This is a genomic window from Streptomyces sp. NPDC030799, from assembly GCF_055572255.1.
In genome coordinates, this window is record NZ_JBVIDS010000018.1 from 1 (window position 1) to 55,153 (window position 55,153).

Annotated in this window: 54 protein-coding genes, 4 pseudogenes and 2 riboswitches (1 of these 60 cut by a window edge); of the genes and pseudogenes, 15 read left to right on the forward strand and 43 right to left on the reverse strand. The window is 71.4% G+C overall.

Going from position 1 to position 55,153, the window contains the following annotated elements:
• Positions 1-308: 308 nt before the first annotated feature.
• A complete protein-coding gene (locus ACZ41I_RS36095) occupies positions 309-797 on the reverse strand; it encodes a GNAT family N-acetyltransferase (RefSeq protein ID WP_363218566.1) in 489 nt (162 codons plus the stop codon).
• Here ACZ41I_RS36095 and ACZ41I_RS36100 point away from each other — a divergent pair.
• Positions 784-1,293 (forward strand): SpoIIE family protein phosphatase, encoded by a 510-nt coding sequence (locus ACZ41I_RS36100; RefSeq protein WP_468516116.1) that lies wholly within the window; start codon positions 784-786, stop codon positions 1,291-1,293. The two genes, ACZ41I_RS36095 and ACZ41I_RS36100, sit on opposite strands and share 14 nt — an antisense overlap.
• A gap of 32 nt (positions 1,294-1,325) precedes the next feature.
• Here the strand turns inward: ACZ41I_RS36100 and ACZ41I_RS36105 are convergent, their stop codons facing one another.
• On the reverse strand, positions 1,326-2,006 hold the full coding sequence (locus tag ACZ41I_RS36105) for a hypothetical protein (RefSeq protein WP_468516117.1): 681 nt from the start codon (positions 2,004-2,006) through the stop codon (positions 1,326-1,328).
• 339 nt (positions 2,007-2,345) lie between these two features.
• Between ACZ41I_RS36105 and ACZ41I_RS36110 the strand changes: the two are divergent.
• The 7 genes and pseudogenes from ACZ41I_RS36110 to ACZ41I_RS36140 form a co-directional block, all read left to right on the forward strand.
• Positions 2,346-2,564, forward strand: a pseudogene (locus ACZ41I_RS36110) (hypothetical protein); the annotation flags it as partial.
• 102 nt (positions 2,565-2,666) lie between these two features.
• Entirely contained in the window at positions 2,667-3,023 is a 357-nt protein-coding gene (locus ACZ41I_RS36115) for a hypothetical protein (protein WP_468516229.1), read from the forward strand.
• Between the two features lie 104 nt (positions 3,024-3,127).
• Positions 3,128-3,289, forward strand: coding sequence for a hypothetical protein (locus tag ACZ41I_RS36120; RefSeq protein WP_399765197.1), 162 nt, complete (start codon positions 3,128-3,130; stop codon positions 3,287-3,289).
• 54 nt (positions 3,290-3,343) lie between these two features.
• A pseudogene (locus ACZ41I_RS36125) lies at positions 3,344-3,664 on the forward strand (STAS domain-containing protein); the annotation flags it as partial.
• A gap of 54 nt (positions 3,665-3,718) precedes the next feature.
• Positions 3,719-3,862 (forward strand): annotated as a pseudogene (locus ACZ41I_RS36130) (MerR family transcriptional regulator); the annotation flags it as partial.
• Between the two features lie 252 nt (positions 3,863-4,114).
• The gene (locus ACZ41I_RS36135) at positions 4,115-4,321 is read left to right on the forward strand and encodes a cold-shock protein (protein WP_067116135.1); all 207 of its coding nucleotides are present in this window, start codon (positions 4,115-4,117) and stop codon (positions 4,319-4,321) included.
• A 183-nt stretch (positions 4,322-4,504) separates the two neighbouring features.
• A pseudogene (locus tag ACZ41I_RS36140) lies at positions 4,505-4,774 on the forward strand (DEAD/DEAH box helicase); the annotation flags it as partial.
• Positions 4,775-4,843: 69 nt separating this feature from the next.
• Here ACZ41I_RS36140 and ACZ41I_RS36145 read toward each other — a convergent pair.
• From ACZ41I_RS36145 to ACZ41I_RS36155, 3 genes are read right to left on the reverse strand one after another with little or no spacing between them, the layout of a single operon-like run.
• Positions 4,844-6,007 carry an oxygenase MpaB family protein gene (locus ACZ41I_RS36145; protein ID WP_399765204.1) on the reverse strand — a complete coding sequence of 388 codons (1,164 nt, stop codon included), beginning with the start codon at positions 6,005-6,007 and terminating at the stop codon, positions 4,844-4,846.
• 60 nt (positions 6,008-6,067) lie between these two features.
• Complete coding sequence (locus ACZ41I_RS36150) at positions 6,068-7,120, reverse strand: polyprenyl synthetase family protein (protein WP_468516118.1); 1,053 nt, start codon at positions 7,118-7,120, stop codon at positions 6,068-6,070.
• On the reverse strand, positions 7,113-7,397 hold the full coding sequence (locus ACZ41I_RS36155) for a polyprenyl synthetase (protein ID WP_468516119.1): 285 nt from the start codon (positions 7,395-7,397) through the stop codon (positions 7,113-7,115). Before ACZ41I_RS36155 ends, ACZ41I_RS36150 begins: the two co-directional genes overlap by 8 nt.
• A gap of 288 nt (positions 7,398-7,685) precedes the next feature.
• Here ACZ41I_RS36155 and ACZ41I_RS36160 point away from each other — a divergent pair, with 288 nt between their 5' ends.
• Complete coding sequence (locus tag ACZ41I_RS36160) at positions 7,686-8,273, forward strand: class I SAM-dependent methyltransferase (RefSeq protein ID WP_468516120.1); 588 nt, start codon at positions 7,686-7,688, stop codon at positions 8,271-8,273.
• Positions 8,274-8,291: 18 nt separating this feature from the next.
• On the opposite strand, the gene ACZ41I_RS36165 is transcribed toward ACZ41I_RS36160, so the two are convergent.
• From ACZ41I_RS36165 to ACZ41I_RS36300, 28 genes are all read right to left on the reverse strand, one after another.
• A complete protein-coding gene (locus ACZ41I_RS36165; protein WP_468516121.1) occupies positions 8,292-9,197 on the reverse strand; it encodes a DUF6454 family protein in 906 nt (301 codons plus the stop codon).
• Between the two features lie 356 nt (positions 9,198-9,553).
• A complete protein-coding gene (locus ACZ41I_RS36170) occupies positions 9,554-9,997 on the reverse strand; it encodes a nuclear transport factor 2 family protein (RefSeq protein ID WP_468516122.1) in 444 nt (147 codons plus the stop codon).
• A gap of 107 nt (positions 9,998-10,104) precedes the next feature.
• Positions 10,105-10,941 carry a GNAT family N-acetyltransferase gene (locus ACZ41I_RS36175; RefSeq protein WP_399765222.1) on the reverse strand — a complete coding sequence of 279 codons (837 nt, stop codon included), beginning with the start codon at positions 10,939-10,941 and terminating at the stop codon, positions 10,105-10,107.
• 62 nt (positions 10,942-11,003) lie between these two features.
• Positions 11,004-12,203 carry a bifunctional class I SAM-dependent methyltransferase/NUDIX hydrolase gene (locus tag ACZ41I_RS36180; protein ID WP_468516123.1) on the reverse strand — a complete coding sequence of 400 codons (1,200 nt, stop codon included), beginning with the start codon at positions 12,201-12,203 and terminating at the stop codon, positions 11,004-11,006.
• A 7-nt stretch (positions 12,204-12,210) separates the two neighbouring features.
• Entirely contained in the window at positions 12,211-12,783 is a 573-nt protein-coding gene (locus ACZ41I_RS36185; protein WP_468516124.1) for a class I SAM-dependent methyltransferase, read from the reverse strand.
• A 69-nt stretch (positions 12,784-12,852) separates the two neighbouring features.
• A complete protein-coding gene (locus ACZ41I_RS36190) occupies positions 12,853-14,841 on the reverse strand; it encodes an ABC transporter ATP-binding protein (RefSeq protein ID WP_399765231.1) in 1,989 nt (662 codons plus the stop codon).
• 530 nt (positions 14,842-15,371) lie between these two features.
• Positions 15,372-16,019, reverse strand: coding sequence for a superoxide dismutase (locus ACZ41I_RS36195; protein ID WP_361985656.1), 648 nt, complete (start codon positions 16,017-16,019; stop codon positions 15,372-15,374).
• A 71-nt stretch (positions 16,020-16,090) separates the two neighbouring features.
• Positions 16,091-16,933 carry an ABC transporter ATP-binding protein gene (locus ACZ41I_RS36200; RefSeq protein ID WP_468516125.1) on the reverse strand — a complete coding sequence of 281 codons (843 nt, stop codon included), beginning with the start codon at positions 16,931-16,933 and terminating at the stop codon, positions 16,091-16,093.
• Between the two features lie 3 nt (positions 16,934-16,936).
• Positions 16,937-17,899 (reverse strand): FecCD family ABC transporter permease, encoded by a 963-nt coding sequence (locus ACZ41I_RS36205; RefSeq protein WP_468516225.1) that lies wholly within the window; start codon positions 17,897-17,899, stop codon positions 16,937-16,939.
• Between the two features lie 65 nt (positions 17,900-17,964).
• A complete protein-coding gene (locus ACZ41I_RS36210; RefSeq protein WP_468516126.1) occupies positions 17,965-19,005 on the reverse strand; it encodes an ABC transporter substrate-binding protein in 1,041 nt (346 codons plus the stop codon).
• An 83-nt stretch (positions 19,006-19,088) separates the two neighbouring features.
• Positions 19,089-23,339 (reverse strand): amino acid adenylation domain-containing protein, encoded by a 4,251-nt coding sequence (locus ACZ41I_RS36215; RefSeq protein ID WP_468516127.1) that lies wholly within the window; start codon positions 23,337-23,339, stop codon positions 19,089-19,091.
• Positions 23,326-23,583, reverse strand: coding sequence for a phosphopantetheine-binding protein (locus ACZ41I_RS36220; protein ID WP_399765245.1), 258 nt, complete (start codon positions 23,581-23,583; stop codon positions 23,326-23,328). Before ACZ41I_RS36220 ends, ACZ41I_RS36215 begins: the two co-directional genes overlap by 14 nt.
• Positions 23,584-23,658: 75 nt before the next feature.
• A complete protein-coding gene (locus ACZ41I_RS36225; protein WP_468516128.1) occupies positions 23,659-25,191 on the reverse strand; it encodes a fatty acid--CoA ligase in 1,533 nt (510 codons plus the stop codon).
• 19 nt (positions 25,192-25,210) lie between these two features.
• Positions 25,211-25,735: a (2E)-enoyl-ACP glycyltransferase gene (scoD, locus tag ACZ41I_RS36230; protein WP_399765251.1), complete on the reverse strand. Its 525-nt coding sequence runs from the start codon at positions 25,733-25,735 to the stop codon at positions 25,211-25,213.
• Positions 25,732-26,622: a (3R)-3-[(carboxymethyl)amino]fatty acid oxygenase/decarboxylase gene (gene scoE / locus ACZ41I_RS36235; protein WP_468516129.1), complete on the reverse strand. Its 891-nt coding sequence runs from the start codon at positions 26,620-26,622 to the stop codon at positions 25,732-25,734. Before scoE ends, scoD begins: the two co-directional genes overlap by 4 nt.
• A 23-nt stretch (positions 26,623-26,645) precedes the next feature.
• The gene (locus ACZ41I_RS36240; RefSeq protein ID WP_363218686.1) at positions 26,646-26,882 is read right to left on the reverse strand and encodes an acyl carrier protein; all 237 of its coding nucleotides are present in this window, start codon (positions 26,880-26,882) and stop codon (positions 26,646-26,648) included.
• Positions 26,879-27,934, reverse strand: coding sequence for a beta-ketoacyl-ACP synthase III (locus ACZ41I_RS36245; protein WP_468516130.1), 1,056 nt, complete (start codon positions 27,932-27,934; stop codon positions 26,879-26,881). Before ACZ41I_RS36245 ends, ACZ41I_RS36240 begins: the two co-directional genes overlap by 4 nt.
• A gap of 121 nt (positions 27,935-28,055) precedes the next feature.
• Positions 28,056-29,426 carry an MFS transporter gene (locus tag ACZ41I_RS36250; RefSeq protein ID WP_399765260.1) on the reverse strand — a complete coding sequence of 457 codons (1,371 nt, stop codon included), beginning with the start codon at positions 29,424-29,426 and terminating at the stop codon, positions 28,056-28,058.
• Between the two features lie 203 nt (positions 29,427-29,629).
• Entirely contained in the window at positions 29,630-30,385 is a 756-nt protein-coding gene (locus tag ACZ41I_RS36255; protein ID WP_468516131.1) for an aspartyl/asparaginyl beta-hydroxylase domain-containing protein, read from the reverse strand.
• Positions 30,386-30,434: 49 nt separating this feature from the next.
• Positions 30,435-31,076 carry a sigma-70 family RNA polymerase sigma factor gene (locus ACZ41I_RS36260; RefSeq protein ID WP_363218690.1) on the reverse strand — a complete coding sequence of 214 codons (642 nt, stop codon included), beginning with the start codon at positions 31,074-31,076 and terminating at the stop codon, positions 30,435-30,437.
• A gap of 244 nt (positions 31,077-31,320) precedes the next feature.
• Positions 31,321-32,004, reverse strand: a complete 684-nt coding sequence (locus ACZ41I_RS36265) for a hypothetical protein (protein ID WP_468516132.1) — start codon at positions 32,002-32,004, stop codon at positions 31,321-31,323.
• A 277-nt stretch (positions 32,005-32,281) separates the two neighbouring features.
• Complete coding sequence (locus tag ACZ41I_RS36270) at positions 32,282-34,582, reverse strand: heavy metal translocating P-type ATPase (protein WP_468516133.1); 2,301 nt, start codon at positions 34,580-34,582, stop codon at positions 32,282-32,284.
• Complete coding sequence (locus tag ACZ41I_RS36275; RefSeq protein ID WP_468516134.1) at positions 34,582-34,824, reverse strand: hypothetical protein; 243 nt, start codon at positions 34,822-34,824, stop codon at positions 34,582-34,584. The genes ACZ41I_RS36270 and ACZ41I_RS36275 overlap by 1 nt, the downstream gene beginning before the upstream one ends.
• Before the next feature lie 167 nt (positions 34,825-34,991).
• Complete coding sequence (locus ACZ41I_RS36280; protein WP_468516135.1) at positions 34,992-36,320, reverse strand: LLM class flavin-dependent oxidoreductase; 1,329 nt, start codon at positions 36,318-36,320, stop codon at positions 34,992-34,994.
• Between the two features lie 38 nt (positions 36,321-36,358).
• Positions 36,359-37,408 (reverse strand): aliphatic sulfonate ABC transporter substrate-binding protein, encoded by a 1,050-nt coding sequence (locus tag ACZ41I_RS36285; protein ID WP_468516136.1) that lies wholly within the window; start codon positions 37,406-37,408, stop codon positions 36,359-36,361.
• A 35-nt stretch (positions 37,409-37,443) separates the two neighbouring features.
• A complete protein-coding gene (locus tag ACZ41I_RS36290; RefSeq protein WP_363218696.1) occupies positions 37,444-38,175 on the reverse strand; it encodes an ABC transporter ATP-binding protein in 732 nt (243 codons plus the stop codon).
• Complete coding sequence (locus ACZ41I_RS36295) at positions 38,172-39,065, reverse strand: ABC transporter permease (RefSeq protein ID WP_468516137.1); 894 nt, start codon at positions 39,063-39,065, stop codon at positions 38,172-38,174. The genes ACZ41I_RS36290 and ACZ41I_RS36295 overlap by 4 nt, the downstream gene beginning before the upstream one ends.
• Positions 39,062-39,958, reverse strand: coding sequence for a TauD/TfdA dioxygenase family protein (locus ACZ41I_RS36300; RefSeq protein WP_468516138.1), 897 nt, complete (start codon positions 39,956-39,958; stop codon positions 39,062-39,064). Before ACZ41I_RS36300 ends, ACZ41I_RS36295 begins: the two co-directional genes overlap by 4 nt.
• A 464-nt stretch (positions 39,959-40,422) precedes the next feature.
• Here ACZ41I_RS36300 and ACZ41I_RS36305 point away from each other — a divergent pair, with 464 nt between their 5' ends.
• Together ACZ41I_RS36305 and ACZ41I_RS36310 are read left to right on the forward strand one after the other, a co-directional pair.
• On the forward strand, positions 40,423-41,154 hold the full coding sequence (locus tag ACZ41I_RS36305; RefSeq protein WP_468516139.1) for a class I SAM-dependent methyltransferase: 732 nt from the start codon (positions 40,423-40,425) through the stop codon (positions 41,152-41,154).
• Between the two features lie 232 nt (positions 41,155-41,386).
• Entirely contained in the window at positions 41,387-41,968 is a 582-nt protein-coding gene (locus tag ACZ41I_RS36310) for a histidine phosphatase family protein (protein ID WP_468516140.1), read from the forward strand.
• An 18-nt stretch (positions 41,969-41,986) separates the two neighbouring features.
• On the opposite strand, the gene ACZ41I_RS36315 is transcribed toward ACZ41I_RS36310, so the two are convergent.
• The 5 genes from ACZ41I_RS36315 to ACZ41I_RS36335 all read right to left on the reverse strand — a co-directional run bounded on the left by ACZ41I_RS36315 (position 41,987) and on the right by ACZ41I_RS36335 (position 45,219).
• Complete coding sequence (locus ACZ41I_RS36315; RefSeq protein ID WP_363218701.1) at positions 41,987-42,325, reverse strand: hypothetical protein; 339 nt, start codon at positions 42,323-42,325, stop codon at positions 41,987-41,989.
• A gap of 146 nt (positions 42,326-42,471) precedes the next feature.
• The gene (locus ACZ41I_RS36320) at positions 42,472-43,224 is read right to left on the reverse strand and encodes a CbtA family protein (protein ID WP_468516141.1); all 753 of its coding nucleotides are present in this window, start codon (positions 43,222-43,224) and stop codon (positions 42,472-42,474) included.
• 22 nt (positions 43,225-43,246) lie between these two features.
• A complete protein-coding gene (locus ACZ41I_RS36325) occupies positions 43,247-43,468 on the reverse strand; it encodes a CbtB domain-containing protein (RefSeq protein WP_363218703.1) in 222 nt (73 codons plus the stop codon).
• A 36-nt stretch (positions 43,469-43,504) separates the two neighbouring features.
• A riboswitch (cobalamin riboswitch) is annotated at positions 43,505-43,646 on the reverse strand.
• A gap of 194 nt (positions 43,647-43,840) precedes the next feature.
• Entirely contained in the window at positions 43,841-44,242 is a 402-nt protein-coding gene (locus ACZ41I_RS36330; RefSeq protein WP_399765296.1) for a hypothetical protein, read from the reverse strand.
• A gap of 62 nt (positions 44,243-44,304) precedes the next feature.
• A riboswitch (cobalamin riboswitch) is annotated at positions 44,305-44,424 on the reverse strand.
• 30 nt (positions 44,425-44,454) lie between these two features.
• Entirely contained in the window at positions 44,455-45,219 is a 765-nt protein-coding gene (locus ACZ41I_RS36335) for a methyltransferase family protein (protein ID WP_468516142.1), read from the reverse strand.
• Positions 45,220-45,437: 218 nt separating this feature from the next.
• On the opposite strand from ACZ41I_RS36335, the gene ACZ41I_RS36340 reads away from it, so the two are divergent.
• The 4 genes from ACZ41I_RS36340 (at position 45,438) to ACZ41I_RS36355 (ending at position 48,994) form a co-directional block, all read left to right on the forward strand.
• Positions 45,438-46,298: a hypothetical protein gene (locus tag ACZ41I_RS36340; protein WP_399765302.1), complete on the forward strand. Its 861-nt coding sequence runs from the start codon at positions 45,438-45,440 to the stop codon at positions 46,296-46,298.
• Positions 46,299-46,438: 140 nt separating this feature from the next.
• A complete protein-coding gene (locus tag ACZ41I_RS36345; RefSeq protein WP_468516143.1) occupies positions 46,439-47,614 on the forward strand; it encodes a hypothetical protein in 1,176 nt (391 codons plus the stop codon).
• Between the two features lie 152 nt (positions 47,615-47,766).
• Positions 47,767-48,780 (forward strand): radical SAM protein, encoded by a 1,014-nt coding sequence (locus ACZ41I_RS36350; protein ID WP_468516144.1) that lies wholly within the window; start codon positions 47,767-47,769, stop codon positions 48,778-48,780.
• 4 nt (positions 48,781-48,784) lie between these two features.
• Complete coding sequence (locus ACZ41I_RS36355) at positions 48,785-48,994, forward strand: radical SAM-modified peptide, FtsH ternary system-associated (RefSeq protein WP_351240601.1); 210 nt, start codon at positions 48,785-48,787, stop codon at positions 48,992-48,994.
• A gap of 33 nt (positions 48,995-49,027) precedes the next feature.
• Here the strand turns inward: ACZ41I_RS36355 and ACZ41I_RS36360 are convergent, their stop codons facing one another.
• The 5 genes in view from ACZ41I_RS36360 to ACZ41I_RS36380 are tightly spaced (at most 35 nt apart) and all read right to left on the reverse strand, a layout consistent with a single transcriptional unit that may run on beyond the window.
• A complete protein-coding gene (locus ACZ41I_RS36360; protein WP_468516145.1) occupies positions 49,028-52,195 on the reverse strand; it encodes a hypothetical protein in 3,168 nt (1,055 codons plus the stop codon).
• On the reverse strand, positions 52,192-53,841 hold the full coding sequence (locus tag ACZ41I_RS36365) for a hypothetical protein (RefSeq protein ID WP_468516146.1): 1,650 nt from the start codon (positions 53,839-53,841) through the stop codon (positions 52,192-52,194). Before ACZ41I_RS36365 ends, ACZ41I_RS36360 begins: the two co-directional genes overlap by 4 nt.
• A 35-nt stretch (positions 53,842-53,876) precedes the next feature.
• On the reverse strand, positions 53,877-54,551 hold the full coding sequence (locus ACZ41I_RS36370; RefSeq protein WP_399765319.1) for a hypothetical protein: 675 nt from the start codon (positions 54,549-54,551) through the stop codon (positions 53,877-53,879).
• Complete coding sequence (locus ACZ41I_RS36375) at positions 54,548-54,817, reverse strand: hypothetical protein (protein ID WP_363216551.1); 270 nt, start codon at positions 54,815-54,817, stop codon at positions 54,548-54,550. Before ACZ41I_RS36375 ends, ACZ41I_RS36370 begins: the two co-directional genes overlap by 4 nt.
• Before the next feature lie 3 nt (positions 54,818-54,820).
• Positions 54,821-55,153: the end of a hypothetical protein gene (locus ACZ41I_RS36380; protein ID WP_363216550.1), read on the reverse strand. The gene runs 462 nt beyond the window's last position; only the last 333 of its 795 coding nucleotides appear in the window; its start codon lies off the right edge, out of view; the stop codon is at positions 54,821-54,823.

Below are 55,153 nucleotides of genomic sequence, written 5' to 3' on the forward strand. Positions count from 1 at the left end.
TCCTCGCCCGCGCCGTGGCGAACTGGGCGTTCCGCACCTATCGCCGCAAGCCCCTCATCATCCCCGTCATCATCGACGCCTGAGCCATAGCCCGGCAGCACGGTCCCCGTTCCGGCCTCGGCCCCGCCCGCGACGGACTCCCCGGGCGGGGCCGCCGCACGCCTCTTCCAGATCGTCGGCCTCGGGTGAGGGAGAGGCCGCCGACGCAGGCGATCCCCTCGCCGGGGCAGAGACGACGGCAGAGACGACGGCCGACACGGAGCGCGCCATGCAGGCGAAGGCGGTGCCCTGCGAACCGGCACACCGCGTCATTCCGCAGGAATGCGAAACTCGAATTCGGGACGGTCCCACGGGACCGCGGGCGGGTTCGCGAGGGCGGTCCCGATCCGTATGGCACCGACGCGGTGGTAGAAGTCCTCGGCGGGAAGGTGCGACACGACCATGACACGGTCGAGCCCGGCGGCACGGGCCTCGGATTGCATGTGCGCGACGAGCAGTCGTCCAATACCCCGTCCTTGCGCTTCGTCGGCGACGAACAGCAGGTCGAGCTCCGGTGGAGCGAGGACGAGCGAGTAGAACCCGAGGACCCGGCCTCCATGCTCGTCGGGGCCGACGGCTACGAAGGCGCGGTGGGCCTCGATGTAATCAGGGCCGACCCGGTAGCCCGCGACTGCGGCTGCGTACTTGCCCTCGTAGGCGCCTGAGCCACGCACGAGCCGTGTGAGCCTTTTGGCATCCCGCGCGACGGCCCTCCGTATGGTGATCGGCTGACTGACCGGGGAAGTGCGTGAACTCATCAGTAGAGTATTTCCCACCGGGGGGTGCCTTCGTTCGGAGGGGTCGGCTGCTCGGGCGACGCCATGCACGCCATCACGACCGTGCCGATGGCCACCCTCGTCCTCGCCCCGGTTGGAAGGCCCGGGCACCGGCCCCTGGACGCTTCGCCGGACCAGTGCCGGGCACCCGGCCTCCCCTGCCGCTGACCCCCGGCGGGAACGCGCAGTACCTCGAAGCCGGGCAGGGACTGATTCTCGGAACCCACCTGGGCGTCGGCAGTCATATCCGAGTGCCGCTCGCGCCCTGCCGCCGGGATCCGCGCTCCTGCCGTACACCGACGGCCTGATCGAGGCTCCGGGCAGCGACCTGGACAGCGGGCTCGGCCGACGGCGCCGCCATGCCCTCGCCCTCGCGCACGAACCGCTGCACCCCCTGTGCGACCAGCCGTCCGCCCGGATGCCACCCGGCAGCACCGACGACACCGCCCTCCTTGCCCGGCGCCTGTCCGTGCGCTGACCGGGGCGGGCCGTGATCGATGACGGCGCTGCTCACGCCCCCGCAGTCAGCACCAGCACGCGGCACGAGCCGGGCGCTCCGGCCGTGCGGGTGTCGTCTCCGGCGCTCCGCCACCCCCACGCCCTCAGCGTCTCAACCATCCCGACGTCCCAGGCTTCCACCAACGTGACTCCGAGCGCGGCGCCGTGGTCGGCGAGCAGTCGCCGCTGCAGGCGCCGGGCGAGGTTCCAGGCACGGCCCTGGTTCTCCCGGCGCACGCGGGACGGGACGACGATCCCGGAGACGACGAAGAGCCGCCCGGGGGCGACGCGGCGGAGCAGGCTCTCCCGAACGTCTCCGTCGAAGCCCGCCCACCACGGACCGGCGCCGCCCACGGGAAAGCCGTAGGCGCATCCGGTCAGGACCGTGGTCTCCGCGATCAGCAGCGAGAACCCCGGTCGTCGTGCGTCGGCCGCGAGGTGTCGCAGAAAGGCGGCACGCGCCTCGTTCCACGCCCATGGGCCGCCGCCGGAGACCTCCGCGTACAGGTCGCCCAGCTCCTGCAGGCGGTCCTCGACCTGGCCGCGCGTCAGCGGGCGGAGGCGTTCTCCCTCGTGGGGCGAGGATCCCTGCTCCCGCATCGGTCGGCCCGGCCTGCGCGTATACGACCTGCCCGGTGCCCGCTGGGGCGCGGGGAGGTTCGAGGTCGTCGGGAGGAGCATGTGCGCGCTCATGGGTCGAACCCTGCCCCGGGCGCGGACCAGGCCGACCCGGCGTCGCCGATCACCGAGAGTGGCACCGGTGCCGGAGCCGGTGCGCGGCATGCCCTCGGTGTCTCCACCGTACTCCCGGCCGGGCCCGCCACGGTGGCGCGGCGGCGGCCGACGACTGCGACAGCCCGCCGGGAGAGCACCGGTCTTCCGCGAGGGGTCGGTCGTGGCACGCACGCTCCCTTGCCCGGCATACCCTTCAAAAAGGGGGGTGGCCGTGGTGACGCGCCGCAGCCCGCACCGAGACGGGCGTCGGGCAGCGACCTCGGTCGGGGTTGCACCCCCACCTGCCAGGAGGTCCGTATGAAGCACGAGCCCTTTCCCTCCGAAGGCCAGGCCGAGGTCCGCATCGTGGCCGCGACGCCGGAGGTCGCCCGGCGCGTCGCCGAAGTGCTCCGGCGCTGCTTCGCCTCGACCGAGCAGCGCAGCTATCCCGCGGGCCGCGCAGGAGGGACCCGGCTCCACATCACCCTCGACACCGCTCAAGCGGCGGAACCCGCACAGTCCTGGCTCACGACCAGCACACACAGACACACGCCGACGAGGTGTGACGCGGATCCGAGCAGCCCGAGGATCCGCCGTCGCCTCGTCCCCGCGCGGCCGTCAAACCGGAGAACGACAGCCATGACGAAACTCCGCGAACGCAAGAACAACCGAAAGGCGGTCCTGCGATCCCTGTACGGGGCCGTCGAGCGCAACCGCCCCGAGGTCAATGGATCGGCGCTGCGCGCCGAGCTGGCCCTGCCCGACGAGGACCTCGCCGCCGCCTGCGCCTATCTGACCGACGAGGGTCTGATCAGCGTGGACTGGACATCACACCACACCCCCGCCACCGTCTCGCTGACGCACGAGGGCATCCGTCTGATGGAGGAACTGGAGGAGGAAGAGGAGGCAGAGGAGGAACAGGAGGACGGGGTGAAGCCAGAGGAGGCACAGAGCTTGTCGCGCAGCGCGACCGGCGGTGCCGTTCCCGGCGAGTGACGAAACGGGCAGTCGTCCGACGGCTCCCGGGACGGGACCCGCACGATGGAACCCGGCGGAACACCGGCGAAGCCGCGTCCTCGGCCGACGCACACACGTACCGCATGCCCACGCCTCGCCTGGTCGTCCCGCCGGATGAGCCGGCCGGAACAGCCGCCCGGCTGCTGGCCGCCGCGGCCGACCCCGAGAACCCGCTGACCGCCGCGCGCATGCCGGCCCTCGCCGAGACCGATCGCCTCGGGGGCACGACAGGGGAGGCGGAATGAGGCACGCCGGCCCTCACTGCCATCCCGCCTTGCCCCCGGTCCCTGCGCGAGCCGTTGACCACGCAAGGTGGAGCGCCCGCACTCTTCGAGGAATGCCGCATCGTCCGCGCACACGGCGGACTGGACGGGCAGACCGTGGCGCCCCTGGCCCGCGCCCTGGCCGAAGCCCGCGCGGCCCGGCCCGGACGGCTCCTCCTCATCGTGGACCTGAGCGAGGCAGTCTTCACCGACTGCAGCATCCTGACGCCACTGTGCGATGCCTGGCACGACTGCCGCGCCCGGAGCGGCTGGCTGCGCATCGTCTACGGCAACCACGCGACGGACCTGGTCCTTCCCTGCACCGGTCTCCTCGACCGTTTCCCCGCGTACGCCAGGGCGCAGGACGCCTGGGGGGGCAACCTCGGCGATGACGACTACCCCGCCTACACCATCGGGCGGGCGGCGGACGTTCTCGGCACCACCCCCGCCTTCCTCCGAGCCGTCGGTGAAGTCGGACTGATCGTTCCTCTGCGTTCGGAAGGCGGCCACCGCCGTTGTTCCCGCCGCCAGTCGCGCATCGCCGCCCGAAGCCGGACGAGCACTGCGCAGATACCTAGTCCCGCCACTACAGAAATACAGCCCGATACAGGAGAATAATTACCGGACGTTCCCGAAAACGCATGACCGTCTCCACCCGGCCTGTGTTAACGTGAGAGCAGTTGCAGTTTTGGTTGCCAGAGATTTTTTCTTTGCAGAGCTTTCCGGATCTTTCCGGAGGGGTGATCATCGCGGCGACTCGGCTCCGCAAAGTGCGGGGTCGACACTGCCCCCCAAGGGAGATTCGATATGGCATCTGGCACCGTGAAGTGGTTCAACGCGGAAAAGGGCTTCGGCTTCATCGAGCAGGACGGTGGCGGCGCCGACGTGTTCGCCCACTACTCGAACATCATCAGCAACGGTGGCTTCCGCGAGCTTCAGGAAGGCCAGAAGGTTAGCTTCGACGTCACGCAGGGCCAGAAGGGCCCGCAGGCCGAGAACATCGTTCCCGCCTGACGCTGACGCGAATCGTCGCGAGCCGGTGGCTCGCACATCACGTGGCTGGGGCCCGCACTCTTGGAGTGCGGGCCCCAGCTCATTGATTTTCCCGTTTCCCGGCTCTTTTTTCTTCGGCTCATTCTTGCGAACCCTCGTGCGGCCGCCCTCCGCCGACGGGAATTCGCCTTGCCGGTCACCCTCATGCCCTTCCCGATCCAGGCGGCCACGCTGCCGAACGCACCGGCGGGCCGGGACGTCCTGGGCCGGGACCATACCGGCTCGGGCAAGACGCTCGCCTTCGGTCTGCCGGTGCTCGCCCGTCTGGACGGGCAGCGGGCCCAGCCCCGGCAGCCGCTCGCCCTCGTCCCCACCCGGGAACTGGCCCAGCAGGTCACCGACGCGCTCACCCCCTACGCCCACGCCCTGCGACTGCGGCTCGACACCGCGGTGGGCGGCCTGTCGATCGGCCGTCCGTTCTGGCCGGGGCGGCTTTCCGGTGTGGGGTCGGCTGGTTGGGTTCTCGCCTTCGGCAGAGCACCGTCAGGGCGCGACGGTGGGTGCGGGAGGAGTCCAGCGGTGGGTGGGGGGCACGTTGCTGCTGATGCCGAAGTCCTTCTTCAGCTGTTCGGGGATGGCGTAGTGCATGACGCGGCCGCGGGTGAGGGAGGACAGCTCGAAGACGGTGGTGAGGTGGCCGAGGCGGTCCAGGGCCCAGGCGCCCAGCGGTGAGCTGTCCTCGATGGTCTCCAGCACGCCGAGCAGGCTGGGCACGATCTTGACCACGTTGTCCCAGCCGGTGCGGGGGACCCGGAGCCAGTCGGCGCAGGTGTCGCCGACGAGGTGGCGGAGGAGGGCGGAGACGATGGGGTCGAAGAAGGTGCCGGGGACGACCTCCTCGTAGAGGTCGATCAGTTGTCGGGTCAGATGGGCGCCTTCTTCCGAAGGGCCCATGTGGCGGATCATGTACAGGTCGAGGAACTGCCGGGCCTCCTCCAGGGATTTGGGCACGGCGTCCTGGTCGACACCGAGGATGGCGCCGACCACGCGCCATGCGTAGAAGTACGCTTCGGCGCCTTCGGTGGACATGTGGATCCCGAGCCGGTGCAGGCTGTCCAGGACGAGGAGGGAGAAGAACATCTGCCCGCCGATCATGTCCTCCTGGCAGATCGGCGTCCCCAGGGCCTCGGTGTCCCAGCGGTTCTCGCGCTTGAGGTGGTGGCGGATGGAGGCATGCAGGAGACGAACCTTCTGCGCTGCGGGGATGAAGCGGCTGCCTGCTTCGAAGGCGTCGGGCTGCATCAGGTAGACGGTGAACTGGCCCGTCTCCGCCATCCGCTTGGACGGGTAGTTCAGCCCATGTGTGGCGGACAGCAGCTTCGCGACGTGTGGCACGACGTAGCAGGCGGGCATGGAGGCGAAGGACAGAGCGGTGGAGATGTGCACGTTGTTGTCGATGAAGAACAGCCGGGCCTTCTCCATCTCGCCCCAGTCCACCCAGGACGGGGGCACGCTGGTGGTCTGGAGGTACTCGCGGGCGACCTCGGGCAGTCCATCGGGCAGAGGGGAGCCGGCGGTGGAGACGTAGCGCATCAGGGTGTTGAACTTGCCGACCTCCCCCCGCTCGAACAGTGTGGTCACGACGGCGTCGGCGAGTTCGTCGCCGGACTGGCGCAGGGCGTTCATCGAGGCTTCGGTGTAGGTCATGTCAGCAGTCCTTCTCGACAGGCTGCACGGTGGTGTGCGGTGGCCGTTGCGCGGAACTGGTCAGTTGCGGCGGTCGGTGGCGGAGTGGGCGAGAGCGGTCAGGGCTCGCCGTACTTGCTGAGACATGTCGAGCCCCTCCAGGCGGCCGACGGATTCCCATACTCGGGAGGCGATCATGTTTTCCACTTGTTCCGGGGCCTTGAGTTCGACCATCAGCTCGCGTACGTCCCGCAGGTGCTCCTCGTTGAGGTCACGGCGCCCCAGCACGCCGGCCAGACGCTCACGCTGTGCGGGAAGAGCGGCCTGCCAGGTCATGGCCAGCAGCGCGGTGGGGCGGTTTCCGCGGATGTCGTCCAGGCCGGCCTTGCCCGTGCGCTCCGGTTCGCCGAAGACGCCCAGCAGATCGTCGCGCAGCTGGAATGCCTCCCCCAGCGGAAGACCGTACGCGGACAGGGCGGCCCGCAGCTCCGGGGAGGCGCCCGCGAGCAGGGCACCGATGAGCAGGGGCTGCTCGACGGTGTACTTGGCCGTCTTGTAGCGGACGACCTTCAGGGACACGTCCGGGTCCGGGTGGGCGCCCGTGCTCAGGATCTCCAGGCATTCGCCCGCGATCAGTTCCCGCGCGAGTTCCGCCCACATCGGCCTGGCCCTGGCCAGGTAGGCGCCGGGAAGGCCGCTGGCGGCGAACAGCTGCCCCGCCAGCGCCATCAGGTGATCCCCGACCAGCATGGCCAGCGAGCGGGCGGCAGCGCGCGCCTGTGGACGTCCGGCGAGGGGAGCCTGCAGGGAGATGTGAACGGTGGGCAGGTTATGACGCAGTGGGCTGTCGTCGATGATGTCGTCGTGGACGATCGCCGCGGCATGGACGAGCTCCATGGAGGCAGCCGCACGCATCAGGGCATCGCTGTCCGGCTGGCCGGCCGCACGCCACCCCCAGTAGCAGAATGCCGCCCTCAGGCGCTTGCCGTGCCTCGCGGCCACCTGCAACTGCTCGGCGACCGGCTGCAGAGCGTCGTCAATCGCGAGAAGCTGATCGGCTTCGCCTGTCAGGAAGTCGTCCAGAAGGGCGTCGATACGGTCTTTGAACCCGGCCGGATCCCAGCGGTCAGACATCGCCGGCGGCCGCCGCCTGCCGGGCCACAGCGTGCTGGGCCAGCACCTCCAGGTGGGCCGGGGAAGCAGATGCGGCGCGATCCAGGGCGATACGGCCGCGGGCCATCAGGTCCTGCTGCGCATCCCGGACGAGTTCGGGGCCGTCCGACCGGCGCAGCAGTTGCTGCACGGTTCCGGCCGCCGAGCCGATGGCGCTCACCGCCAGGTCCGCCAGACCCGCGACGACCAGCACTGCCTGCTCCTCCAGACCCCGGCCGCTTGTCGGAGTACATGTCATACCGATCCCCCTGCATTGTCGGTCGGATGCGGCACACGCCGGCTCGCGGCGCTGCTGATCACAGGATGACCGCGCGATCACTCCGCGTTGCCCGCATTACCGCATCGAGTGATCGCATGAACGGGTTTGCGACCTGAGTGGCCCAGGCCAGAGCGAGAGAGAGCGGCGACCAGCCGCTTGCCGTCGCGTGGAGCTGCCGCCGATTACCGGCACGCGAGTTCGGCCGATCCAATGCCGGGCAACGGGTCGCGGTTTGCGCTGTGTTCACTCGGGGGTAGCTCTCGGGCCATGCGTGACTTAGTGCGGGAGCAGTACTACCGGCATCGTGCCCCGGTCTACGACGAGACCAGCTATCGCGGGGACGAGGTGGTGAACGCCGGACTGGACCGGGAGACGGCCGAGATCGGGAAGCTGCTCAACGCCCTGCCGCAGGGGCGAGTGGTGGATGTCGCCTGCGGGACGGGCGTGTGGACCCAGTTCCTGCGCGGCGACGTCGTCGCCCTGGACCAGAGTGCGGAGATGCTTCAGCTGACGCACGTACGGGTGCCGCAGGCCCGGAGGGTGCAGGCACTGTTCCCGCCGCTGCCGTTCATCACCGGTGGCCTGGACCGCATCGTCACGGGCAACTTCTACGGGCTGCTCAGACCGCCCGAGCGGGCCGTCTTTCTTGCCGAAGCACGGCGTACGGCCCGCGAGCTGATCGTGATCGACCTGCGCAGTGACGGCGACCTGCACGAGGAGCAGACGGAGCTGCGAACCGTCGACGGGAACACCTACCCGATCTTCCGGCGCCGCTTCACCCCTGAGAGCCTGAGCACGGAACTGGACGGTGAACTGATGTACGTCGGGCGCTACTTCTTGGCCGTACGGGCGTGACCAGCACGGCCAGAAGGGTCATGCAAGCGGTGTCTCAAGCGTGAGCAGGTGAGAGTCGCCGGCCGCTTCGCCGTCGTCGGGTGCGGCGAACATCCGCAGGGTGCTGCCGTCGATCTCCAGATGGACCGCGTTGTAAGTGACGACACGGCCGGCCGGAGACAGGGTCGTCACCGGAGCCTCGTGCTCGATCCGGCCCGACTCGATGTCGACGACAGCGATACCGCCGAGACTGAAGACGCCGGTGCCTGCGAGCGGGTACTCCGCGATACCGGTGCACACCATGTGACCGCCGCCGGCCGTGACGCAGGTCTGGTAGTCGACGAAGTGGCTCTTGTTGTCGACCCGATGAACGAGCCGCCCTTCGGCGGTGAAAGTGAGCAGCCGCCTGGATCCCCACGTCACGGCGTGCAGCAGGCCGGTCTCGCGGTCGCGGACGATGCCCCCGATGTGGTCGTCGAAGCGGAACGCCTCGGTGACGGCCAGAGTGCCGGGATCCACGCGGTAGACGATGGAACGGGAGTCGGGCCGGTACTCAGCGGTCGGGACCCAGAGGGATTCACCGTCGAAGTCGATGCCGCCGGGGTGGTAGACCGTGTCCTCGCCCACGGTGACGTGACCCAGCGCCGCGCCCTCGGCGTCGGTGGCGAACACATGCCCGACGCCACGACCGGGCGTGCGGTCATAGCCGTCCACGGGCTTGTCGTACGGCCTTGTCGCTTCGATGATCTCGGCGGTCGACACGTAGAGCCGGTGGTCGTGACCGCGGGTGATGCCCTGGGGGTGATGGGCGGCGAAGTCGAACGGCACCTTGTCCTGCACCGTCCAGACGGTGCCGCGGGAGAGCTGTCGCACGGCTGTCACAACGGCCTCGTTCGAGTCGTCGCGCCCAGTGACGGCAATAGGAGAGTCGTATGGATCGCTCATGATTCGTCAACGACCCCTTCGCCGGCGTGTAACGGGACTGCGTTCACATTCGACAGCGCTCGTGACGCCCCGCCTACGTGGGCGCAACTGCTGCGTCAGTCGGGGCCGATGTCGTGGCCGACCTTGGAGCCGTACAGGAAGGTGTTGGAGGCGCCACTGGTCGCGCCGGCGCTGAATCCACACCGCTCCCGCAGCTGAGCCCGAGCCTGACGGTGAATAAAGACGATCTCAAGACACCGGTTCCTCGGAGCCGCCGCGGCCGTGGTCGGCGAACCCCGTCAGCGGGTGGTGGCTCTAGGGGGGTGTCGCCGCCAGGGCCCGCCTCCCGCCTTCGGCGAGGGTCGTGGGGCCGGACGTCAGGACGCATCCCTCCGCAACGACGCGATGAGGAGGTCGAGGTCCCCGCGTGCCGTGTACGTACGGATCGGGTCGATGTAATCGCGTGACTCGATGATCCGACCGTCCCGGACACGCATGACAAAGACGCAGGGCACCTTGCTCATGGAGTCGTCCGGCAACGTGAACTCATAGGCGAACTCGGCGACGATCACTTCAGGATCGGCGGTCTCGTGAACGACGACATCGACGACCCGCCTCTTCGGCAAGGACTCCCGAGCTTCCGGCGGCACCGTGAAATGGTCCTGGAGTGCGCGCCGAGTCGTCAACGGCTCGGACTCCGGCGTCGCCATCGGATGGCGGACATCGGTGACTTCGCCATACAGGTCGGGCAACTCATCGAAGTTCCCGGCCGCGACCCCATGAACAAGCCGGAGAAACACTTCACGCGGACTCGGACTCACAAGACCTCCCCGGGTAATGCGTACAGGCGGCTGGTGATCATTGTCGCCTGATCCAGGCCAGTCTTGCGGAGTTTCTCCGGAGCGGGCAGCACGGTGGCAGGGCTGCGTCAGCGAAGCACCTCGTCGCTGGAATCCTGTGCCGGAAGGAATTTCACGGCTTTTCGGGCCAGGACGGCAGACAAGTATTCACGTGCGTCGGGACGCAGTCGTGCCAGGGCGACCATGCCGGTGATGACGGCGTCGGCCACCTCGTCCTGTACGTCTGTCCACGTGTGGCTGTGGCCCTTCCGCGGGTTGGTGCCCCGGGCGCCGATGACGGCCTGTGCAGCCTCGCCCACCTCTTCGGCGAGCTTGAGCACTTGCAGGGTCCATTGCTCCTCCGGTGCGAGTCCGTTCTCGGTGTCGAGGCAGCTGAACGTGCCGGCCAGACGCAGGATCGTGTCCCAGTCGTCGGTCGCAGCGCCGTACCTGTGCCGGCCGTGGGATTGCGGAGGTAGTGCGGTTCTGCGCATGAGTGCCGGATCGCTGACGAATCCGAGCCCCTCGTACAGGGGCCTGGACTCGTCACTGGCGTGCAGTTCGAAGAGGGTGACGCCTTCCTGCTCCAGGTCGTTGAGGAGTGCGGTGAGGGCGGCCCTGGCGTAGCCACGGCGTCGATGGCCGGGGCGGGTGGCCACCGCCTGGATGCGCGCGGACAGTCCCTTTGGGTACCGCGGGGCGGGCAGTACGGGACTGACCAGGGCCAGGGCACAGGTGGCGACTCCTCCCTCCGGTGCGTCCACGACGTAGGCCCGGGCGTCGCCACCGGGCTGGAGTCGTTCGGCCAGCTGGTCTCGGCAGAGGGACAGCCAGTTTGAGTCGAGCGGTCGGGAGAGGATCAGCTCGGACCGCAGGCGGGTGATGCCTTCGGCGTCGGCGGGCGTGGCTCGGCGTGGAGTGGTCATGAGTTCGTCCTTGCAGGGGCTTGTGGGGGCCACGGTCTGGTCGTCCGTGCGGTCCTGCCCGTTCAGGGAGCGGGTCGCGCGGCGGGGGTGGTGGACGGGTCGGTGATGGGGGTGAAGTGGGCGGGGGCGTGGTCGATCGGCAGACCGGGGCGCCATGCGGTGAGGATCTGGGCGCTGCACTCGAACAGGTCCGGGGGCAGGGCGTCCAGCGGCCACCAGCGCCAGTCGCCGACGCTCTCGCCGGGCTGGTCGGCCGGCTCGCCCCGCCAGCGGGTGACGAGCGCGCCGAAGGTGATGCGGACGACATCGCCGACCTGATCGAGGAACATGCCCAGAAGGCGGACGTCGGCCGGGTCGGCGTACAGGCCGGTCTCCTCGGCGAGTTCGCGCACGACTGCTTCCCGCAGTGACTCGCCCGGCTCCACGGTCCCGCCGGGCAGCTCTCGTGTGCCCAGCCGGTGCCGGCCGAGGAGAAGGCCCTGATGCCCGAGCAGCACGGCCCCGACGCCGACGGCCGCGTGGGCGAGGGGTGGTTTCGGGGTGCGGGGACGGGCGGTGATCCGGGCCGGTCGGTGGACCTGGAACAGCCGGTAGGAGGCGTGGTTGTCCTTCTCCGGCGCGTCGAGGACGGTGCTGCCCTGCACACGGAAGCCGTACCGGACGAGCAGGTCTTCCCACAACTCCGCTGTGAGTACCCACATGTGCACGGTGAGATCGTCGCCGCCGGCCAGGCGCAGGATCTCCGGGCGTGGGGTGACGGTCGAGGTGGGGCCGTCGCCGGCGGAGTTGGTGTGCAGCACGGTGAAGCACAGCCGTCCGCCCGGTTTGAGAGCGGTGGCCAGGACGGGCAGGAGTCGGTGCGGGTCGAGGAAGTGGAAGGTGCTGAGGGAATAGATCACGTCGTACGGCGCCGCCGTGCCCAGGTGCTCGACGGCGTCGGCGTGGACCAGCCGCAGTCCCGGCACCTCGGGGTAGCGGGCGCGCGCCCTCTCGATCTGGCTGAGGGAGGCATCGACGCCGTCCACCTGCGCACCGTAGGTGCGGGCCAGGTGTGCGGCGTGCCGACCAGGGCCGCAACCGATGTCCAGGACGCGCAGGCCCCTGATGTCCCCCAGGATGGCGTCCCCCGGCGCGTTCGCGGCAGGGCCCCAGGTGATCCGATCCACCTCGGTCAGGGGCGTACCGCGCCCCAGGTGGTGTGTTCCGTAGGCGTCCCAGGCGAGGCGGGTCTGCTGTTCGGCGTCCAACACGTGGGCCTCCATGCTGAGTTCAGGGGCGAAGTGCGTAGCAGCGCAGCACGTCGAGATCGGCGGCGCGTACGACGGACCAGCCCGCGGTGAGGATCTCGGCCTCGGCGGATGTGATCCCGAGGTGCCTGTACGGATCGTTCTCCTTGCGACGGCCGGCGAGTTCTGTGACGACCCAGAAGGTCCCGCCGGGCGCCAGGACCTGTCGGACGCGGTCGAGGAAGCCCGCCTTGTCGTCCATCCAGCGGTAGACCAGGCGGCAGGTGACGACCGCATACGCGGGGTCCGGCAGGGTGCTGAGGTCATCGGAGGTGAAGTCCATCAGGTGCCAGGCCGGCCCCTCGCTCTGCTGGGTGTTCCGGGCTGTTGCGATGGCGCTGGGTGCGAAGTCGATGCCGGTGGTGCGGTAACCGAGCTGGTGGAGGTGGCGGGCGAGGGAGCCCTCGCCGGTGCCGATGTCGAGAGCCGGGCGTCCGCGGCCCGGTCCGACATGGTCGGCGAGCAGCGCGGCCTCGGTGCTGGTGACCTCTCGATACCGGCGTCCGCCGGCCCAGAGCGGCTCCCAGTAGTCGGCGGCGGCTGGGGTGATCGCCATGCGGCTCCTTTGCCGGTGGGCGGGACGGCCGGGATTTTGACGCAGGGTGCCGCGCCATGCTTTCCCAGGTCATGCGGGATCTGCGACGGTGGGTGAGCCAGGGCGGGGGATGGTGCCCGAAGGGGCGTACTGGGCGGCTTGTGCGGCGAACATCGAGGCGTAGCGCCCTTGGGCGGCGATGAGTTCGTCGTGGCTGCCGTGCTCGACGAGCCGTCCGTGGTGCAGGACGTGGATGCGGTCGGCGTGGCGGACGCCGGACATCCGATGGGTGACGAGGACGACGGCCCGGTTGGGGGCGGCGAGTCGGCGGATGCGGTCGAAGGCGGCGATCTCTGCTTCCGGGTCGAGGGCGGAGGTGGGCTCGTCCACGATGAGCACGCCGTCGTCGTCCGAGGTGGAGCTGCGCCAGTGGGTTCGCGCGAGCCCGATCTTCTGCCATTCGCCGCCGGACAGTTCACTGGCACCGCGGAACATGCGGGCCAGGAGGCTGCGTAGGCCGTCGGGGAGTTTCGCGACGACCGGTCCGGCGCCCGCGTAGTCGACGGACGGCTGGAGGTCGTCGGGGCCGGCTTCCCGGCCGGGCCGGCCGATCCGGATGTTCAACGCCGCCGTCACGGGCCAGCGTTGGAAGTCCTGGGTGAGCAGCGCGACGCGGTCGAAGACCTCGGAGCGGTCCAGCGAAGCGATGTCGGCCTCACCCCACCGCACGGTCCCGCTCTGCGGCAGCAACAGGCCCGACAACACCTTCATCAGCGTGCTCTTGCCGGAGCCGTTCTCGCCGACCACGGCGGTGACCGAGCCCATGGGCAGCGTGAGGGACACCTCGTCCAGGGCGGGGGCGTCCCGGTCCGGGTAGCGGTAGCCGACCCGGTCGAGGACGACTTGCTTCACCTCGGCCGGGACGGGATCGCCCCCGCTGGGGATGGTGCGTAGTGCCGCCTCGTCCAGGAACCGGGCGTGGTCGCGGACGTAGAGGGACTCCTCGTGCAGCTGGTTGACGTTCATCACCAGCGCGCCCAGGCTCGCCGAGCCGGACCGGACGGCGATGACGGCGGTCCCGGCCACGGCCAGACTCATGTGCCCGCTCATGATCAGCCAGAACATGGCCGCGTACGTCGCCGCCATGGCGAGTCCGGACAGCGCGGCGGCCACCCACTCGGTGACGGCTTTGCCGGTGGCCAGGCGCTCCTGCTCGGCCTCGGCGCTCTCGGCCATCCGCTCGTAGCGGCTGAGCAGGAACGGCCCGACGGCGTGGATGCGCACCTCTTGGGCGGCGGTGCGCTCGGTGAGCAGGTTGCCGATGAGGCGGCTGGCCCGCACGTGCTCGACCCAGCTCATGACCGACACGTACCGTTCCTGCGCCACCCGCATCGCGCCCCAGCCGCGCGGCGCCGCGATCAGGATCAGCATCGGCAGGAGGACCGGGTGGAGGATGGTGAGCACGCCGGCCGTGGAGATCAGGGAGATGGTCCCGTTCAGCGCGGCGACGCAGGCGCTGATCATGCGGCGGGCGGATCCGGCGCCGTACTGGGCGACGTCGATCAACCGCCGGAAGTCCGGGTCCTCGATGGCCTCCAGTTCGACCGATGCGGCGGCGGCCAGGTACTGGGTCGTGGCGATCCGCTCGACCAGCGGCTCCAGCCGGCCCGCCCGCGAGGTGGACCATCCGGCCAGGCCCGAGTTGACCACGGCCGCTCCGGCGGCGGCGAGCAGTCCGGGCAGAACCGCGTGCAGCCGCTGCCCGGGGGTGCCGGAGCCGAGCAGCGCGTGCATGACGGCGTTGACCGCGAGCAGCCCGATGGCTGCGGCGAAACCCTGTCCGATCTCGCTGATCGCGACCGTGAGCAGCGCGCGGCGGTCCGCCTGCCACGCCATCCGCAAGGTCGCCCCGACCAGCCTGGGCATGGAGCGCAGGGCCGACATCATCGTCAAGTCCAGCCGGGCACGCTCGTGTTCCGACCAGCCCAGGTCGTAGCGCAGAGGACCGCCGAAGAGCTCCTCCTCGGCGTCGGAGACCTCCGGCTCCGCCATCCGCACGCGTCCGAAGAACCTCTTCACCGCGCGCCTCCTGGCCCCGGCCGGCTCAGCGCCCGGAGAGCCGGCGTGGGCAGCCGCCTGGACGCGTCGCGATGCGAGTACTCCTCACTCGGTGCTACGCCATGAGGAGTCGCATGTGTTTGTGTCCTGTGTGTTTGCGCCCTGTGTGTTCGCGTCCTGTGTGTTCGCGTCCTGGCCGAAGTCAACGTGGTCCCCCTTGACGGTGGTGTGGCTGCTCCTTCGGCTCAACGAGCCGGCCAGAATTTCGAACACATGTGTTTCGGTCGTGTTGGTAACCCCGGGGTTGAGCGCGCGCCGGAGCTTGCGGGTTGCATCGACCCTTGCGGCCCCTGGGCCGCGGTCTGGAGCGGCGGTGGCCGAAACGCCGAGCGTGCCGCTGTCCGGCGTGTTCGATGTGCCCCGGTCTCACGACCGTGCATGACAACCGAAAGGCTCCCGCGAGGATCTGCCTCGCGGGAGCCTTCCCTTGTAATGCCTGCCTGTGAAGGGGAGAAGACGATCACGGGCAGGACATCCGTGTGGCTACGGCATCACGGCTTGAGCAGCAGGCTGTCGCCGCGCTCCTTGGCGGCGGCGTAGCGCTTGGCGACGTCCTGCCAGTTGACGACCTGCCACATCGCCTCGATGAAGTCGACCTTCTGGTTCTTGTACTGCAGGTAGAAGGCGTGCTCCCAGGCGTCGAAGACCAGGATCGGGGTGGAGCCCTGGCCGACGTTGCCCTGGTGGTCGTAGACCTGCTCGACGATGAGGCGGCCGCTCAGCGGCTCGTAGGCGAGCACGCCCCAGCCCGAGCCCTGCGTGGTGGCGGCGGCCTTGGACAGCTGCGCCTTGAAACCGGCGAAGGAGCCGAAGGACTCGGTGATCGCGTCTGCCAGGTCACCGACCCCGTCCTGGGCGAGGGGCTCGCCGCCGCCGTCCTTCGGGCCGGTCATGTTCTGCCAGTAGATCGAGTGCAGGATGTGGCCGGAGAGGTGGAAGGCCAGGTTCTTCTCCAGGCCGTTGATCGAGCCCCACGACTCCTTGTCCCGCGCCTCGGCCAGCTGTTCCAGGGTGTCGTTCGCACCCTTCACGTACGCCGCGTGGTGCTTGTCGTGGTGCAGCTCGATGATCTCCGGGCTGATGACCGGGGCGAGCGCCGAGTAGTCGTACGGAAGTTCCGGAAGCGTGTAAAGCGCCATGTCCAACGTCCTCCGACGTTATTGCGAATGACTTGCAGCTGCACGCTACCAGTAAGAACTTCACCTTTCGATCAGGCGTTGGACCTAGGACCCCTCCCCCAGGTCGCATCTCGGATCTCGTCCTCTTCCGTGCCCTCCTCGTGGGCGAGAGGCTGAGCCGCGTAGGTGATGCGGACGACGTCGTCGGCGTGCCGTTCTGCGGACGCCCGTACTCCGAAGACGTCGGCGAGGAGCTGCGGGGTGAGCACCTCCAGGACCGGACCCGCCGCGACCACTGCTCCCTCGTGGAGCACGACCAGGTGGTCGCAGAGGCGGGCGGCCAGGTCGAGGTCGTGCAGGACCGCCAGCGTGGTGACGCCGGTGGCGCGGATCAGGTCCAGCAGCTCGAACCTGGCGCGGATGTCGAGGTGGTTGGTCAGCTCGTCGAGCACGAGCAGCTGGGGGTCCTGTGCCAAGGCCCTCGCCAGGAGGACACGTTGACGCTCGCCTCCGGACAGGGAGGCGTAGTCCCGGTCCGCGTACGGTCGTACGCCGCACCGGTCGATGGCCTCCTCCACCGCGCGGTGGTCCTCGGCGCCGTCGCGCCCCAGGAGCCCGTGGTGCGGGGCACGGCCGAGCGCGACGATCTCGGTGACCGTCAGGCCGGTGGTGTTGCCGGTGGCGTCCTGCAGGACGGCGGCGGTGCGGCGGGCCGCGGTGCGGGCGGACAGGACCCATACGTCGTCGTCGCCGACCTTGACCACACCGTCCGCAGGGCGGAGCGAGCGGTAGACGGCGCGCAAGAGGGTCGACTTGCCACTGCCGTTGGGGCCGACGAGGCCGACGATGTCGCCTTTGCGGGCCTCCAGGCTCACGGCGTGCAGGATCGGGCGACGGTCCAGCGTGATGTGAAGCTGGTCGACGGTGAGTTTCATGCGTCAGTCCAGGTCCTTGTTGCGGCGCAGCAGCCACAGGAAGAAGGGGGCGCCGAGCAGCGCGGTGAGGATGCCCAGCGGCAGTTCGTTGGGGCGGTTGAGGGTGCGGGAGAGCAGGTCGACGAGGACCAGGTAGAGGGCGCCCAGCAGGGCGGTCAGCGGCAGGAGACGACGGTGGTCGGCGCCGAGGGTGAGACGGACGAGGTGCGGGATCATCAGGCCGACGAAGCCGATGCTGCCGGCGACGGCGATGACGGTTCCGGTGAGGAGCGCACTGAGCACCAGCAGTACGGCGCGCAGGCGGTTGACGTCGACGCCGAGTGCCGTGGCGGATTCGTCGCCGGCCAGCAGGACGTTGAGCCGCCGGCCGAAGAGCGTGAGGAGGGCGGTGCCGGCCAGGACCACCGCCGCCACCGTGGGGAGTTGGTCCCATTGGGCGCCGGCCACGCTGCCCAGCATCCAGAACATCACGGTGCGCAGCTCGGTCGGTGTCGCCTGCAGCTGGACGTAGCTCGTCGCCGAGAGGAAGACGTAGCCGACCGCGACGCCGGCCAGCACCAGCCGGGTGGGTGCCATACGGCCCCGCCGCTGTCCGAGGGCGAAGACGAGTCCGCCTGCCGTCACCGCGCCGAGGAAGGCCGCCGCCGACACACCGAGCCCCGCGAGGGCCACGCCGCCGCCCAGGGTGATGACCAGCACCGCGCCGAGCGTGGCTCCGTACGAGAAGCCGAGAACGATGGGATCGGCCAGTGGGTTGGAGACCACGGTCTGCAGCACCGCTCCGGAGACGGCCAGGCCCGCGCCGACCAGGGCGGCGAGGACCACCCGGGGAGTACGGAAGTTCCAGACGATCTGGTCCGTGGCGGGGTCGCCGGAGGCGCCCTGCCCGGTGACGTGGTGCCAGACGATGCCCCACACGTCACCGAGTGGGAGGGTGACCGCCCCGATGCTGATCGCCACGATCATGGTGACGACCAGCGCGACCGGCAGGAGAGTGAAGGCCAGAGCGGCCTTCACTCGGGTCGGCCGGCTCAGAACGCGTCCGGGTGCAGCACCTTGGCGATCTTCTCCACCGCCAGGTCGTTGCTCGGGCCGAGGTACATCGAGTCGGACAGAACGACGTACGTGTTCTTCTTGGCGGCCGGCCACTGGGGGAACTCCTTCAGCAGTTTCCTGGCGTAGGCCGCCGGGTCGGGGTCGTTGTAGCCGATGACGACGAGTGCGTCGACGTCGGTGGCGGCCACCTTCTCCTTGCTCAGGTCGGCGAAGGAGGTCCTGGAGGCCGCCTCGAAGGCGTTGGCGCCGCCGGCCTTGGTGAGGATGTCGTTGTAGATGCCGTGGGCGACGACCGAGCTGAAGGCGTTGCCGCCCATGGACATGTTGGAGAAGAGCACCATCACCTTGGGCGCCTTCTTGCCCCTGACCTTGGCGGCCACCTCGTCGATGTGCTTCCGGGAGGCGGCGATCAGCTTCTCGGCCCGGTCCTTGACGTTGAAGATCTTCCCCATGTCGCGCAGCAGCGTGTAGCTGTCGGCGACGGTCATCCTGGAGGTGTCCTGGTCGCAGCCCTGCGGGGAGACATAGGTGTGGGCTGCCACCTGCTGCAACTGGTCGCGGGTGGCGAAGCCGTTCTTCTCGTCGAAGCCGTACGACGTCGTGGACAGCACCAGGTCCGGGCGCAGGCCGAGCATCGCCTCGCGGGGGATGTCGTAGGCGTCGTTGAGTTGGATGTTCCCGGTGGGCAGGGCCTTGATGGCCTTGGCCCGGCCGGGTACCTCGCTCATGCCGTAGCTCTGCTCGTTGGCGACGATCCTGTCGCCGAGGCCGAGGGCGAGCAGGGTCGAGACCTCCGCGACGGAGGCGCCGCTCATGACGACCACTCGGCTGGGTGCCTTCTTGAAGGTCTCGGTCCGACCGCAGTTCTCGACGGTCACCGGATAGCCGGTCTTCGATGCGGCGGCGTCGGCCCGCTCGCCGCTCGTCCTGTCGTCCTTCGAGGAGTCGGCGCATGCCGCCGTGACCAGACACAGGGCCGTGGCCAGAACTGTGGCGACCGGCCGTTTCATGGACATGCTGGCTCCTTGCTTGCGGGGCTCGGTGGTGTTCCGTTGCAGTAGTCGTGGCGCGGTGGCCGCGAGTTCCCGGCGAAGCCCGACTACTTTGCGGGGCAGGCCGGATGAGTTTCCTCGCCGGTCGCTGCGGGCAGTTCGCCCGCGGCGACGCACTGGTCGAGGTACCGGAACACCAGGTCCCGGCCGATGGGCGGGCAGGTGATGCCGCTGTCGCGCAGGCCCTTGCGGACGTTGTCGGCGTGGACGTGCCCGAGGCGCAGGTCGGGGGCCTCGCTCCCGTTCTCGCCGGCATCAAAGAAGGCGAGCGTGGTGGCGGCGACATCGGCCGAGCGGGGCAGCGCAGCGCGCCATTGGGCCAGCGTCAGACGTCGTAGGGGGTAGCCGTACTCCTCGATCCAGTCGTAGAGGTCGCTCAGCCGCAGCCTCGGTACGGCCGCGTGGTTGAAGACGGGGCCGGTGGCGGTGAGGGCGAGATGCAGGACGGACTTGGCGACGTGGTCGACCGGTGTCCAGATCTCGTCCTCGAACAGCTCCGGGAGAATCCCTGCGGGGATACCGGCCCTGAGCACGCTCCACAGGAAGTCGCGTGTGTTGACGTATCCGGACCCGGCTGGTCCCACCACTCGGCCCAGGCGGTGCACGGTGACCGGCAGTCCGCGCTCGGCGGCCTGTTGGAGCAGGCGTTCGGAGGCCCACTTCGACTGCTGGTAGCCGTACCGCAGACCGGCGTGGGCCGGCAGGAATGCTTCCGGTACTTCGGTGCTGAGGCCGGCGGGCGGAGCCACGGACAGCGTGGAGACGTAATGGAAGGGGATCGACCGCGCGGCGGCCAGGCGCAGCAGGTGCCGGGTGGACTCGGTGTTGACGGCGCGCAGGGTGCCGTACTCCCGCATGATGCTGACCGTCGCGGCATTGTGGAAGATCGCGTCGCAGGTCTGGGCCAGTTCGCCGGCAGTGTCCGGTGACAGACCCAGGCCTGGGCGGGCGAGGTCGGCGGGCACGACGGTGATGCGGTCCTCGGCGGCTTGCGGAAGTGTGATGTGCTGCTGCTTCAGGGACTGCTGGAGGCGGCCCATGGCCTCGTCCGTGGTGCGCGCGCGGACGGTGCAGACGATCTCGCCGTCAGTGGCCGCCAGCAATTCGGCAAGCAGGTGAGCGCCGACGAAGCCGGTGGCACCGGTCAGCAGGATGCGCCGGAGGGCGTCCGGGCGGTGGCCGGTACCGGGCCGGATGTCCCCGTCGAGGACGATGTCGGTGTGCAGGGCCGACGGGAGGCCGGTGGCAGCAGGCGGGCAGTCGTCGAGGAACCGGGCGAGTTCGGCGGCCGTGGGGTACTGGAAGAGCCAGGCCACCCTGATGTCGCGGCCCAGTTCCACGCCGAGCCGGTTGGCCACCTGGATGGCTTGGAGGGACTGGGCGCCCAGGTCGAAGACGTCGTCGTCGGCGGTGATGTCGTCCGCGCCCAGGATCTGCTGCCAGATGCCGATGACGGTCCGCTCCAGCGGGCTGCCGACGGTCGGAGCCCCGGTCGCGGATGGTGTGCTCAGTCCCGGTCGGTCGATCTTGCCCGATCCTGTGCGGGGCAGGCGGTCGTGGAACTCGACAACGGAGGGCAGCATCGCCGCGGGCAGCCTCTGCCGAAGGTGGTCTCTCACCTCGGAGGCGGACGGAGCCGGAAGGCCCGCAACCAGATGGGCGGCGAGGCGACGGGTGCCGTCCGGCGAGGTCTGCCCGAGGACGGCCGCCTCACGGATCCGTGGGTGCGTCAGCAGGGCGCTCTCCACCTCGGCGGGATGCACGCGGTGACCGCTGATCTTGAACTCCTCGTCCGCCCGGCCGAGGAATCGCAACTGCCCGTCGTCGCCGAGGTGCACCAGGTCGCCCGTGCGGTAGGCGCGGGGCCCTCCGGGGAGCGCCGTGAGAGGGGCGAACCGGACGGTGTCCGGGTCGGTGCCACCCCGGTATCCGGAGGCCAGGTTGTCGCCGAGGAGGTACAGCTCCCCACCGACGACGGCGGCCCGCGTGCCGGGCAGCGGCAGCCCGATCGGTACGTCGCCGGGGTCGAGGGCAGGGTCGTGCAGGTCGGCGACGGTGGCGACCACGGTCGCCTCGGTCGGGCCGTACGTGTTGAAGAGCCGGACCGACGTGCCGACGGCCTTGCGCCAGCGCTCCACTCGTTCGGGGAGCGCCGCCTCGCCGCCGATGACGACGGTCCGCACTCCTGCGGGCAGCGCGGCCGTGCCCGTGGAGAGCGCGTAGGCGAGTTCGTGCCAGTACGCGGTGGGCAGGTCCAGCACGCTGACTTTCAGGCGCTCGCAGTCGTCGAGGAAGCGGGGGACCGACTCGGTCATGCCGTCGGAGCGGATGACGAGGGTGCCGCCGGTGCACAGGGTGAGGAAGATTTCTTCCACGCTGGCGTCGAAGTGGAGCGGCGCGAACTGCAGGACCCGGTCGTCGCGGCGCAGCCCGTAGCGGTGCGTGGCACCCGCCACGAAGTTCGCCAGGGCACCGTGGCTGATCTCGACACCCTTGGGGCGGCCGGTGGAGCCGGAGGTGTGGATGACGTAGGCGGGGTCCTGGAACGACGGCGGCGTCGGGGCCGGCCCGAGGGTCGGATCCGGCTGGTCGAGCGCGAGTACGGGCGTGCCCGCGCAGGCGCTCGCACGGGCGGCCGTCGTCAGGAGCAGGTCGGGCCTCGCCCCGCTCAGCAGTTGCGCCGTCCGGTCGGCGGGGGCGGCCGGGTCGAGCGGGCAGTAGGCCGCGCCCGACAGCAGCACACCGAGAATGGCGGTGACGGCGTCCGTCCCCCGGGGCAGCGCCACGGCCACCAGGCTGCCCCGCCCGATGCCTCGGGCCGCGAGGCGACGGGCCAGGTGGCGTGCGCTTCCGTACAGCCGGGCATAGGTGAGGCTGTCATGGCCGTGCTCCACGGCGGCGGCTCCGCCCCGGCGTGCGGCGTGGTCGGCGATCAGGCTCAGCACCGGGCGGGCCGGCGCAGGCAGCGGCCCACCGTCCAGGACCGGTACGGACGCCGGGCGCAGGGGGCGGTCGGGGCCGGCGACCGCCTCGTCGAGCAGCGCGAGCAACCCCTGGTGAAAGGCGGCGGCCTCCCCCTGGTCGTACAGATCGGGGTGGGCGTCCACCACGATCCGCAGACCGGTGCCGTCCGAGCGGTCGTACACGTTGACCGCCAGGTCGTCGACGGGACCGGCGGAGACGTTGTGGACGGTGCTGCGGTGTCCGGCGAACCGCAGGTCGTACTGGAACGGCATGATGTTGACACCGGGCCCGGAGAGCCTGCGCTGACCGCCCACCAGCTTCAGGTCGCGGCGCAGCTGTTCGTAGCGGTAGCGCTGGTGCGGGAGGCCCGCGCGCAGTTCGCCGGAGACACGGGCTGCGAGGTCGCGCAGGCTGTCGTCGGCGGAGACGGCGACCCGCAGAGGCAGGATGTTGCGCACCATCGCCGGCACGCGCAGCGACACAGAGCCGAGACGCCCCATGGCCGGCAGGCTCAGGACGATCTCCGGCGCCCCGGTCACCCGGTGCAGCTGGGCCACCGTCACCGCGAGCAGTACCTCGGACCAGGTCACCGACAGCTCACGGACGGCCTTGCGCAGGACGTCGGCCCGGGTCGCGTCCAGGTCGGTGACGCATCGGTGGAAGGTGCGGGCGGGCAGGGCCGAGCGTCCCGCCACAGTGGCCACCGAAGGCCGGTCGGCGTATCGGCCGGTCCAGTAGGCGCGGTCCTTGGCGTATCGGGCGGAGTCCCGGTAGGCGCGCTCCTCGGCACGCACCGACTCCAGGGTGCCGAAGCCGCTCTCGGGTACCGGCTCGCCCGCCATGAGAGCCGTATAGACCTGGGCCACGCGACGGGCGACCAGGGAGAGGCCGAAGCCGTCGAGGGCGATGTGGTGGACGCGGTGGTACCAGAGGTGCTGGTCGCTCCCGGTCTTCAGCAGGGCGTGCCCGAACACCGGACCGCGGGTGAGGTCCACCGGGCGGGCCATGTCCTCGGCCATCCATGCGAGGGCGGCGCTGTGCGGGTCCGGTTCGGCGGTGAGATCAGCGGTGTGCAGCACCCAGTCCCTGACGGGTGTCTCGAACTGCCAGGGGCGCCCTTGCCCGTCCACTTCGAAGGTGACGTGGAGAGCTTCGGTCTCGGTGACGACATGGTGCAGGGCGATGTCGAAGACGGCACAGTCCACCGGGCCGTCGATGCACACGTACTCGGCGGTGTTGTAGGCGGGGCTGTCCGGGTCGAGCTGCTGGCCGGCCCAGATGCCCTCCTGGGCGGCCAGCAGCGGGTGGCGGCGCGCGGGCTCAGGTGTCGGCATGTGCCGCACCTCCCTGGCGTTCGGCCAGCAGCTGCCACCACTGGGCGAAGGACGTGCGCTCGGCGAGATCCACGAAGCTGACGTCCGCGCCGGCGGCCTGCCACCGTTCCAGCAGGGTGACGATGCGCAGGGAGTCCAGTCCGGCGTCCAGCGGGCTCTCCTCCAGGTCGACTTCGCCGGGCTGCAGGTACAGGAATTCCGCGAGGTCGGCGCGGAAGCTCTCCGGGGTGAGGGGTTCAGGCATGGGCTCTCTCTACGTCGGTGTCGGCGGCGCTAGGGGGGTGTCGTTTGGACGCCGGGATGATCCGAACGACACCCCCTAGTTGACCTTGCGGGCGGAGTCGCCCCAGAAGCGGTCGCGCAGTTCCCGGCGGAGGATCTTGCCGCTGGGGTTGCGCGGTACGTGGTCGATGAATTCGTACGCCGAGGGCAGCTTGAAGGCGGCGAGGCGCGGAACGAGGAAGGTGTGCAGGTCCCTGGGGCTCGGTTGCTCGCCGGGGACGGGGACGACGAAGGCGTGGACCCGTTCGCCCCAGCGCTCGTCCGGGGCTCCGACGATCACCGCCTCGGCCACGCCCGGGTGGTGCTCCAGCACCTTCTCGATCTCGGCGGGGTACACGTTCTCGCCCGCGACGAGGATGGCGTCCTTGATCCGGTCGCGGATGAAGAGGTAGCCGTCCTGGTCGATGTACCCGGCGTCGCCGGTGTGGACCCAGCCGTCCACCAGGGTCTGAGCGGTCTTGTCGGGCAGGCCCCAGTACTCCACCATCCGGGCCGGGGTGTGCAGGCAGACCTCTCCGATCTCGCCCGGCGGCAGTTCCTTGCCGTCGTCGTCGATCACCTTGGCGCGGACGCCCGGATAGGGGTGGCCGGCGGCCCGCATGCGCGGTCCGCCGGGGACATGGTCGGCCGGCGGCAGGCACACGGCGGTGTTGCCGGTCTCGGTGAGCCCGTAGATCTGTGCGAAGTCGCAGTCCAGTACGGCGAGGCTCTCCTCCAGCAGGCTCTCGGAGATCGGGGAGCCGCCGTAGACGGTCTTGCGGAGCGTGGCGAAGTCCTTGGCACTGACCCCTGGTTCGGTGAGCATCATGCGGAGCATCGCCGGCACCACGCAGGCGGTGGTGATGCCCAGCTCACGGATCAGGTCGACGGCGTGGCGGGCTGCGAAGGCACGCATCGCCACGACGGTCGTCCCCGCGTTGAGGTTCTGCGTGGCCCACCACAGGCCGCCGATGTGGAAGCCGGGGATACCGACGAGTGCGATGTCGCCGTCCCGCCAGTCGATCCAGTCGAGCCCCTCGCTCGCCAGCGCCTCACGGATGGCGAAGAAGCTCCGGTGAGCGAGGACGACTCCCTTGGGCAGGCCGGTGGTGCCGCTGGTGTAGAGCTGGGCGACAGGGGTGTCGGCGGTGGCGTCGGACTTCGTGTCCGTGTCCGGGTGTCCGGCCTTCCAGCCTGCGAAGTTCGCGCCGAGGGGTACGACGGTCTCGGGCGGGGCGGTCGGCATGCGCGCCACGATCGGCGCGAACTCCGACTCCAGGAAGAGGAGTCTGGTGCCGGAGTCCTGGAGGATGTGGCTCACCTCGGGTGCGGTGAGCCGCCAGTTGACGGGGACCAGGACGGTGCCGCTCTTGGCGCAGCCGAAGAGGATCTCGTAGTAGTGCTCGGACTCCTTGCCCAGGTATGCCACGCGGTCGCCCTCGGTGAGTCCGGCGGCCCGGACGGCGTGGGCGATGCGGTTGCTCTCGCGGTGCAGGTCGCCGTACGAAAGGCTGCGGCCCTCGCAGAGCACGGCGGGGGTGTCCGGCCGGTGGTGGGCGTGGAGGCGAATGGTCTGGACGAGCGTCTCCATGGGCGGTCCCTTCGGTGGTTCACGGGATGTTGACGAATGCGAGCGTCGCCTCGCCGTCGCACCGGCCGCCGTGGGTGTCCCAGTAGCGGTACGAGGTCTCGGCATGGAGGAACGGCTTGCCGCCGGGCTCTCGTCGGGTGACGGACAGGAACTCCATCTCTCCCGAGAAGGAGCGAGGGTTGACCGGACGCCGGAAGTTGCCCGCGAAGCGGGCGATGAGGATGTCCGGGAGCTGGTGCCGCCAGAAGTCGTCCAGGGTCCAGTCCTCGAACCCGGCCAGGAGTCCTTCCTGCACGGACTTCGCGACGAGGTAGTACATCATCTGGTTGTAGGCGATGTTGACCTCGACCGAGTTCAGGTGGCCGGTGTCGTCGATGTAGCAGGACTCGGGGATCACGAACGCACAGCGGGCCGAGGTGTTCTCGCGGCCGGCGGTGACGACGGCGGACTTCAGGTACTTGCAGTGGGTCTTGTACGGCGCCAGAACGCGCTCCAGCAGGTCGGCGTCGGTGGCGTACGTGCGGTCGGCGGCGGATGTGGTCATGCCGCTGGTATCCCGTCGTGCAGCTTGCGCTCGTCGTGGACGGTGACGCGGTAGGAGACGGTCGGCTCGGGAGTGGCCGTGTGCCGGGCGCGGTGGATGAGGCTGCGGTTGTCCCAGATCAGCAGGTCTCCCTGCTCGAAGCCCTGCAGGTGGATGTTGTCGTGTTCGAAGGTGTCGTCGAGCTGGCCGGTCGCCTCGAAGAGACGGTGCAGCAGGTCGTCGTCGAGCGGTCTGCCGTCCGCGTCCTCGATGCCGACGGTGAAGCCCTCGCTGATGTACAGGACCGTTTCGCCGGTGAGGGGGTGGGTGAACGTGGTGGGCTGGCGGACGGCCGGGGTCTTGCGCTCCACCTCGTCGATGATCTCGGAGAGCGGACGGTAGACGTCCTGCGGCCGGATCTTGAAGTACTTGCGGACCGAGTGCCTGCAGTAGGTGCCGGCGATCTGCTTCTTGAGGTCCTCGGGCAGCCTCTCGTAGGCCCGGCCCATGTCGATGAAGTAGGTGCCGCGGTTCTTCTGCGGAATGACCTGGGGGTAGATCAGAGTGATGCCGAAGGGGTCGGGCATGAACTGGTAGTCGGCGTGCCAGAACTTGCCGGTCTTCGGCACACCTATCTGCTTGCCGTTCTCGGGGACGTTGGAGGAGACGAAGATCTCCGGGAGCTCGGGGTGGTGGTACATCGGCTCGTAGTACGTCTCGGGCTGACCGAGCCGCGTGCCGAGGTCCAGGAACTGCTGGGGGGTGAGGTCCTGTCCCTTCAGGACGGCGATCTTCTTCGTGTAGACGGTCTGCTTGAGTGTCTCGATGTCCGTGTCGGATGCGCCGGCGTGGTCGAAGTCCTCGATCGTGGCGCCGAGGGCCGAGCCGAGCTGTTCAGTGATCTGCATGAGTGTCGTCCTTCGTGAAAGGGTCAGCCGGCCCGCTTGGCGTCGATCAGTGCCGCGGTGCCGCCGAGGGTGAGGGTGGGTCGCAACTCGCTGTCGTGGACCATCACGCCGAGGTCGCGTTCGATGCGGATGCTGATCTCGACCATCGTCAGCGAGTCGACGTCCAGGTCGGCGAAGGTGGCCTCGGGGGTGAAGCGGTCGGCCGGGGCGTCGTGCAGGGTGGCCAGGATCTCGACCAGCTGGTTGTAGGTGGTGCTCATGAGACGGTTTCTTCTCCTCGGTCGTGCGGGTGGGCCCCTGGGGGCAGTTCGGGCCAGGTCAGCAGGCAGGAGCCCCAGGTGAGGCCGCCGCCGAAGGCGGTGAGCAGGAGTCGGTCCCCCGGCCGGAGCGTCTGCTGGGCGGCCGCGCCGGTGAGAGCCAGCGGTATGGAGGCGGCGCCGGTGTTGCCGACCGAGTCGACGTTGACCACGCAGCGTTCCCGGGGCAGGCCCAGGTCGTCGGCCACCGAGTGCAGGATGCGCAGATTGGCCTGGTGCGGGACGAAGTGGTCGACGTCGTCGATCTTCCAGCCGGCCGTGCGCAGCACGGTGCGCGCGGACTCGGCCATGCGGGTCACCGCGTGCCGGTAGACCTCGTTGCCGCGCATCGCGAAGTGCCGGTCGTCGCGCTGCACTTCGTCTCCGGTGGAGCGCTGGCGGGAACCGCCGGCGGCGACGGTGATGAGGTCCTCGTGCGCACCGTCGCTGCCCAGGTCGAACCGGCCCACGGCGCCGGGTTCGTCGGCGTGTCCGGTGCGCAGGACGACGGCGCCGGCGCCGTCCCCGAAGATGATGGCGTTGGCCCGGTCCAGTGGATCCACGATGGTGGAGTAGGTGTCCGCGCCGATGAGCAGGACCCGTCCGGCCACGCCGGAGGTGATCAGCCCGGCGGCAGTGGCCAGTCCGTACACGAAGCCGGTGCACACCGCGCCGACGTCGAAGGCGGCCGCTCCGGCGAGCCCCAGCCGGGCTGCGACCGAGGGCGCCGTGGCCGGGCAGGGCCGGTCGGGTGTGGTCGTGGTGACGATCACCGCGTCCACGGTGTCGACTCCGGCACTGTGCAGGGCCTCGCGCCCGGCCTCGACGGCCAGGTCCGAGGTCGCCTGGCCGGGCTCGATGACATGGCGGCGGAGGATTCCGGTGCGGGTGCGGATCCAGGCGTCGTCGGTGGCCAGTCGCTCGGCCAGCTCGTCGTTGGTGACCACGCGGGGCGGCACCCATCCGGCCAGTCCGCACAGAACGGCGGCGGGTGGACTGGGAGCGTTACGGGGCACGGCTGTTCTCCAGGTGTGGGGAGGTCCGGGGGCGCCCGGAGGAGACGGGGACGGCAGTAGTGGTCCAGGGAGTGTCGTTTGGATCGGCCCGCGACGCCGGGATGATCCGAACGACACCCCCCTAGGGACCGGAGGTCGTTGTGCGCAGGGCCAGGGTCAGTGGCACCCCGCAGGCGATTCCGGCCGCTATCGCGAACACGGCGGCCCTGATGCCGGCCAGCGAGGTGCCGCCTGCCGGGGGCTGCCCGGCAGCGCCTGCCAACGCCACGAGCAGCGCGAGACCCACCGCGCCGCCGACTTGGAGGCTGGTCGAGGCGAGCCCCGATGCCACACCCTGGTCGTCGGGAGCGACTCCGGCGGCGGCTGTGATCCACATGCCGGTCCAGGCGGCACCTTGGCCCAGGCCCAGCAGCACGATTCCCGGCAACAGCAAGGGATAGGAGCCGTGTCGGGTCAGCGCGAGGCCGAGCGCGACGGCTCCCGCTGCGCCAAGGACCATGCCGCCGACCAGCATCCGGCGGACACCGACCGCTGCGACAGCCCGTTCTCCGGCCTGGGTCCCGGCGGCGACCACCAGGGCCGGGACCAGGAAGGCGAGGCCGGTCGCGAACGCGCCGTAGCCGCGCACGGTCTGGAAGTACAGGGTCAGGAAGTACGGCAGTGAGCTGAAGGTGGCGCTGTACAGGGCAGTCACCGCCATCGCTGCCACGAGCCCTCGATGCCTGAACAGCCGGCTCGGTACCAGCGGGCTGCGTGAACGCGTCTCGACGACGGCGAAGAGCGTGAGCAGAGCCGACGACAGCGCCGCGCTGACGAGGGTGACCGAGCTGCTCCAGCCGGCCTCGGGCGCGTGCACCAACACGAACACCAGGAGAGTGATGCCTCCGGTCCCGGTCAGTGCGCCCGTCAGGTCGAATCTCCGCGCCCCGGCCGGCGGGACGTCCGCCGGGAACAGTGCCCGGCCCGCCCACGCGATGGCTCCCGCCAGGGGAACGTTGACGAAGAACACCGACGGCCAGCCGAACGCCTCCACCAGGACCCCGCCGAGCAGGGAGCCCGAGCAGAGTCCGCCGGCCCCCGCAGCGCCCCACACCGCCAACGCCCGGTTCCGGTCCGGTCCTTCGGCGTAGATGGTGTTGATCAGGGACAGGGTGGCCGGGAAGAGCAGGGATCCGCCGATGCCCTGGACCGCCCGCACGGCGACCAGCGCTCCCGGCGTCTGCGAGAACCCTCCCACCAGCGAGGACACCGCATAGATCAAGGCCGCGGCGACGAACGTACGGCGCCGGCCCAGCAGGTCCGAGGCCCGGCCACCCAGCAGCAGGAAGCCACCCGTCGCCACGACGTAGGCGCTCACCACCCACTGCAGGTCGTGCTCCGGGAAACCAAGGCCTGCGCCCACGTCGGGCAGAGCGACGTACACGATGTTGTAGTCGAGGGCGATGACCAGTTGAGCCAGCGCCAGGACGAGAAGGGACAGCCGTGCCGACATCGTCCGGTCCCCCCTCACCAACAGAAAAAACATGGAGACGAATATCGAATCCGTCGATCATTTTCGGTCACGATAACACCCCGAAGAGAACTTGAGAATGCCCGCTCTGCAAACATGCCCACGGCCCGATATTCACTTTTCAGGCAGCACTGAAAACCGACAGTGCAATACCGTCGGTTGAATTTCGCAGGATTTTCAGGCGGTCAGCCCTCTCCCATCAGTCGCCTGATTTCCGAGATGAGCACCGTCAGTGCTCGCCTTTCCGGAATGGTCGTTTCCGGATGCCAGAGGTCCACGAGGAGACAGGTGCGTGGGCGAGCTCCGTCATTGCGCGCCTCATGCTCGAAGGAGTAGTCGAAGAGCAGGCAGTGACCTTCCTGCCAGGTACGGGTCTCCCCGGCGACCGTGATGCTGCACCCGTCGGGGATGTCCACGGCGAGATGCAGGTTGATGCTGAAGTTCCACAGGTCGCAATGCGGGGCTATGGATGCCCCCGGCAGCAGGGTGGAGAAGTGACTTTCCAGGAGTGGGCAGATCTTTTCCGTGTCCACGGCGAACTCTTCGAGCACCTTGTAGGCGGTGGGTACGGTCGTCGCCGCTTCCTCGACCATTGCCCCGCCGCGGTAAAGGTGGAGAGCCTGCCAGTCGGTCTGCCGGTTCAGGTAGTGCTCGTAGTCGGAAAACGCCTCCCGACGCGCCTCCCAGGCCGACTTCAGCTCATCCCTGATGACCGGATGAGCCGATTCCAGTGCCTGGACGACGGGGATGAGTTCCGGGTGGGCACGGGGATCGTGCCACGGGGTGGGAGACAGTCCCGGCAGGATCCATTTGGCTCCCTTCTGGAGCGGGTGGCGTGCCGCTCCCCCTCCGGGTTCCAGCATCCGCTCCACCCGGCTGAGGGAGTCCGCACCGTGATCGCTTCTGATCGCCACGAACGCGTGCTCTATCTCGGGTGTCATGAGGCCCTCCTGGCTACTGCCGCGACCGGCGCCGTGCCGCGCCGTCGCATCAGTAGTCGGACAGGCGACCGAGCGAGTTCCCGCGATTTCCCGCGTTCGGGCCGGGTCTGTCGGCCTCGTCGAGGAGCCCCATGAGGGTCGTCCGGGCGCGGGCCACGCGGGACCGCACCGTGCCGACGGGGCAACCGCCGAGCAGGGCGGCCTCCTCGTAGGACAGCCCCACCACCTGGGTCAGCACGAACGCCTCACGTCGTTCGTCGGGGAGCGCGTTCAGCAGGTCGAGAAGCGCGATGCCGTCGTCGAAGCCCGGCAGCCCCTGCGGCTGGGTCCGTTCCACGGCTGTCTGCCAGTCGTGGGTGTCCGCCGTCCGGGGCCGGACGGCGGCGCGGCGGTAGCTGTCGACGACCGCGCAGCGGGCGATGGACAGCAGCCAGGTTCGTGCCGAGGCGCGTCCCTCGAACCGGTGCAGGCTGTTGAGTGCCCGCACGAACGTGTCCTGGGTCAGGTCGTCGATGTTCTGGGGATCCGCTCCCAGGTGGGCGACGTAGCGCAGCACGTCGGAGTGCAGGGCACGCACGAAGCATTCGGCGGCGTCCGGGTCGCCGTTCCGGGCGGCCAGCGCCCAGGCGGTCGCCGAGGCGTCCGCAGAAGCCCTCTGCGTTTGCGGAGCAGTCAGGGCAGAAGTGATCACGAGGTGTCCTTCTCAGTCATCCGGGGCGCGGCCAGGTGAGGCCACAGCTCTGTCCGGTGAGTGGGGTGCAGCCGTAGGGGTGGTACGGCGGTGCCCGGGGCTCGCGCAGGCTCGCGCGCGTGCAGCTGTGCGTGCCCGTTCTTCAGGAACAGCTCACGACACGGCTCGTGGCGTCTTCCGAGGAAGGCTCAGGAGACCTGCTGAAGGAGAAACGGGAAGGAGAGCCCCGGTGGGTCCGGCTGTCTCAGGCGACAGCGGCGCCCACGGGCGGCCCCCGGGAGGTGATGGCGTGACAGAGAAGGAGTCGTACCGGCGTGCGGTGGCCGGAGTCGCGGCGCCTTCGCACGGACGGCCGACGCGGCACCACGGGCAGGGCGAGCAGCATCCGCAGCGGTGCCACCAGGCGGACGGCCGCGGCCCGCAGGATGCGGAAGACGGCGCGCTCGCCGTACGCGAGCCACAGGCCGCACAGGACCGCGGCGAGCAGGTGGGCGGCGAACATGCCGAACGCGGCGCCGCCTTCCATGCCGTGGGCACTGTGCGTGCCGAGCCCCATGTGAGACATGGAGCCCGCACCCATGTGCTCCATGCCGGCCATGTGCATCTCGTCCATGTGCATGGGGCCCATGTCCATGGAGCCCATGCCGTCCGAGGCCGGGGCGCGGCCGGATGCGACGGACTGAGCGAGGGAGAAGGTCTCGTGGAGCAGCGCCTGGGCGGCGACCACGACAGCGACAATCGGCGCACGTTCACGCTCACGGCCGGCGAGACACCAACCGGCCGCGCCCGTCCCGGCGGCACCCGCCGCCATGGCCCACCAGGGCACCGACGTACCGGACATCATCACGTGGCCGAGGGCAGCAAGCAGCACGCAGGCGGCGGCGAACACACCGGCCCGCAGCGTGCGGCACCACCCTCCGACAGTCATGACGCGCCCATCTTCGCACCCGTGGTCCGATCGTCGTCAGGGGGTACGTGCGGACACCTGCCCCCGGACTCACTCCGAGAAGGGTGACACACAACACACCGACAGGGCGGGAACTCGGCGGGCATCGCCGACGACTTCTGGAACACGACGGAAGGACAGCTACTGCCGGAACGCGGCCGTTCCGGGCCTGACCACGACGGCGGGCAACTTCACCGAGCCGCTGTGGCTGAACGTCAGTGTGAAATACACGCACCGACCAGGCGGGTGAGCCGTGCGTTCACCGGTGACCCGCCCTGCTCCGGCGTCGCTCGCGCGCCGGGGCGGGCGACGGCTGCCAGGCGCGCAGGCGCAGGCTGTTGCCCACCACCAGCACGGAGCTGACCGACATGGCGGCCGCCGCCAGCATCGGATTGAGCAGTCCGACCACGGCGAGCGGCACGGTGACGACGTTGTAGCCGAAGGCCCACACCAGGTTGGCCCGGATCGTGCCGAGCGTGCGCCGGGCGAGCAGCACGGCGTCGCCCAGGGCTTCGATGTCCCCGCGCACGAGAGTGAGGTCGGCCGCGCCGATGGCCACGTCCGTACCGCTGCCCATGGCGATGCCCAGATCGGCGCAGGCGAGCGCGGCGGCGTCGTTCACGCCGTCGCCCACGACCGCGACCCGGCCGCCCTCGTCCTGCAAACGCCGTACCAGAGCCGCCTTGTCCTCGGGCGTGCAGCGGGCATGTACCTCGTGGATGCCGAGCGCGTCGGCCACGGCCCGGGCGGGTGCCTCGCGGTCACCGGTGGCGAGCACGGGGCGGATCCCGAGCCTGCGCAGCCGGTCCACGGCCCGGTAACTGCCGGGCCGTACGACGTCGCCGACCGCGATCAGCGCCTCGGCCACCCCGTCCACCCGCACGAGCACCGGAGTGTGCGCGGCGGTCTCCGCCGCGACGAGGGCGTCCGCGAGAGCAGTCGGCAACTCGCCGTCCGGCGCCAGTACTTCCACCGTGCGGCCGTCCACGCGGCCCCGTACTCCCCGCCCCGGCATGGCCTCGAAGTCCCGTACCGGCGCCAGAGGTTCTTCGGCGGACGAGCGCCGGGCCCGTGCGGCGACGGCCCGCCCGAGGGGGTGCTCCGAGCCCTGTTCGACGGCACCGGCCAGACGGAGGACGGCTTCCTGACCGAGACCGCCGGGAGCGGCGGTGATCTGTACGACGGTCATGTGGCCACTGGTCAGCGTGCCCGTCTTGTCCAGGACGACCATGTCGACGTGCTGGAGAGCCTCCAGCGTCTGCGGGCCGCTGACCAGCACGCCGAGCTGGGCCCCGCGGCCGGTGGCGGCCATCAGTGCGGTCGGCGTGGCCAGGCCCAGCGCGCAGGGACAGGCAACGACGAGTACGGCCACGCATGCGGTGATCGCCGCCTGGGGGTCGGCTCCGGCCCCGAGCCAGAAGCCCAGCACCGTGACCGCGACCGTCAGCACCACGGGCACGAAGACCCCGGCCACCGCGTCGGCCAGCCGCTGCGCCCGCGCCTTGCCCGCCTGGGCCTCCGTCACCAGCTCGGTGATGCGGGCCAGCTGGGTGTCGGCTCCGACGGCGGTGGCACGGACGAACAGCAGCCCGCCGGCGTTCACGGCCCCACCGACCAGGGCTGAACCGGGCCCCACCTCGACGGGGTCGCTCTCGCCGGTGACCAGGGAGAGGTCCACGGCGGAACTGCCCTCCACCACCCGGCCGTCGGTGGCGACCCGCTCGCCGGGCCGCACGGCGAAGACCTGCCCCACGCGCAGCTGCTCGATGGGAACGGAACGCTCGCGCTCGCCGTGCTCGTCGCGTACGGACACTTCCTTGGCGGCGAGTCCCGCCAGCGATCGCAGGGCCGCTCCCGTCCCCCGCCTGGCCCGCGCCTCCAGGAACCTCCCGGTCAGCACGAACAGCGGGACACCGACCGCGGCTTCCAGGTACACGTGTGCGGGACCGTCCGCCGCGGACGGCAGCAGACTGAACGGCATCCGCATCCCGGGTTCGCCCGCGCCGCCGAGGAACAGCGCGTACGCCGACCAGGAGAAGGAGGCCACCACACCCAGCGAGACCAGGGTGTCCATGGTGGCCGTGGAGTGACGCAGCCCCCGCACCGCCCGTACATGGAACGGCCAGGCGCTCCACACCGCCACCGGAGCAGCGAGCACGAAGCACAGCCACTGCCAGTTGCGGAACTGCAGGGACGGCACCATCGACAGCACCAGGACAGGGACGGCGAGCAGCGCGGTGACGACGAGACGTTCGCGTTCCTGGCGGGTGGCGGCCTCGGACTCGTCCTCGTCACCGGGTGTCCTGTCCCGCCCCTCCGGCGCGGGAGGCTCGGGGAGCGCGGCCTCGTATCCTGCCTGTTCGACGGCGGTGACGAGGTCCTCCGGAAGGATGTCCGCCGGATGACTGACCCGGGCGAGTCCGGTGGCGAGATTGACGGTCGCCGTCACGCCGTCCAGCTTGGCGAGCTTCTTCTCGACCCGCCGTACACAGGCGGCGCACGTCATGCCGCCGACCGTCAGGTCTGTGACCACGAGCGGCGCCAGCGGTTCGGCTCCCATCACTCACCGCCTCCGTGCATGCCGGGCATGCCACCCGTGTCACCGCCACCCGCGCCACCGCCGCCCCCTCCGGTTCCGGTGCCGTGCATGCCTGGCGCCACGGGTCCGGCGGCCGTTCCCACGGCGTACGACACCGAGAAGACCAGCATCAGCAGCAGCAGAAAGCCGCAGAGCGCGGGCGGGGGCATGAGCTTGCGGATACCCCTGTCCGCACCGCGGGAGGGGTGTCGGGACTCGGCCATGCTCGACCTTCCTGGTCGCGTCGAACCGTCGTACGACCGACGAGCAGTCTCAGCCGTACCGCTCCAGGAGTCGGACGGATCGAAGGCCGAGTTCCGCCATCGAACTATGGCGTGCGCCACATGGCGGACACGCGTGCTACGCGTCCCCACCCGCGGCCGTGTGCGGTTCAGGCATGGAACTGGTTCGCCGGTACGGGAAGCCCGTAGTGTTCGCGCAGGGTCGTGCCCTCGTACTCCTCACGGAACAGCCCCTTGCCGCGCAGCAGCGGGAGCACGTGCTCGACGAATGCCGCGAGGCCCGAGGGCAGGGCGGGCGCCATGATGTTGAATCCGTCCGCTGCGCCACCCTCGAACCAGGTGATGATCGTGTCCGCGATCTGCTCAGGTGTGCCGACGAGCTCGAAGTGACCGCGCCCGCCGCCGAGCCGGGAGATGATCTGCCGCACCGTGAGCCGCTCGCGCACCGCGAGCTCGATGATCAGGTCGGAACGGCTCTGCGATCCCTCCAGTTTCGGCCGCGCCAGAATGAAGTCCGGCAGCGGTTCGTCGAGTGGGAAGACCGACGGCTCGGTCTCGAAGACCGCGGCCAGCTGGCGCAGTCCGTACTCCGGGATCCGCAGGCGGTCGAACCGGTCCGCCAGCGCACGGGCTTCGGCCTCCGTCGACCCGATGTACGGGACGATTCCCGGCAGGACGATCACGCCGTCCGGGTCGCGCCCCGCCGCCTTGGTTCGTGCCTTGATGTCGGCGTAGAAGGCGGCGGCACGCTCGTACGTCGTGTGGGCGGTGAAGATCGCCTCGGCGTGGCGGGCCGCGAAGTCCTTGCCGTCCTCGGAGGAGCCGGCCTGGACGAGCAGCGGGTGGCCCTGCGGAGGGCGTTCGACGTTGAGCGGACCGGCCACCTTGAAGTACCGGCCGCGGTGGCCCAGTCCGTGCAGCCGGTCAGGATCGGCGTAACGCCCCGTGGTCCTGTCGGCGACGACGGCCTCGGACTCCCAGCTGTCCCACAGTGCCTTGGCCACCTTCAGGAACTCGTCGGCCCGGGCGTAGCGTTCGGCGTGGCCGGGGCGGTCGTCGAGGCCGAAGTTGGCCGCTTCGTCGGCTCCTGCGGAGGTGACGATGTTCCAGCCGGCGCGGCCCCCGCTGACGTGGTCGACGGACGCGAGCCGACGGGCCAGGTTGTACGGCTCGTTGTACGTCGACGACACGGTCGCGATGAGGCCGATCCTGCTGGTCGCCTGGGACAGCGCGGTCAGCAGCGTCAGCGGTTCGAGCTGGCCCGGTGGCCGGAACTCGCCGGTTCCGATGAGGGCCGGGCCGTCCGCGAGGAACAGCGAGTCGAACTTGGCGCTCTCGGCGAGCCGGGCCAGCTCGATCCAGTGCTGCAGGTCGAAGTCGGCCCGCGGGTTGCTGTCGGGGAGCCGCCATGCTGCTTCGTGGTGGCCCGCCTCCATGAGGAAGGCGTTGAGGTGGAGTCGCCGCGGTCTGGTGCTCATGTCTTCTCTCCTTTGCGTGTCGAGATGGACGGCGCGGCTCAGCCGAACGTCAGCTTCGAGCTGTCGTAGCCGGCGGGGAGGAGGTTGTCGGTGATCGACGGGACGTCGACCTTCTTGGTGATCTGGCCGGCCTCCAGGAAGGCGTCGGCGAGCTTCTGCTCCGCCGCTATGTCCGGCTTCCCGATCGGGGTCACCCGGGTCTCGAAGGCCTTGAGGGACGCTTCGGCATCGGCCAGCGGGATGCCCTCCTCCTCGGAGAGGGCCTGTGCGTACTTGTCCTCGTGCTTGACCGCGTAGGCGAACTCGCGTGCCAGCCGCTGCAGTACGTCCGTCAGGGCCGCCCGCTTGGTCCTGTCGTCGAGCGACTTCCCACTGGCGACGTAGTAACTGCTCGTCTGGTCGATCGGCGGGAGGCCCTTGGCGAGGATCCGTGCCCCGTTCCTGACCGCGATCGCCGACTGGGGGTTCCAGATCGCCCAGGCGTCCACCTTGCCGGTGTTGAACGCCGTGGCGCCGGCCGCCGGGTCGAGGAAGACCAGGTGCACGTCCTTGGGGCCGAGGCCGACGCTGTTCAGCGCGTTGAGCGTCAGACCGTGCGCCGAGCTGCCCTGCGGCACGGCGATCTTCTTGCCCTTGAGGTCGGCGAGACTCCTCAGCTCCGACCCCTTCGGCACGATGATGTTCTCGTTGGACTGGCTGGGCGTGAGCGAGCGGTTGACGGCCACGATCTTGAAGCCGTACTCCTTCGCGGCGCCGGTGATCGGCGGTACGTCGCCGACGGCGCCCAGGTCGATGTCGCCCGAGGCCGCGGCCTGCACCAGCGGCGGGCCGTAGGTGAAGCGGGCGAACTTCACCTTGTACGGCGCGTCGTCGAACGCCCCGGTGATCTTGGCCAGGGCCTGGCTGCCGTCACCCCCGTTGTCGCCGATGGTGAAGGTGTACTTGCTCCACTCGGGGTGCGTGGAGGCGCTGCCACCGGACTTGCCGAGCGGCGGCGCCGCCTGGGACGACGCACTGCACGCGGCGAGGGCGCCCGTGAGCGCGAGCAGACCGGCGGCGCCGACGAGGCGGGGGGTTCTTCTGTGCATGGTTTTGCTCCGGCTTTCTGTGCAGGGGGAGGACATCAGTGGTGACCGGCGAGACCGAGGTCGTTCAGGAGCGCGGCACGCAGCTCCTCGCGGGCGACGCTCGCCTCGCGGTCGGCTGCCGAGAGCTGGACGAGATGCGCGGCGCCGATGCGCCCGTCGCGCATCACGACGATGCGGTCCGCCAGGGCGATCGCCTCGTCGACGTCGTGGGTGACCAGCAGCATGGCCGCGTGGTGCTTGCTGCGCAACGCGCGTACGAGGTCGTGCATGCGCAGCCGGGTGATGGCGTCGAGGGCCGCGAACGGCTCGTCCAGCAGCACGAGTTCGGGTTCGGAGACCAGGGCCCGCGCGAGCGACACCCGCTGGGCCTCGCCGCCGGAGAGCTCCTTGGGCCACGCCCTCTCGCGTCCCGCGAGTCCGACCTCGGCGAGCACGTCGCGGGCTCGCTGCTCCGCGTCGGGCCCGTACAGGCCGAGTGTGATGTTGCGCAGCACCCGCTGCCAGGGCAGCAGCCGGTCGGCCTGGAAGACGATCGCTCGCTCCGCCGGGACCTCCACCTGCCCGCCGTCGGGCCGGTCAAGGCCGGCGAGCAGTCTCAGGAGGGTGCTCTTGCCGCAGCCGGAGGGGCCCAGCAGGATCACCAGTTCCTCCTCGGCGATGGTGAGGTCCAGATGGTCGAGCACCACCCGGTCACCGAACCGACGGACGACCTGCTCGACGACGACTCCGGTCTGCCGACGGGACTCCGTCACCACTGAGCTGCTCATGACGCCTCATAACCCGGGCGCCACCGCAGCAGCACCCGCTCGAGTACTCGGACGAACTGGTCGGCGAGCAGACCGAGGAGCGAGTAGATCACCAGCCCCACGAAGACCTGGTTGGTCTGCAGGTAGGTCTGCCCTTGCGTGATGAGGAAGCCGAGTCCCTTGTCGGCGTTGACCGTCTCGGCGGCGACGAGGCCCAGCACGCTGTATGCGAGGGAGAACCGGAGTCCGACCAGGAACCCCGGCAGGGCCCCGGGCACCAGCACTCGCGTCACGATGCGCCATGTGCCCGCGCCCGTCGTGCGCGCCATCTCGATCAGGCGCTGGTCGACGCCCCTGATCGCGGCGAACAGATTGAGATACATCGGGACGCCTGCGCCGAACGAGATCAGCAGCACCTTGGTGAGCTCGTCGATGCCGAACCACACGATCATCAGTGGCAGCACCGCCAGCAGCGGGATGGTGTTGAGGACCTGCACCAGGCCGTTGAACAGGTACTCGCCGCTGCGCAGCAGCCCGCCGAGCACTCCGGTGACGATGCCCACCGTCAGACCGATCAGGAGTCCGATGCCGGCCCGTTGCAGCGAGATGGCCACGTCCGGGCCGAGCACGCCCTGCTGCCACAGGTCGGCGGCGGATTTCACGATGGAGGTCGGCGCCGGAGCGTATGTCTTCGCCAGTACGCCGGCTCGGGCGAGAACCTCCCAGGCGACCAGGATCACGACCGGGGTCGTGTAGACCCCGAGCGGCCAGCGGAGGCGCTCGCGGAGTGAACTGAGCGGTGTCCGGCGGCGGGTGTCGCGGGGCAGGAAGACCTCGCGTTCCCGCGTGCTCGGCGACTCGGCGTCGGCGGTCTTGGGGACGGCCGGCACCGTGAGGCGGATCTCGGTCATGCGACCGCCTCCAGGACGCCGGTGTAGTGCGAGGCGTCGCCGACGAGTTGCCGGCTGCGGCGGCCGTCGACCCCGACCGGCACGTCGCCCGCCACGGTCACCCGGTTGAGGCGCCGCGGGTGGTCGTCGTAGTTGTCCACCCCGTAGTGCTGGGTGATCCGGTTGTCGAAGATCAGCAGCTGGCCGGGGGACCAGGTCCAGCGCAGGATGTTCTCCGGACGTGTCATATAGGACTGCAGGATGCGCAGCAGATCGGCCGCGTCGCTGCTCGGCAGGCCGACGATCCGCTGGGCGAAACCGCCGATGAACAGGCCGCGTTCGCCGGTCAGCGGATGCACCCGCACGACCGGGTGCTCCGCCTCGTAGGGCGTCGAGACGAAGACCCGGTCGTACTCCTGGCGCAGCGCCGTCGTGGCCGGAGGACGGGCGTAGTCGTGCTGGTTGGTGTGCACGACGCGCAGCGAGTCCGCGAGAGCGCGGAGCGGTTCGGGCAGGTCGCGGTAGGCCGCGGCGGCGTTGGCGATGAGCGTCTCGCCGCCGTACGGCGGGATCGCGAGGGACCGGAGGGTGGTGACCTGCGGCGGGTTGACCACGAAGGTGACGTCCGTGTGCCACGCGTCGGCCTTGGACGTCTCGCTGTCGACGGCGAGCACGTTCGTCGTGCCATCGGCCGCCGGTATGTTCGGGTGAGCGGTGGTGAGTTCGCCGAACCACGCGGCGACGCGCTCCTGACCGGCGTTGTCGAGGTTCACCTGGTCGAACACGATGGCCTTGTGTTCGTTGAGGGCTTCACGGAGCGCCGTGACCGTCGACGGGTCGCTCGGGGCCGTCAGGTCGACGCCCTCGACGACCGCGCCGATACGGCCGGTCAGCTTGCGGATGGACACAGGCATGCGGAGGTCCTTGTCGGGGAGGCGGGCGCAGCACGGGGTGCTGGAAGACGAGGAGTTGGAGTGCACGGTCGACCGGCGCGGCCGGGACACCGCGGTTCGGGTGGCCGTCGGGTCGCGATGCGGGAGGAGCGGAACGACGGCGTCGAAAGCACCTGATGCAGGTCAGGGCGACCGCTCATCCGGTCGTGGAGAAGAGCCGGAGAAGGGGACGATCAGGAGGCGGGCACAACGGTCCTCAAGGAGACCGTGTGACGACGTGCCGGCTCAGCGACAACAGAACGCGCTGGAGACGTGCGCCAGATCGATGTGGCGCCGCCGAGTGAGGTCCACGCGCGGGTTCATGGGACCGGAGTTCAGCAGAGGTCCGTGGCACTGGTCAAGGACTTCCCGGACGGGTCTTGCATCGCGGACAGGGACAACCGTCGTATGTCCGGAGCCGGGCGGCCGTGTGCCATGGTGAGCGCATGGCCGACCTCGCGCGCCGGGCGGCACCGTCGGGGCACGGACGCCTGCTCGACCTGGCCTGCGGCACCGGCCAGCTCACGTTCCCCCTGCGGAACCGGTTCGCGGACGTGTGGTCCGTGGACGCCGAACCCGGCATGACCGAGGTGGTCCGCGCCAAGGCGGACGTATCCGGCGCGGCCCACATCCGGACGATCACCGTCGGCGCCGAGGATCTCCACGCCGAACCGGGAAGCTTCGAGCTGATCGTCATCGGCAATGCGTTCCACCGGCTCCCCCGCGACCTGGTCGCGCAGCGCGCCCACGGCTGGCTGAAACCCGGCGGCTGTCTCGCGCTGTGCTGGTCGACCGGTCCGTGGACGGGGCCCCGGGACTGGCAGCGGGCGCTCTCCAGCATGCTGCGCAGATGGCAGAACACCCTCGGCGCGGCCGGCCGCGTGCCCGCCGGCTGGGAGCAGGCACGGAAGCAGGCTCCCGACCACGATGTCCTGTCACGTGCCGGGTTCGAACCCGCGGGACGGCACGAGTTCTCCGTCGAGCACCGCTGGACGATCCGTGAGCTCGCCGGGTACATCCGGTCGACATCATTCCTGCCGCCCGCGGTGCTCGCGGAGCACGCCGGCACGTTCGACGCCGACCTCACCGCCGAACTCCGCTCCTGCGCAGCCGACGGCCACCCCTGCGAAACGGTCGGCTACGCCTACGAACTGGTCCGCAAGCCGGCTCCCGGATGACCGCCCTCCGGTCCGGGCGTTCGCTTCGCAGAACCGCCGGATGCCGTACCACCGCGTCGAACAGACAGCCCTGTGTGTGGGGCACCGCGGTGTCCGGCCGGGTGTGGCCGGTCGGGCCGGAAGTGGGCGGTCGGGGCGCACGGAAGGCATGCGGTGGATGTTATGTTCGCGGCCGCGCGGGCCGTACCGGCCGGGGCCCGCGTCCCAGGACGAAGGCAGCAGGAGCATCCGCGTGACCAGCCGAGTTCTTCTCGTCTCCCCCTCCACCAGCGCGTCGTTGCGGCAGGCGCGGTTCGACGACGGCGGCTCGCTCGACGCCGTCGGCGCGGTACGGGCCCGGGCGGCGGCCGGGTCGCTGCCCGCCGCGGAGCGTGTGGCCGTCTCTCCGGGCGCGCGCTGCCGGGAGACGGCCACGGCGCTGGGCCTCGACGGCGTGCCGGTGCCGGAACTGGCGGGGCTCGACGTGGGCCGCTGGCGGGGCCGCACCCTTGAGGAGGTGGGGGCCGCCGAGCCGGAGGCGGTGGGCCATTGGCTCACCGACCCCGGCTGCGCCCCGCATGGTGGTGAGTCCGTGCAGGACCTGTGCGGAAGGGTCGCACGGTGGCTGGCCGACGCGCAGGCCGTGGCGGGCCGTACGGTCGCCGTCGTCGAGCCGGAGGTGGTGCGGGCGGCCGTCGGCGGCGCGCTGGGGTTGCCTGTCACGGTTTTCTGGCGCCTCGATGTGCCGCCGCTGACCGTGACCGAACTCAGCGGCCGGGCCGGGCGCTGGAATCTGCGGCTGGGGCGTCCGCTTGCCGCGCCGGACGCCGATTAGGCGCCGCCGGCCGGTGGTTCAGTCTGCCGAAGCCCGGTGACGGCGCAGCAGCGCCGCTATCGCGCAGCGCAGGCAGGTGCCGTCGTCGCCCGGCTCCATGGCTTCGCGGTCGGGGCATGTCGTCGGCGCCGGATGGGACCGTCCCCGGCAGCCGTCCCCCGAGGCCGCGATCAGCATCTCCAGGTCGTGCAGCAGCTGTTCGGTGCGCTTGGCCTGCTGGGCGAGCACCCGCACCCGGGCGCTCTGGCCGCCGATCTGCCGTCGGCTGGCGACCAGTTGCTCGTATTCCCTCGGGGTGAGGGCGACCGCGTCGCGGCCACCGACGGTGATCCGGCGGGGCTGTGGGGCTCTGGCCACTCGGTTCCTCCGCTCCTCGCCCGGGCATCCGCCTCCGGTCCGCCGCCGGATTCCCTCGCCCTGCCGGTGAACCCGTGCGCCGGTGTCCGGAGAACGCCAGAGGGCCCCCGGATGGTTCCGAAGGGCCCTCTGTTGTCCGGAAGGGGTCAGTGCGCGGCCGGAACCGCTCGCCCGCTCTCGGCCGTCGCCGGCTTGGGGCTCAGCAGCCGCTCGGCCAACTCGCCGAAGAGGAGGCCGAATCCGCCCCACAGAGCGGCCTGGATGCCCAGTGCCGAGAGCCGGAACCGCCACAGCAGGGTGGCCGGGAAGCCCTTGGGGACCTCGTTGACGACAGGCAGGAACTGGTAGGCCAGACCGATCACGACGGCGAACGCGGCCACCGCGACGACCGTCGCCCACCAGGTGCCCAGACGGGGAGCCAGGCGCTTGCCCAGCAGGGTGGCGGCGACCGCCAGCAGGACGCTGAGCAGCATCATCAGGAAGTACAGGGTGGTCCGCCTGCCGATGGTGTCGGGCTCGCCGACCGACGGCGGGTTGGCCGGGTACTTCAGGAACGGCACGACGTACACGGCGAGGAGGGCGCAGCCCGACAGCAGCAGCGCGGTGGCGCGCGGGCTGAAGCGGCCCACGCGGCCCAGGGCGAAGCAGAAGGCGAGCGCGGCGATCCCGCCGAAGGCGACCCCGTACACGAGGACACCGGTGGCGAGGCCGGCGGTGGACTGGAGGGAGCGGGAGACGACTTCCATCTCGTGCTCGTGGGAGTGGGCCTCCTCGAAGCTGATCGCCTTGTCGACGCTCGGCTCACCGAGGACGTACGCCACGACGAGGGCGAGCACGCCGGCCGCGAGGCCGGCGAGCATGCCCCGTACGAGGAGGTTCCGTACGGTTGCGGAATTCATGGGCGGGCGGTGTCCCCTCGCCTCAGTGGCAGGGGAAACCGAGCAGGTGCCGGGCGTCGTGCACCCACTCGTGGACGTCCGTGCCGTTGAGCACCGAGGTGGCGCCCTGCTCGGCGCCGACGAAGTAGAGCAGGATCAGCATGAGGATGCCGAAGAAGACCGCCCAGGGGGCAATCGCCTTCAGCGGCAGCTTGGCGGGTACGACGGGGGTGGTGGCTGTCGGCTGGGCGACGGTCTGCGCCATGGCAGAACCTCCTCTGGGAGTTCGCGTCCCATCTCGGTGGTGCACAGGACGACGGCCACGGGTCTGACTCACGGGACGCCTCGGGGGCGTCTCGCATACAGTGGCGCGACCGTGCCGGATTCCCACCGGCTTCCGTCTCGCCGTCGTCGATATCGGACAGACCGTACCGCGTGCCGCGCGCACGGCCAAGACCGCCTGCCCCCGCCGTGATCTTCCTCTCCCAGCAGGCGGGACAGGACGAGGCCGGTGGGGCGGCAGCGCAGGCAGGGCCCACATCAACGGCGCCCGGGGGCAGTTGCGCACGGCCGTGTCGGTGGCGCGCACCGGACGGTGGCGACCTGCGCCGGCTCGGTGCCGTACCGGACCCCTGGGTCAACGGGGATCCGCACGGCGCCGTGGCGGCGTGAAGGCGTACAGGTCGAGGATGTCCGGCTGGGGAGCGACGCCCGGGCCACCCGCCCGTACCCACGTCACGATGTCCTCGGTCGCATCCGGGTCGTTGACAAGTCCCAGCCAGACCGGCCGCGCACCGGCGGCCCGGCCCGCGGTGGACGGCTGTACGACGATGACGTTGGCCTGGTCGCACACGTCGAGGCAGTCGGAGATGCGCACCGGCACCTCCGCCCGCAGCCGTGCGGTCTGCGCCTGGTGATCAACCCCCGTCACCTTGGGGCTGCCGCAGCAGCAGTCCCGGCACACGACGACCCGGCACGGCGCCGCAGCGCTCCCCGTCCCCGCTCCGCCGGACGCCTCTTCCGCCGGCCTCTCGGGCACGCCCATGTCACTCCCCTCCCGGGGAGATCCGCCCCGGTGTGCGTCGAGGAGGCGACCGCGTGAGTCTCTGGCTCCCGGGTCGTCGCCCGCCCGGCCTGCCCGCCCCGGGCGGAGCGGAGGCCTGCCGGAACTCGCTCACCGGTCACAGTGGCGGGACCGCGCCGGATTCACACCGGCTTCCTCGGACCGCCGTCGCCCTATGTCGCAGGTCATCATGCCATCACCGGTGGGAGCGCCGCGTGTACCATCACCGCTCCCGCCCTCCGACGGCGGCCGGAGCGACGACCGGGCCGGGGGGTGTCGTTCGGATCATCCCGGCGTCGCGGGCCCTGGCGCGGCACGCTGCCCGCGGGGCGCCGGCCGACCCGGTGGGCCGTGCGGCGTATGTGGGGGATCAGGGCCGGGACTTCGGCGCGGTAGGCGTCGTAGGCGGCGCCGAACCGCCGGGCCATCGGGCGGTCCTCGACCCGGACCCGGCGCAGCAGCCCGGGTATCGCGGCCACCAGGAACGCCACCCGGACACCGAAGCCGCAGGCCGGCACGGAACCGGTGACCAAGCCGAGCAGGCCGGTGCAGATGGGGTGGCGGACCAGCCGGTACGGCCCGTCCGTGCGCAGCTCGTGGTGCTCCCGGACCGTCGGCACACTGGCCCACATCGTCCCCAGCACCCGGCGGGACCACAGCAGCAGGGCGGTCGAGGCGACGGCGGGCAGGACACCCAGGAGGGCCGGCTCGGGCCGCCAGTACTGCAGATGGCGCCAGAACCCTTCGAAGCGCCCGACCGGGATGAAGAACGCGGAGACGCCCGCCGCCGGCAGCAGCCGGCGCGGCAGCGTGCGGCGCAGTCCCCGCAGCCAGCCGCGCAGTCCCAACCGGCTCCGCACGCCGAAGTGGACAGCGCCCACGACCCAGGCCGCGACGAAGATCAGGACGCAGAGGTCGACGGTCAGGACGAGTGCCGAGTGAAGAGAACCCATGCCTCAAGACTGCTCCGCGTACCCAGCCGATCACCACCACCCACGGGTCGATGGAGAGGCCCCCGCCTATCCCCACCGCTCCCCACCGTTCTCCGTCCACGGATGCAGAACGCGGCGGCAAGGCCCGTACCGGACACGGCAGTTCGGGCGTGTCCCGGGTGTGGCGCTGCTAGCCTGCGCGCAGGTGCTCGGGCGGGACAGGGGAGGAGCTGAACGCCGTGGTCCATGCGTTCGCCGTGTACCGGGACGCCATGCGCGAGGCGTGGGGTGACTGGTGGCTGGCCTGGCCCCTGCTGCAGAAGGTCGGCGTGGGGGACGTCCTGCACGACTCGCGCGGGTCCGTCCGCGCGGCCGGGACGCTGGCCGACCGCAGGATCGCCTTCGACGCGACGGCGCCCGAGGCCCGCGGTGCCTTCCTGCACGACGCCGGCGGCGGGATCGACGTCCGCTTCAAGGCGTCCGGCGCCACGGACCCGCTCTTCACGGCCCTCGTCGACGCGGACGCCGGGGTGCTGCTGCGGTTCGCCCGGCAGCGGGCCGCGCTGGTGGCGTACCGGGGCCTGGCCGGGAGCGGTCTGACGGACACCCCTGCCCTGGCCCGGGCGCTCGTCCGCCGCTACTGGGAGGGCCGCTGGGAGGCCGGTCTGCTCGCCGTGACCGAGGTGGTGCGGGCCGATGCGGCCGCCGTGCTGGTGGCCGCCGAGGCGGGCGCCTCGGCCGAGCTGCGCCTGGCCACGTCCGTCGGCGCCGGGCCGCTGCAGCTGCTCGACCTGGCGGGCTCGGCGCGGCTCGCCGGCAGCAGGCACCTGGGCTTCCAGTGGATCGGCGAAGCCCTCACGCCGCTCTTCCGGGTCGTACGGCTGCGCGGCACCTGGCTCGGCGGGGTGCGCGAGGAGTACGGACCCGTGCAGCCGGGGCGCGGCCTCGACGCCGAGCCCGTACCGCCCCTGCTGCTGGAGCAGGCCGCCGACGACCCGGCAGCCGTGCTCGAAACGCCGCCGCAGCTCGTCGGTGAGACGGAGACCGAGACAGAGCCCGGGACCGGGACCGCACCCGAGCCGGCCCAGGACGCGTCCTGACCGGGCCGGCCCCGCTGTCCGTCCGGCGCGCCGCCGCACGGCTGCACGCCGTCGCCGGGCTGGAGGAGGAGCTGCGTCAGTGGCAGGGCGCGAGCCGCGCCGGCGGTCCGCTGGAGAAGCATCACAGCCAGCTGGAGGCGGTGCTCGCGCTGCTCGGCGTGGGAGTGGCCGACGTACGGGCGCGGCTCGCCGACGGACGCGCGGACGACGTGCCCGGCCGGGTCCTGGACCTGCACCATGTGTGGGACTACTACCGCACCCGGTTCCTGCTGCGCCGCGTCCGTGACTACCGCCGTGTCCTGGACGTCGCCGACGAGTTGGCCTGGGAGTGCTACGGGCCGGTCCTCGGCCTCGCCGGAGCTCGCGCCAAGGAGCCCCCGCTGGTCGGCTTCAGCCGGACGGCCTCGCCGCGCGCCCACCGCCGGGGCAGCGCCTACCACGATCTGCTGCCCCGCGGTGGCATCCACACCCGCGAGGGCCGCGAGGCCGCCGCACGGCTGCCGTTCCCCGTCATCGACGTGCCCTGGTCCTTCGGCTCCCATCTGCCCGCCCTGCTGACGGTGGCGCACGAGGCCGCGCACCACATCGACGACGACCGGGGCCTCGGCGACGAGATCCGCCGGCGGATCACGGCGGCCGGTCTGGCCCCGGAGCGTGCCGTCCCCTGGGAGCGGTGGTCGGGCGAGGCGTTCGCCGATGTGTGCGCCGCCGTGCTGTGCGGGCCCGCCTACGCCGCCGTACTCGCCGAACTGCTCGACGCCGGGGACGACACGGACGAGCCGGACGAGCGGGACTTCGACGGAGCGCATCCGCCGCCCGGGGCCCGGCTGCGGCTGGTCCGTGCCGCCGCCCGGCTGGCCGGACACCCGGGCGCGCCGGACGACACCGAAGACCGCGCCTGCGACGGCGACGAGGCCCATGTCGTGGCCGGCGCGCTTCTGCGGGGCGGCTGGTCCGGGCTGGACGGGCTGTCGCTCACCGATCTGCTCGGGGCCGGAGGCCCGCCCGGCCGGGCGGACGTACCCGAGGGGGCGCGGCGGCTGCTGGCGGGCGGCCCGTCCCGGTGCTCCTCGGCGGCCGGGGTGCTGGCGGCGGCCGCCCTCGCCTTCCAGCGCGACCCGGCCGCGTACGACCGGCAGGCCGTCGGCGAGCGGGCCGTGACCGAGGTGCTGCGCCTGCGGGCCGCCGGTACACGGGCGGCACGTGCCGCGGACCCGTCGGCCGTCGAACGCCGCCGCGTGCACACCGAGGCGGGCCGTGCGGTGCTGGCCGCGCTGGCTGCCCGGCCGGATCCGAGCCGAGCGGATTTCTGGTGAGCGCCTGCCGCAGCCGGCCGAGAAGGCGACGTCCTGGGACCCGCCCGGATCCGAACCTGCCGGCTCCGGATCCAAGTCTCCTGGTTCGCCGGAGAGTTGACCGGCCCGGAGCTACCCTGGCTGAGGCGCACCGACCGGACGGGGGACGGCACATGGGCATGCAGTGGACGCCGGCGGTCCTCCACCGGCAGCGGCACGGACGGGTGCAGTGCGTGCTGTGTCCCTTCCGCTGTTCGCTGAAGGACGGCGAGACGGGTCTGTGCGGGGTGCGCCGCCGGTCCGGGGACCGACTGGAGACCGCGACCTTCGCGTCGTCGGTGCGGCACTGGGACACCGTCGAGCGCAAGCCGCTGTTCCACTACCGGCCGGGCACACCCTGTCTGACCCTGGCCGCGCCCGGCTGCACCTTCGCGTGCGACTACTGCATCAACCACCGTATGTCCCAGTACGGCCGGGAGGACTCCGTCCGCTGGGACGCCGAGCCGGTGGACCCGGCCGAGGTGACCGGCGAGGCCGCACAGCGCTCGGGGTGCGTCGCGATCTCCTACACCGAGCCCTCGCTGGCCATCGAACTCACCGCCGCGCTCGCCGAGTCGGGCCGTCCGCTGGGAGTGGACGTGGTCTGGAAGAGCAACGGCTTCCTCACCGCCGAGGCCGTCGACCTCGCGGCGAGCCATGTCGCCGCCGTGAACGTCGACGTGAAGACCCTCGACGAACGCGACCATCGTGAACTGACCGGCGCCCGGCCCGGTCCCGTGCTCGACGCGCTCGCCGGGCTGCGGGAACGCGGTGTCTGGGTGGAGGTGTCGACCCCGCTGATCCCCGGCCTCACCGCCGGCCCCGGCACCCTGCGCCCGATCGCCCGGGCACTGGCCGCGCTGGATCCCGCGATCCCCTGGCATCTGGTCCGGGCCACGCCCGCCCACCGCCGCACCGGCCACGCGCCCACGCCGGTGGCCGACCTGGAGGCCGGGGTGCGGATCGGGCACGAGGAGGGGTTGCGGCATGTGTACGTCGAGCGGGCCCTGGGCGCCGATGGGCGGGCCACCCGGTGCCCGCGGTGCCGTACCACCGTGGTGGCACGGGACATCTGGGCGCTGGGCGAGAACGTGCTCGTGGACGGCAGGTGCCCGCGGTGCGGCACCGAAGTGGAAGGACGATGGTGACACCATGGCCGAATACCGGATGGTCGAGCACATCCCCGACCTGATCCAGCCCGAGGAGTACGAGCAGCATCCCGAAGGGCGTCTGGTGCGGATCAGCATCCGCGTCGACGGCGGGGGCGTCCAGGTGCTCGGTGACGCCTTCCGGCCCGAGGTGCTGGAGCAACTGCTGCAGACGCTGGGACCGGACGCGATCGAGCAGATGCTCTGCGGCTGACCGCACGGCACCCCGGGCGTGCCGGAACCCGTCTCACTCGTCCGACAGCAGCGCCGTCAGTGCCGCCCGCAGCTCCTCCGGTGACGGTTCCGGCGGCAGTACCTGGCGGTGCCGGGCCGGCTCCCGCCAGGGGATGTGCGGGTAGTGCACGCGCAGTTCGCGCAGTCCCGGTCGCGGTGCGGGCCGCAGGTAGGGGTGCGACAGCAGCACCATCCGGGGCGGCCCGGACATGTCGGCGGTGAGCCGGGCGGCCACCACCTCGGCCTCCCGGAACGCCGTGGGCGCGTCACCCGCCGCCAGCGGGCCTGCGGCCCACACATGGACCAGGTCCTCCGGGCCCTGCAGGATCCGCGACCGCCACGGTTCGCCGAGCGGCACCAGGGCACAGGGCCGCCCCAGCCTGAGCACGGTGGCGGCCATCAGATGAGCCGCGAGCCGCAGCACGGATCCGACCTTGCCGTGGGTGGCGGGTGTGTCGTCCAGCACCAGCACCAGGCCGTGCGGATCACGCGGCAGCCGGCCGCTGCTGGTGCGGTACAGCAGCTCGTCGCGGGCGTGCCGGGCCCTGAGCAGCTCGGTGGGCAGGGCGAGCTGGGTGGGCAGCAGCCGGTTGGCGGGGCCGTGCCGGGCCAGCCCGGAACGGCCGGTGCCGCCCGCGCCGCCCATGGCGAGTCCGGTGTCACCGTCGAGCAGCCTCAGGCCCAGCAGGGCACGCTGTGCGGGTCCGGGCGGGGTGAGGGAGAGCGGCAGCCGGCGCATCCGGGCCGGCAGGGTGGGGTCGGCGGCCACCGCCTCGGGGCCGAGGATGCGCAGCAGCGCGATCAGCCGGTCGTCCACCGTGCCCAGCGCCGCGGTCAGTTCGGTCAGCGTGGGCGCGGATCTGCGGGCGGGGATGGAGGAACCGGTCAGCGCCCGGCCCAGGGCCTGGGCGAGATCGGCCGGGGTGACCTCGGGCGGGGCCAGGTACGCCGGGTCGGCGGGCAGGTCCGCGACCAGCAGCAGCGCCAGTCCGGCCAACGCGGGCCCCGGCCAGCCGAGTTCGCGCAGCGCGTGCAGACCGCGGTGGTCGGCCAGGGTGCGCAGCCGGGGTGGGCAGGTGCCGTGCAGCAGCGCCAGCACGTCCGCGAGCAGGTCCAGCGGTACCCCGAACCCGTGGACGGCCGCGAGCACGGCGAGCCGTACCAGTTCCTCCTGGCCGTTGGGCGGGACCGGGGCGGCGGCGGTGCGCGGGCCGCCGGTGAACAGCTCCCACAGCACGGCGGCACCCGAGTTGTAGGTGGCCGCGAGCTGGTCGCCGACCGGGGACCAGCGCAGCGTCCACAGATGCCCGCCGACCCCGTCCGGCGGCACGAGGACCCGGATCCGGCGCGCCTCCTGCGCGTCCCAGACCTCGGCCACGGAGTCCTGGTCGGCGGACGCGAACGCCAGCAGCCGGGAGTCGGCGCACCAGGACAGCGCCGGGGCCCAGTCCCGGCCGCCGGCCTCGCCGAACGTCTGCCGCCGCTGCCAGGTGCCGGTGTCCCAGACCACGACCGGGCCGCCGGCGCTGCCCGGCGCGGCGGCCAGCCGGCTGCCGTCCGGGGACCAGGCCACGTGGCACACCATGGACTGGGGGTCGGGCCAGTCCAGTACCCGCACGCGGCGGCACCGGCCGGTGGAGGCGGCGCTCCAGACGATCACCCGGCCGCGGGTGCCGGCCGCGAGCAGCCGGCCGTCCGGGGACCAGGCGGGCCGGCGCACCCCGTCCGCCACGGGCAGCCGTTGCGGTCCGCCGCCGTCCTGGGCGAGGTCGTGCACCAGCAACTGCCGGGGGGTGGCGCCGGGTTCGGGTGCCGCCCAGCGCAGTGGTCGCACCGGATCGGCGGTGACCGCCTGTCCGCCCGCGCGTTCGGCGAGCACCCCGCCGTCGCTCGGGTCCACCAGCCGGTTGACGCCCTGCTCGTAATGGGATGCCAGCACCAGGACCGGGCGGTCGCCGGCCAGGCAGGCGGCGTCGTACCAGCCGTGCGGGAAGCTGCGCACCGGTGCCTCGCCGTGCGGGCGGGTCGCGTCGGCGGCGTGTTCGAGGATGCGGCCCGGCCCGGACTCGCACCAGTGCCGGGCACCGTCGGGCGACCACACGAGGGCCGGGGCGACACAGCCCAGCCCGGCCGCCGACAGGCGCAGCGCGCGCAGCACGCCCGGTGGCCGTTCCCCGGTGCGGGTGTGGACCTTGCCGACGGTGACCCCCATCGCGTTGGCCCAGCGGCGCAGCGCGGCCGGGTCGCGGCGCCGGTGCGGGCGCGGCACCGCGCCGGACGGCTCCCACACCGCGATGGTGTCCGCGTCGAGCCGGGCGGCGAACAGTCCGCTCGCCGACAGGCTCAGGTCGCCGGGGCCGGTGACCCGGCCGGGCAGCTGCCCGAGGAGGTCGAGGCGCGGGCCGAGGACGCGCAGCCCGTCCAGCTCGGAACCGGCGATCAGCAGGGATCCGTCGTGGCTGAAGGTCAGCGCGTTCATGCGGTACGGCACGAACTCGCGGTGCAGTTCCCGGCCGGAGCCCGGATCCAGGAGCCGTAGCCCCGCGTAGTCCTCGACGGCGATCGCCCGTCCTTCCGGGGAGCACGCCACGCGGCGCAGGCCCTCGAAGAGCCCGCCGAGCGTGCCCGTCATGGTGCCGCCGTGCGGTTCCCACAGCTGCGCGGACGTCGCCGTGGCCACGCACAGGGTGTCCTGCCGGCCCGGGATCCAGCTCACCTCCACGACCGGGTCGACCCCGCGCAGCCGGGTCACGGTGCCTTCGGCGCGGTACAGCAGCAGGACGTCGCCGGTGCGCAGGCCCGCCGCGAGCAGCCGGGCGTCGGGGGACAGGGCCAGGGCGGTGATCTCGCCCTCGGTGTGGAGCTGCGCGGGCAGTTCCACGGGCTCTCCCGTGTCGGCGTCGAGGAGGACCAGCCGGCCCGCGCCGAGCAGGAACAGCCGGTCGCCGTCGGGGGTCCACACCGCCGCGTCGGTGCGGGGGTGCGGGTCCGCGCCGAGCGGTGGACCGGGCCAGGGCAGCCGCCACACGGCGCGGCCCTCGTCGTCGTAGCGCACCACCGTGCCGTCGTGCACCACGACCAGTCCGGTGCCGTCCGGCGACAGGCACAGGCAGCGGGCGTCGGCCGCGGGCACGGTGAGGATGTGCTGGGCGCTCCAGGCGCCGGCCGGGGGTGTGCTCACAGGCCCTCGCCCAGCTCGGCCGCGGCCCGCTCGTACATCTGGGCGGCGCGCTGGAAGTGGCCGGCCTGTTCCAGCAGTTCGGCGGCCTTGCGGTACTCGCCGCGCAGCCAGTGCTCCGTGGCGGCCTGGTTCAGCCGCCGGCGTTCGGCCTCCGGGGTGTGCGCCGCGGCCGGTGCGGCGGGCTCCGGTTCGGGCATCGCTCCGGCCAGCCGTTCCAGCAGCTGCCGCGCGGGCTCGGACAGTCCGGCGGCGAAGGCGGGCGGCGCGGGCATCCACAGCTGCCAGGCGGGCCGTACGTCGGCCAGGCGCAGCCGCCAGGCGCCGTCGCGGCACAGCACCGTGATGACGTCCGGGCCGAGGCCGAGGACCTCGTCGCGTGCGGTGTCCGGCAGCGGCGGGTTGAGGACGCAGCCGCTCTCCAGGTACAGGGCACCGGGACCGGCCTGGTGGACGGGTACGCCGAAGGGCAGGGCCTGGCAGAGTCCGGGCGGCTCGGTCACCAGGTGGCGGCCGGGTCCGAAGGCGACGACGGCGGTCTCGTGCAGCGGCCGGGTGCGCAGGAAGCGGCGCAGCGCGTCGAGTTCGCCGTCCGCGACCAGCACGGCGTCGACCCGGTGCGGGGCCCGTGCGCTGGCCACCAGGCGGACGGGCAGCGGCGGCCCGAGTGCGGGCACGGGCACCGGGGTGCGCACGGGTGGGGTGGCGGCCGGCACCGGGCGTGCGTCGAGGAGTTCACCCGCGGCGGCCTCGCCCAGCGGCCGCCACTGCCAGGGCGGTCCGGACACGGCGCGTTCCACGACGAGGTGCCCTGCGGGCGGCACCTCCTCCAGCAGCGCGGCGTCGTCCAGCGGAAGCCGCAGCCGCACGTCGACCAGCAGCCGGCAGTCCGGGTCCGCCGCCCGGCAGGCGACGGTTCCCGGCAGCCTGCCGCAGGCCTCGACCAGTCCGGCGGGTACGGCCCCGGCCGCGGCGCTCAGCCGCAGCAGCAGCCAGCCCGCGTCCCGGCCGTCCGGTCCGAGCCGCTCGACGGGTGTGAAGGTGGTCGCCACGCCCGTGGCCAGGCAGCGGCGCAGCAGCCAGCGGCCCAGCGCGCCCGGTGCGAGGACGGCGACCTCCCTCAGGCCGGGTGGCGGGCCGGCCACCGGGCTGTGGGCGGCGAGTTCGGCGAGGGACACCGGCTCCCATGCGGCGACGGCGGACAGCTCGCCGATGGCCCGCGGGACGCGTGCGGCCGGCCGGTCGGGCCACAGCAGGCCGTCGGCATCGGCTTCGCAGACCACACCGCCGTACCCGGCCGCCAGGGGCAGGCCCGGCTGGTGTCCGGGGGTGAGCAGCGCCCACACGGACGGGTCGTAGGGCGATCTGCGCAGCCCGGGTGGGCCCAGTTCCGCCGTCGCCGCGACGTGGCCGAGGGCGGCGCGGGGGGACGGGAAGCGGACCACGGCCGACCAGCCGGCCGGCTCGCCCCGCTCTCCCGGCTCGGCGGCCGGGGGTTCACCGGGCGGCGCGGGCGGTGTGTCCTGGCCGTGCGGGGGCTTGGGGATCACGGTGATGGGCCGTGAGCGGTCGGCCGGCGCGGGCGGCGCGGGCTGCTGTGCGGGAAACAAGGGGAACGGCCGTTTCTTGCGCCGCCAAAGAGTACTCATGGATCCCCCGATGTATGGATCTGCCGATGCTGGCCCTAGTCCCGTGCCGGGCCCGGCGGCGCGGGTCCGGTGGGCACGCCCGTGGTGTCGCCGAGGGTGCGGGCGGCCCACTGCTGCCAGCGGTCGGCGCAGCCGCCGACGCCGGCCCGGTAGGAGGCCGCGAAGACCAGGGCGCCGAGGTCCGGGCGGCGGATGTGGTCCGCCGCGGTGACCGCCCACGCCTCGGTCTTGGCCCGCTCCCGGGCCGGGGTCAGCGAGCCGATGCGCTCCGGCACGCCCGCCAGGGTGCGCAGCAGGGCCTCGCGCTCGCCGTAGGCCCGGGCCGCGGCCAGCTGCCGGCCCAGCCGGCGCCGCAGCCGCTCGCCCGCCGTCCGCGGCTGCGCGACGGCGAACAGGTGCTCGGCGGTGGCGTACGACCGGGTGAGGGTGACCAGGGTCCAGCCGGCGCTCAGCAGGTCGCCGCCCTGCTCGAAGCACTCGGCCGCCGCCTCGAACCGGCGCGCGGACAGCAGGCATTCGGCGGCCCGGCCCGGCCGGCGGGCGCGCCGCCAGAGGTCGGCGGCGCGCTCCGGGTCGCCGGCCTGCTCCCACAGTTCGGCCGCCTTGAGCGGATGGCCGGCCGCTTCGTGGCAGCGGGCGGCCTCGGCGTAGTCGCCCGCCTGCTCGTAGCAGCGGGCGGCGGACGCCAGGAGGTCGGGCGATCCGGTCATTCGTGGGCGCGCCTCGGTTCGCGGTGCTGTTCTCCGTCGGCGGGATCGGTCTGCGCGGGCAGCTGCAGGGGCTGCGGCTCGCGTTCCTGGTCGCGTACCTCTTCCGCCACGGGCCTGCGGTCCAGCACCCGGCCGATCGCGCAGGCGATCTCCTCGTGGGTGGCGTCATGGTCCTCGGTCCGGGTGGTACGGCCGATGTCGTCCACCTGGAACAGCTCGACCTCGCCGGTCTCGGCGTTGTACCGGAACTCGACCCTGACCCGCATCGCTCAGGCCTCCATCTCGAACTGGATGTTGAGCGTGCCGTCCGTCTCGTCGACCTGGATGTCCTGCACGCCGCGCTCGCGCGCGTACGCCACGATGGCGTCGCGGTAGGCCACGGCCAGCACCTCGTGCACGGGGCGCAGAAAGCCGGTGCGGGTGTCGCGCAGCCGGGTCTCGGCGTCCCGTTCGAGTTCCCCGCGGCGCCGCTCCGCCTCGGCGGCGGCCCGGCGTTCGGCCTCCGCACGGGCCTCGGCGTCGATCTCGTCGCGCTGTCCGGCCAGCCTGCGCTGCCCGGCGAGCCGCTCCCGTTCCTCCTGGCGGGCGGCCTGCTCCGCGGC

Excerpts from the sequence above, each read along its gene's own strand:
- ACZ41I_RS36350 (WP_468516144.1), top strand. The coding sequence starts at position 47,767 with ATGGGCATGCAGTGGACGCCGGCGGTCCTCCACCGGCAGCGGCACGGA.
- ACZ41I_RS36250 (WP_399765260.1), bottom strand. The coding sequence starts at position 29,426 with ATGTCGGCACGGCTGTCCCTTCTCGTCCTGGCGCTGGCTCAACTGGTC.
- scoE (WP_468516129.1), bottom strand. The coding sequence starts at position 26,622 with ATGCAGATCACTGAACAGCTCGGCTCGGCCCTCGGCGCCACGATCGAG.
- ACZ41I_RS36200 (WP_468516125.1), bottom strand. The coding sequence starts at position 16,933 with ATGAAACTCACCGTCGACCAGCTTCACATCACGCTGGACCGTCGCCCG.
- ACZ41I_RS36285 (WP_468516136.1), bottom strand. The coding sequence starts at position 37,408 with ATGCACAGAAGAACCCCCCGCCTCGTCGGCGCCGCCGGTCTGCTCGCG.
- ACZ41I_RS36175 (WP_399765222.1), bottom strand. The coding sequence starts at position 10,941 with ATGACCACTCCACGCCGAGCCACGCCCGCCGACGCCGAAGGCATCACC.
- ACZ41I_RS36155 (WP_468516119.1), bottom strand. The coding sequence starts at position 7,397 with ATGACATGTACTCCGACAAGCGGCCGGGGTCTGGAGGAGCAGGCAGTG.
- ACZ41I_RS36240 (WP_363218686.1), bottom strand. The coding sequence starts at position 26,882 with ATGAGCACCACCTACAACCAGCTGGTCGAGATCCTGGCCACCCTGCAC.
- ACZ41I_RS36270 (WP_468516133.1), bottom strand. The coding sequence starts at position 34,582 with ATGGGAGCCGAACCGCTGGCGCCGCTCGTGGTCACAGACCTGACGGTC.
- ACZ41I_RS36335 (WP_468516142.1), bottom strand. The coding sequence starts at position 45,219 with ATGGGTTCTCTTCACTCGGCACTCGTCCTGACCGTCGACCTCTGCGTC.
- ACZ41I_RS36365 (WP_468516146.1), bottom strand. The coding sequence starts at position 53,841 with ATGAGTACTCTTTGGCGGCGCAAGAAACGGCCGTTCCCCTTGTTTCCC.
- ACZ41I_RS36280 (WP_468516135.1), bottom strand. The coding sequence starts at position 36,320 with ATGAGCACCAGACCGCGGCGACTCCACCTCAACGCCTTCCTCATGGAG.
- ACZ41I_RS36295 (WP_468516137.1), bottom strand. The coding sequence starts at position 39,065 with ATGACCGAGATCCGCCTCACGGTGCCGGCCGTCCCCAAGACCGCCGAC.
- ACZ41I_RS36225 (WP_468516128.1), bottom strand. The coding sequence starts at position 25,191 with ATGGAGACGCTCGTCCAGACCATTCGCCTCCACGCCCACCACCGGCCG.
- ACZ41I_RS36195 (WP_361985656.1), bottom strand. The coding sequence starts at position 16,019 with ATGGCGCTTTACACGCTTCCGGAACTTCCGTACGACTACTCGGCGCTC.
- ACZ41I_RS36325 (WP_363218703.1), bottom strand. The coding sequence starts at position 43,468 with ATGGCGCAGACCGTCGCCCAGCCGACAGCCACCACCCCCGTCGTACCC.
- ACZ41I_RS36115 (WP_468516229.1), top strand. The coding sequence starts at position 2,667 with ATGACGAAACTCCGCGAACGCAAGAACAACCGAAAGGCGGTCCTGCGA.
- scoD (WP_399765251.1), bottom strand. The coding sequence starts at position 25,735 with ATGACCACATCCGCCGCCGACCGCACGTACGCCACCGACGCCGACCTG.
- ACZ41I_RS36305 (WP_468516139.1), top strand. The coding sequence starts at position 40,423 with ATGGCCGACCTCGCGCGCCGGGCGGCACCGTCGGGGCACGGACGCCTG.
- ACZ41I_RS36160 (WP_468516120.1), top strand. The coding sequence starts at position 7,686 with ATGCGTGACTTAGTGCGGGAGCAGTACTACCGGCATCGTGCCCCGGTC.
- ACZ41I_RS36220 (WP_399765245.1), bottom strand. The coding sequence starts at position 23,583 with ATGCCTGAACCCCTCACCCCGGAGAGCTTCCGCGCCGACCTCGCGGAA.
- ACZ41I_RS36210 (WP_468516126.1), bottom strand. The coding sequence starts at position 19,005 with ATGTCCATGAAACGGCCGGTCGCCACAGTTCTGGCCACGGCCCTGTGT.
- ACZ41I_RS36105 (WP_468516117.1), bottom strand. The coding sequence starts at position 2,006 with ATGAGCGCGCACATGCTCCTCCCGACGACCTCGAACCTCCCCGCGCCC.
- ACZ41I_RS36375 (WP_363216551.1), bottom strand. The coding sequence starts at position 54,817 with ATGCGGGTCAGGGTCGAGTTCCGGTACAACGCCGAGACCGGCGAGGTC.
- ACZ41I_RS36150 (WP_468516118.1), bottom strand. The coding sequence starts at position 7,120 with ATGTCTGACCGCTGGGATCCGGCCGGGTTCAAAGACCGTATCGACGCC.
- ACZ41I_RS36290 (WP_363218696.1), bottom strand. The coding sequence starts at position 38,175 with ATGAGCAGCTCAGTGGTGACGGAGTCCCGTCGGCAGACCGGAGTCGTC.
- ACZ41I_RS36265 (WP_468516132.1), bottom strand. The coding sequence starts at position 32,004 with ATGACTGTCGGAGGGTGGTGCCGCACGCTGCGGGCCGGTGTGTTCGCC.
- ACZ41I_RS36300 (WP_468516138.1), bottom strand. The coding sequence starts at position 39,958 with ATGCCTGTGTCCATCCGCAAGCTGACCGGCCGTATCGGCGCGGTCGTC.
- ACZ41I_RS36355 (WP_351240601.1), top strand. The coding sequence starts at position 48,785 with ATGGCCGAATACCGGATGGTCGAGCACATCCCCGACCTGATCCAGCCC.
- ACZ41I_RS36120 (WP_399765197.1), top strand. The coding sequence starts at position 3,128 with ATGCCCACGCCTCGCCTGGTCGTCCCGCCGGATGAGCCGGCCGGAACA.
- ACZ41I_RS36205 (WP_468516225.1), bottom strand. The coding sequence starts at position 17,899 with ATGATCGTGGCGATCAGCATCGGGGCGGTCACCCTCCCACTCGGTGAC.
- ACZ41I_RS36095 (WP_363218566.1), bottom strand. The coding sequence starts at position 797 with ATGAGTTCACGCACTTCCCCGGTCAGTCAGCCGATCACCATACGGAGG.
- ACZ41I_RS36145 (WP_399765204.1), bottom strand. The coding sequence starts at position 6,007 with ATGACCTACACCGAAGCCTCGATGAACGCCCTGCGCCAGTCCGGCGAC.
- ACZ41I_RS36370 (WP_399765319.1), bottom strand. The coding sequence starts at position 54,551 with ATGACCGGATCGCCCGACCTCCTGGCGTCCGCCGCCCGCTGCTACGAG.
- ACZ41I_RS36215 (WP_468516127.1), bottom strand. The coding sequence starts at position 23,339 with ATGCCGACACCTGAGCCCGCGCGCCGCCACCCGCTGCTGGCCGCCCAG.
- ACZ41I_RS36255 (WP_468516131.1), bottom strand. The coding sequence starts at position 30,385 with ATGACACCCGAGATAGAGCACGCGTTCGTGGCGATCAGAAGCGATCAC.
- ACZ41I_RS36180 (WP_468516123.1), bottom strand. The coding sequence starts at position 12,203 with ATGGAGGCCCACGTGTTGGACGCCGAACAGCAGACCCGCCTCGCCTGG.
- ACZ41I_RS36185 (WP_468516124.1), bottom strand. The coding sequence starts at position 12,783 with ATGGCGATCACCCCAGCCGCCGCCGACTACTGGGAGCCGCTCTGGGCC.
- ACZ41I_RS36275 (WP_468516134.1), bottom strand. The coding sequence starts at position 34,824 with ATGGCCGAGTCCCGACACCCCTCCCGCGGTGCGGACAGGGGTATCCGC.
- ACZ41I_RS36135 (WP_067116135.1), top strand. The coding sequence starts at position 4,115 with ATGGCATCTGGCACCGTGAAGTGGTTCAACGCGGAAAAGGGCTTCGGC.
- ACZ41I_RS36320 (WP_468516141.1), bottom strand. The coding sequence starts at position 43,224 with ATGAATTCCGCAACCGTACGGAACCTCCTCGTACGGGGCATGCTCGCC.
- ACZ41I_RS36165 (WP_468516121.1), bottom strand. The coding sequence starts at position 9,197 with ATGAGCGATCCATACGACTCTCCTATTGCCGTCACTGGGCGCGACGAC.